At 65.1% G+C, this 56,769-nt stretch carries 57 protein-coding genes (2 of these 57 running past the window's edge); 33 read left to right on the top strand and 24 right to left on the bottom strand.

Features of this window, described 5'->3' with window-relative positions:
* On the bottom strand, positions 1-385 hold the 5' end (the start) of the coding sequence (locus J2X62_RS03420; protein ID WP_032365886.1) for a GNAT family N-acetyltransferase. 815 nt of this gene lie to the left of the window's left edge; only the first 385 of its 1,200 coding nucleotides appear in the window; it begins with the start codon at positions 383-385; the stop codon falls past the left edge of the window.
* A gap of 75 nt (positions 386-460) precedes the next feature.
* Between J2X62_RS03420 and J2X62_RS03415 the strand changes: the two genes are divergently transcribed.
* Positions 461-1,264 carry an RNA methyltransferase gene (locus tag J2X62_RS03415; RefSeq protein ID WP_032372954.1) on the top strand — a complete coding sequence of 268 codons (804 nt, stop codon included), beginning with the start codon at positions 461-463 and terminating at the stop codon, positions 1,262-1,264.
* On the top strand, positions 1,261-1,524 hold the full coding sequence (locus J2X62_RS03410; protein ID WP_027495916.1) for a DUF2537 domain-containing protein: 264 nt from the start codon (positions 1,261-1,263) through the stop codon (positions 1,522-1,524). Before J2X62_RS03415 ends, J2X62_RS03410 begins: the two co-directional genes overlap by 4 nt.
* Before the next feature lie 92 nt (positions 1,525-1,616).
* Here the strand turns inward: J2X62_RS03410 and J2X62_RS03405 are convergent, their stop codons facing one another.
* The 5 genes from J2X62_RS03405 to J2X62_RS03385 form a co-directional block, all read right to left on the bottom strand.
* Entirely contained in the window at positions 1,617-2,384 is a 768-nt protein-coding gene (locus tag J2X62_RS03405; protein WP_094666165.1) for a DUF6928 family protein, read from the bottom strand.
* A 63-nt stretch (positions 2,385-2,447) separates the two neighbouring features.
* The gene (gene sepH / locus J2X62_RS03400; RefSeq protein WP_032372953.1) at positions 2,448-3,347 is read right to left on the bottom strand and encodes a septation protein SepH; all 900 of its coding nucleotides are present in this window, start codon (positions 3,345-3,347) and stop codon (positions 2,448-2,450) included.
* 111 nt (positions 3,348-3,458) lie between these two features.
* Positions 3,459-4,130 (bottom strand): rhomboid-like protein, encoded by a 672-nt coding sequence (locus J2X62_RS03395; RefSeq protein WP_032372952.1) that lies wholly within the window; start codon positions 4,128-4,130, stop codon positions 3,459-3,461.
* A 91-nt stretch (positions 4,131-4,221) separates the two neighbouring features.
* Positions 4,222-5,343 carry a phosphoserine transaminase gene (gene serC, locus J2X62_RS03390; protein WP_027495920.1) on the bottom strand — a complete coding sequence of 374 codons (1,122 nt, stop codon included), beginning with the start codon at positions 5,341-5,343 and terminating at the stop codon, positions 4,222-4,224.
* Positions 5,344-5,412: 69 nt separating this feature from the next.
* Positions 5,413-6,531: a citrate synthase 2 gene (locus J2X62_RS03385; protein WP_032365892.1), complete on the bottom strand. Its 1,119-nt coding sequence runs from the start codon at positions 6,529-6,531 to the stop codon at positions 5,413-5,415.
* A gap of 134 nt (positions 6,532-6,665) precedes the next feature.
* Between J2X62_RS03385 and pdxH the strand changes: the two genes are divergently transcribed.
* The 5 genes from pdxH (at position 6,666) to J2X62_RS03360 (ending at position 11,861) form a co-directional block, all read left to right on the top strand.
* Positions 6,666-7,283 (top strand): pyridoxamine 5'-phosphate oxidase, encoded by a 618-nt coding sequence (gene pdxH / locus J2X62_RS03380; RefSeq protein ID WP_141214505.1) that lies wholly within the window; start codon positions 6,666-6,668, stop codon positions 7,281-7,283.
* 5 nt (positions 7,284-7,288) lie between these two features.
* On the top strand, positions 7,289-8,611 hold the full coding sequence (locus tag J2X62_RS03375) for an MFS transporter (protein ID WP_176457028.1): 1,323 nt from the start codon (positions 7,289-7,291) through the stop codon (positions 8,609-8,611).
* Positions 8,595-9,524: an aldose 1-epimerase family protein gene (locus J2X62_RS03370; protein WP_310177524.1), complete on the top strand. Its 930-nt coding sequence runs from the start codon at positions 8,595-8,597 to the stop codon at positions 9,522-9,524. The genes J2X62_RS03375 and J2X62_RS03370 overlap by 17 nt, the downstream gene beginning before the upstream one ends.
* Positions 9,521-10,492, top strand: coding sequence for a carbohydrate kinase (locus J2X62_RS03365; RefSeq protein WP_027495924.1), 972 nt, complete (start codon positions 9,521-9,523; stop codon positions 10,490-10,492). Before J2X62_RS03370 ends, J2X62_RS03365 begins: the two co-directional genes overlap by 4 nt.
* A 70-nt stretch (positions 10,493-10,562) precedes the next feature.
* The gene (locus tag J2X62_RS03360; protein ID WP_027495925.1) at positions 10,563-11,861 is read left to right on the top strand and encodes a citrate synthase; all 1,299 of its coding nucleotides are present in this window, start codon (positions 10,563-10,565) and stop codon (positions 11,859-11,861) included.
* Positions 11,862-12,082: 221 nt separating this feature from the next.
* Here the strand turns inward: J2X62_RS03360 and J2X62_RS03355 are convergent, their stop codons facing one another.
* Positions 12,083-12,883 carry a carbon-nitrogen hydrolase family protein gene (locus J2X62_RS03355; protein ID WP_230074177.1) on the bottom strand — a complete coding sequence of 267 codons (801 nt, stop codon included), beginning with the start codon at positions 12,881-12,883 and terminating at the stop codon, positions 12,083-12,085.
* 46 nt (positions 12,884-12,929) lie between these two features.
* On the opposite strand from J2X62_RS03355, the gene J2X62_RS03350 reads away from it, so the two are divergent.
* A complete protein-coding gene (locus J2X62_RS03350; protein WP_032365894.1) occupies positions 12,930-13,571 on the top strand; it encodes a GntR family transcriptional regulator in 642 nt (213 codons plus the stop codon).
* Here the strand turns inward: J2X62_RS03350 and J2X62_RS03345 are convergent.
* Positions 13,543-14,892, bottom strand: a complete 1,350-nt coding sequence (locus J2X62_RS03345) for an MFS transporter (protein WP_310177514.1) — start codon at positions 14,890-14,892, stop codon at positions 13,543-13,545. The two genes, J2X62_RS03350 and J2X62_RS03345, sit on opposite strands and share 29 nt — an antisense overlap.
* Before the next feature lie 130 nt (positions 14,893-15,022).
* Between J2X62_RS03345 and J2X62_RS03340 the strand changes: the two genes are divergently transcribed.
* Both J2X62_RS03340 and J2X62_RS03335 read left to right on the top strand, forming a co-directional pair.
* Positions 15,023-15,697, top strand: a complete 675-nt coding sequence (locus J2X62_RS03340; RefSeq protein WP_283548519.1) for a DUF2848 domain-containing protein — start codon at positions 15,023-15,025, stop codon at positions 15,695-15,697.
* Positions 15,698-15,781: 84 nt separating this feature from the next.
* Positions 15,782-16,141, top strand: a complete 360-nt coding sequence (locus tag J2X62_RS03335) for an FKBP-type peptidyl-prolyl cis-trans isomerase (protein ID WP_027495932.1) — start codon at positions 15,782-15,784, stop codon at positions 16,139-16,141.
* Between the two features lie 11 nt (positions 16,142-16,152).
* Here J2X62_RS03335 and J2X62_RS03330 read toward each other — a convergent pair whose 3' ends face one another.
* From J2X62_RS03330 to J2X62_RS03320, 3 genes are read right to left on the bottom strand one after another with little or no spacing between them, the layout of a single operon-like run.
* On the bottom strand, positions 16,153-17,454 hold the full coding sequence (locus tag J2X62_RS03330) for a sensor histidine kinase KdpD (protein ID WP_027495933.1): 1,302 nt from the start codon (positions 17,452-17,454) through the stop codon (positions 16,153-16,155).
* Positions 17,451-18,179, bottom strand: a complete 729-nt coding sequence (locus J2X62_RS03325; RefSeq protein WP_094644462.1) for a response regulator transcription factor — start codon at positions 18,177-18,179, stop codon at positions 17,451-17,453. The genes J2X62_RS03330 and J2X62_RS03325 overlap by 4 nt, the downstream gene beginning before the upstream one ends.
* Positions 18,180-18,188: 9 nt before the next feature.
* Complete coding sequence (locus J2X62_RS03320; RefSeq protein ID WP_032365896.1) at positions 18,189-18,395, bottom strand: hypothetical protein; 207 nt, start codon at positions 18,393-18,395, stop codon at positions 18,189-18,191.
* Positions 18,396-18,546: 151 nt separating this feature from the next.
* On the opposite strand from J2X62_RS03320, the gene J2X62_RS03315 reads away from it, so the two are divergent.
* Complete coding sequence (locus tag J2X62_RS03315; RefSeq protein WP_222073513.1) at positions 18,547-19,875, top strand: deoxyribodipyrimidine photo-lyase; 1,329 nt, start codon at positions 18,547-18,549, stop codon at positions 19,873-19,875.
* 6 nt (positions 19,876-19,881) lie between these two features.
* Here J2X62_RS03315 and J2X62_RS03310 read toward each other — a convergent pair whose 3' ends face one another.
* Together J2X62_RS03310 and J2X62_RS03305 are read right to left on the bottom strand one after the other, a co-directional pair.
* The gene (locus tag J2X62_RS03310) at positions 19,882-20,784 is read right to left on the bottom strand and encodes a DMT family transporter (RefSeq protein WP_310177499.1); all 903 of its coding nucleotides are present in this window, start codon (positions 20,782-20,784) and stop codon (positions 19,882-19,884) included.
* A gap of 70 nt (positions 20,785-20,854) precedes the next feature.
* A complete protein-coding gene (locus tag J2X62_RS03305) occupies positions 20,855-22,711 on the bottom strand; it encodes a propionyl-CoA synthetase (protein ID WP_310177497.1) in 1,857 nt (618 codons plus the stop codon).
* Between the two features lie 192 nt (positions 22,712-22,903).
* Here J2X62_RS03305 and J2X62_RS25410 point away from each other — a divergent pair, with 192 nt between their 5' ends.
* The gene (locus J2X62_RS25410; protein WP_032365900.1) at positions 22,904-23,335 is read left to right on the top strand and encodes a hypothetical protein; all 432 of its coding nucleotides are present in this window, start codon (positions 22,904-22,906) and stop codon (positions 23,333-23,335) included.
* An 18-nt stretch (positions 23,336-23,353) separates the two neighbouring features.
* On the opposite strand, the gene J2X62_RS03295 is transcribed toward J2X62_RS25410, so the two are convergent.
* The 7 genes from J2X62_RS03295 to J2X62_RS03265 form a co-directional block, all read right to left on the bottom strand.
* On the bottom strand, positions 23,354-24,847 hold the full coding sequence (locus J2X62_RS03295; protein ID WP_094714963.1) for a carboxyl transferase domain-containing protein: 1,494 nt from the start codon (positions 24,845-24,847) through the stop codon (positions 23,354-23,356).
* A 10-nt stretch (positions 24,848-24,857) separates the two neighbouring features.
* Positions 24,858-26,057, bottom strand: a complete 1,200-nt coding sequence (locus J2X62_RS03290) for an ABC transporter permease (protein WP_032365902.1) — start codon at positions 26,055-26,057, stop codon at positions 24,858-24,860.
* Positions 26,054-26,947, bottom strand: coding sequence for an ABC transporter ATP-binding protein (locus J2X62_RS03285; protein ID WP_032381681.1), 894 nt, complete (start codon positions 26,945-26,947; stop codon positions 26,054-26,056). Before J2X62_RS03285 ends, J2X62_RS03290 begins: the two co-directional genes overlap by 4 nt.
* A 16-nt stretch (positions 26,948-26,963) precedes the next feature.
* The gene (locus J2X62_RS03280) at positions 26,964-27,515 is read right to left on the bottom strand and encodes a hypothetical protein (protein WP_027495943.1); all 552 of its coding nucleotides are present in this window, start codon (positions 27,513-27,515) and stop codon (positions 26,964-26,966) included.
* 4 nt (positions 27,516-27,519) lie between these two features.
* Positions 27,520-28,047 carry a hypothetical protein gene (locus J2X62_RS03275; RefSeq protein WP_310177485.1) on the bottom strand — a complete coding sequence of 176 codons (528 nt, stop codon included), beginning with the start codon at positions 28,045-28,047 and terminating at the stop codon, positions 27,520-27,522.
* Complete coding sequence (locus tag J2X62_RS03270) at positions 28,044-28,316, bottom strand: helix-turn-helix transcriptional regulator (RefSeq protein WP_032365905.1); 273 nt, start codon at positions 28,314-28,316, stop codon at positions 28,044-28,046. Before J2X62_RS03270 ends, J2X62_RS03275 begins: the two co-directional genes overlap by 4 nt.
* Before the next feature lie 64 nt (positions 28,317-28,380).
* On the bottom strand, positions 28,381-28,836 hold the full coding sequence (locus tag J2X62_RS03265; RefSeq protein WP_063216893.1) for a MarR family winged helix-turn-helix transcriptional regulator: 456 nt from the start codon (positions 28,834-28,836) through the stop codon (positions 28,381-28,383).
* An 80-nt stretch (positions 28,837-28,916) separates the two neighbouring features.
* Here J2X62_RS03265 and J2X62_RS03260 point away from each other — a divergent pair, with 80 nt between their 5' ends.
* Entirely contained in the window at positions 28,917-29,747 is an 831-nt protein-coding gene (locus J2X62_RS03260; RefSeq protein ID WP_052073729.1) for an alpha/beta fold hydrolase, read from the top strand.
* Positions 29,748-29,798: 51 nt separating this feature from the next.
* Here J2X62_RS03260 and J2X62_RS03255 read toward each other — a convergent pair whose 3' ends face one another.
* Positions 29,799-31,463, bottom strand: a complete 1,665-nt coding sequence (locus tag J2X62_RS03255; RefSeq protein WP_310177476.1) for an ABC-F family ATP-binding cassette domain-containing protein — start codon at positions 31,461-31,463, stop codon at positions 29,799-29,801.
* 57 nt (positions 31,464-31,520) lie between these two features.
* Between J2X62_RS03255 and J2X62_RS03250 the strand changes: the two genes are divergently transcribed.
* On the top strand, positions 31,521-32,369 hold the full coding sequence (locus J2X62_RS03250) for an aldo/keto reductase (RefSeq protein WP_063216894.1): 849 nt from the start codon (positions 31,521-31,523) through the stop codon (positions 32,367-32,369).
* Positions 32,370-32,438: 69 nt separating this feature from the next.
* Positions 32,439-33,260, top strand: a complete 822-nt coding sequence (locus J2X62_RS03245; protein WP_032365972.1) for a uroporphyrinogen-III synthase — start codon at positions 32,439-32,441, stop codon at positions 33,258-33,260.
* Here J2X62_RS03245 and J2X62_RS03240 read toward each other — a convergent pair.
* A complete protein-coding gene (locus tag J2X62_RS03240) occupies positions 33,257-34,330 on the bottom strand; it encodes an NAD(P)-binding domain-containing protein (protein ID WP_027495951.1) in 1,074 nt (357 codons plus the stop codon). The two genes, J2X62_RS03245 and J2X62_RS03240, sit on opposite strands and share 4 nt — an antisense overlap.
* 55 nt (positions 34,331-34,385) lie before the next feature.
* On the opposite strand from J2X62_RS03240, the gene J2X62_RS03235 reads away from it, so the two are divergent.
* The 3 genes from J2X62_RS03235 to J2X62_RS03225 all read left to right on the top strand — a co-directional run bounded on the left by J2X62_RS03235 (position 34,386) and on the right by J2X62_RS03225 (position 37,315).
* The gene (locus tag J2X62_RS03235; protein WP_027495952.1) at positions 34,386-35,117 is read left to right on the top strand and encodes an enoyl-CoA hydratase; all 732 of its coding nucleotides are present in this window, start codon (positions 34,386-34,388) and stop codon (positions 35,115-35,117) included.
* Positions 35,114-36,448: an ammonium transporter gene (locus tag J2X62_RS03230; protein ID WP_032365971.1), complete on the top strand. Its 1,335-nt coding sequence runs from the start codon at positions 35,114-35,116 to the stop codon at positions 36,446-36,448. Before J2X62_RS03235 ends, J2X62_RS03230 begins: the two co-directional genes overlap by 4 nt.
* 192 nt (positions 36,449-36,640) lie before the next feature.
* Entirely contained in the window at positions 36,641-37,315 is a 675-nt protein-coding gene (locus tag J2X62_RS03225; protein ID WP_027495954.1) for a hypothetical protein, read from the top strand.
* A 67-nt stretch (positions 37,316-37,382) separates the two neighbouring features.
* Here J2X62_RS03225 and J2X62_RS03220 read toward each other — a convergent pair whose 3' ends face one another.
* The gene (locus J2X62_RS03220; RefSeq protein ID WP_032365970.1) at positions 37,383-38,330 is read right to left on the bottom strand and encodes an alpha/beta fold hydrolase; all 948 of its coding nucleotides are present in this window, start codon (positions 38,328-38,330) and stop codon (positions 37,383-37,385) included.
* 196 nt (positions 38,331-38,526) lie between these two features.
* Here J2X62_RS03220 and shbA point away from each other — a divergent pair, with 196 nt between their 5' ends.
* Together shbA and J2X62_RS03210 are read left to right on the top strand one after the other, a co-directional pair.
* On the top strand, positions 38,527-39,108 hold the full coding sequence (shbA, locus tag J2X62_RS03215; protein WP_027495956.1) for an RNA polymerase sigma factor ShbA: 582 nt from the start codon (positions 38,527-38,529) through the stop codon (positions 39,106-39,108).
* A 113-nt stretch (positions 39,109-39,221) separates the two neighbouring features.
* The gene (locus J2X62_RS03210; protein WP_310177468.1) at positions 39,222-40,868 is read left to right on the top strand and encodes a hypothetical protein; all 1,647 of its coding nucleotides are present in this window, start codon (positions 39,222-39,224) and stop codon (positions 40,866-40,868) included.
* Between the two features lie 70 nt (positions 40,869-40,938).
* On the opposite strand, the gene htpG is transcribed toward J2X62_RS03210, so the two are convergent.
* Entirely contained in the window at positions 40,939-42,864 is a 1,926-nt protein-coding gene (htpG, locus tag J2X62_RS03205; RefSeq protein WP_310177465.1) for a molecular chaperone HtpG, read from the bottom strand.
* 94 nt (positions 42,865-42,958) lie between these two features.
* Here htpG and J2X62_RS03200 point away from each other — a divergent pair, with 94 nt between their 5' ends.
* From J2X62_RS03200 to J2X62_RS03140, 13 genes are all read left to right on the top strand, one after another.
* Positions 42,959-44,074 (top strand): MBL fold metallo-hydrolase, encoded by a 1,116-nt coding sequence (locus J2X62_RS03200; RefSeq protein WP_310177463.1) that lies wholly within the window; start codon positions 42,959-42,961, stop codon positions 44,072-44,074.
* A gap of 20 nt (positions 44,075-44,094) precedes the next feature.
* Entirely contained in the window at positions 44,095-46,491 is a 2,397-nt protein-coding gene (locus J2X62_RS03195; RefSeq protein ID WP_222057326.1) for an HAD-IC family P-type ATPase, read from the top strand.
* A 41-nt stretch (positions 46,492-46,532) separates the two neighbouring features.
* Positions 46,533-46,721, top strand: coding sequence for an antitoxin (locus J2X62_RS03190; protein WP_027495963.1), 189 nt, complete (start codon positions 46,533-46,535; stop codon positions 46,719-46,721).
* Positions 46,722-46,797: 76 nt separating this feature from the next.
* Entirely contained in the window at positions 46,798-48,423 is a 1,626-nt protein-coding gene (locus tag J2X62_RS03185) for a Na+/H+ antiporter (RefSeq protein ID WP_032381694.1), read from the top strand.
* A gap of 29 nt (positions 48,424-48,452) precedes the next feature.
* Positions 48,453-49,634: a lipase family protein gene (locus J2X62_RS03180; RefSeq protein ID WP_310177455.1), complete on the top strand. Its 1,182-nt coding sequence runs from the start codon at positions 48,453-48,455 to the stop codon at positions 49,632-49,634.
* Positions 49,631-50,803: a sensor histidine kinase gene (locus J2X62_RS03175; protein WP_222089980.1), complete on the top strand. Its 1,173-nt coding sequence runs from the start codon at positions 49,631-49,633 to the stop codon at positions 50,801-50,803. The genes J2X62_RS03180 and J2X62_RS03175 overlap by 4 nt, the downstream gene beginning before the upstream one ends.
* Positions 50,800-51,603, top strand: a complete 804-nt coding sequence (locus tag J2X62_RS03170) for a LytTR family DNA-binding domain-containing protein (protein WP_310177451.1) — start codon at positions 50,800-50,802, stop codon at positions 51,601-51,603. The genes J2X62_RS03175 and J2X62_RS03170 overlap by 4 nt, the downstream gene beginning before the upstream one ends.
* A 13-nt stretch (positions 51,604-51,616) precedes the next feature.
* A complete protein-coding gene (locus J2X62_RS03165) occupies positions 51,617-51,976 on the top strand; it encodes a hypothetical protein (protein WP_027495968.1) in 360 nt (119 codons plus the stop codon).
* Between the two features lie 6 nt (positions 51,977-51,982).
* Positions 51,983-53,725, top strand: a complete 1,743-nt coding sequence (locus J2X62_RS03160; protein WP_032390782.1) for a cation acetate symporter — start codon at positions 51,983-51,985, stop codon at positions 53,723-53,725.
* Between the two features lie 201 nt (positions 53,726-53,926).
* The gene (locus J2X62_RS03155; protein WP_063216896.1) at positions 53,927-54,226 is read left to right on the top strand and encodes a DUF485 domain-containing protein; all 300 of its coding nucleotides are present in this window, start codon (positions 53,927-53,929) and stop codon (positions 54,224-54,226) included.
* A gap of 11 nt (positions 54,227-54,237) precedes the next feature.
* Entirely contained in the window at positions 54,238-55,872 is a 1,635-nt protein-coding gene (locus J2X62_RS03150) for a cation acetate symporter (protein ID WP_032373078.1), read from the top strand.
* Positions 55,873-55,956: 84 nt separating this feature from the next.
* Positions 55,957-56,388, top strand: a complete 432-nt coding sequence (locus tag J2X62_RS03145; protein ID WP_027495972.1) for an SRPBCC family protein — start codon at positions 55,957-55,959, stop codon at positions 56,386-56,388.
* A gap of 20 nt (positions 56,389-56,408) precedes the next feature.
* Positions 56,409-56,769: the beginning of a substrate-binding domain-containing protein gene (locus tag J2X62_RS03140; RefSeq protein ID WP_094694777.1), read on the top strand. It continues 1,271 nt past the right edge of the window; only the first 361 of its 1,632 coding nucleotides appear in the window; its start codon is at positions 56,409-56,411; its stop codon lies off the right edge, out of view.

Raw genomic sequence — 56,769 nt, 5'->3', positions numbered from 1 at the left:
AGCGTCCGTAGATCGTCGCCTCGCTGGCCGTCAGCAGTGACAACGGTGCGCCGGCGTCGTTCAGAGCGCGATGCTGCTGGGTGAACATCGATCGCAGGATGCCGCGTCGGCGATGTGTCGGCGCGACGGACACCCAGGACACTCCCGATGCCTCGACCTGAGCTCCGCCGGGAACGGTCACCGACATCGGGAAGTGCATGGCCACACCGACCGGGGTCTCGCCGTCCCACGCCAGGTAGACGTGCTCGGACTTCGTCAGGATCTGCGTTTCGGCCAGGTCCTCGGCGTTCTGGTGCTCGCCGAACGCATGGGCGTCGAGCAGCGCGACGGCATCCCAGTCGTCGTCGGTGGCGGTACGGATGGTGATCGATTCGTCGGTAGTCATCGCTCACAACTTTTCCATACCGGGGTGGTGGTTCGCCGAGGGACTGCCAGAAATGCCGGGTGAGAAGATGAGCAGGTGGTGCATGTAATCGACATCGACGATCCCCTCGACCCGCGGCTCGACGACTTCCGCGACCTCAATTCCTCGGACAGGCGCCCCGATCTGCCCGAGGGCAAAGGGTTGGTGATCGCGGAGGGCGTGCTCGTCGCGCAGCGCCTGCTGAGCTCGCGTTTTCCGATGATCAGCCTGCTCGGCGTGGATCGACGGCTCGACGCGTTGCGCGAGGACCTCGCCGATTCGGATGTTCCGTTCTATCGGACGTCGGCCGAGGTGATGGCCGAGGTCGTCGGCTTCCACCTCAACCGTGGTGTGTTGGCGGCGGCGAACAGGCCGCCGGCCCTCGATCTGGACGAGGTGCTGGCGGGCGCGAGCACGGTCGCGATTCTGGAAGGCGTCAACGATCACGAGAATCTCGGGTCGATGTTCCGCAATGCGGCCGGTCTCGGGGTGGACGCGGTGTTGTTCGGGGCCGCCTGCGCCGATCCCCTGTACCGACGGTCTGTCCGGGTGTCGATGGGGCATGTGCTCCGAGTGCCGTTCGCGAAGGTGCCCGAGTGGCCTCGTGGCCTCGATCGGGTGCGGCGGCACGGTTTTCAGCTGATCTCGCTGACACCGAACCCGGAGGCGGTGTCCTTGGCGACGGCGATGACGGGGGAGAAGGTCGCGTTGCTGCTCGGTGCCGAGGGGCCCGGTCTGACCGAACACGCCATGCGCGCCACCGATATTCGCGCTCGTATTCCGATGGCGCCCGGTACCGATTCGCTCAATGTTGCGACGGCCGCGGCGATGGGCTTCTACGAACGGGTGCGTCTGACGTGAAGGATCCGGACGTTCGCTGGACCGGTGTCCCGGTTGCCGTGATCGCGGCGATCCTCGTCGCGGTGGCACTGACGGCGTTCGGCCTGGAACTGGCCAGAGTTCATCCGCTGCTCGCGATCGGCCTCAACCTCGTCGTCGTGGCAGGCGCAGCCCCGACGGTAATGCGGTGGTTCGGCGTTCCGGTATGGCGTTGGGCCGTGTACGGAGCGAGCGCCGGTGCGCTTCTGAGTTTCGTGGCACTGGCGGCTCTGGCGTTCTGAGCCGGCCCGGGCAGGGGTGCGCACTACCGGCGACGATCGGCGGAATCCCGTCGATTGCCGGTCGTTGTGTGCAACGGTGCCCACCCGAGCCACTATTTGCGGGAGAACCAGCGCTTCTTCGGTCGCGGTGCGGGCTCGGCCGAGTCCGCTGCGGGTGCATTCTGGACCGGAACGGTCTGGGGCCGCGGCTCTTGCCCCGGCACGTACATGGTGAAACCGCAGACAGGCAGCGCATTCGGGTCGAGCTCGCCGGGCTTCGGGGCACCGGTGTAGCGGAAGCCGAGCCATTCGGCGTTGGCGGCTTCGGCGAATTCCTGGGGGTGGAACGGCAGTGACTGCGGATCCGGCATCACTCCGGGCGGATAGATCAGCGGGTGGTCACCGGCCCAGAACGGACGCTCCCACACCAGAGGCAGCCCCACGTCCTCGTAGATGTAGACGGGGGTGGCGCTGAACGAGCGTCGGAATTCACCGCGCTCCCAGTAGGCGAACGCACCCCAGGCATGCTCGGGGTCCGAGGCGACGAGGTAGGTGTGCTCGGAGGCCAGTGGGCGGGTGACGGATTCGGGAAGGGTCGACGGCGTGGGCACCGACAAGTTGGATCCGCAGACGACGGTGACGCCGGGGTAGCACCCGATGAACACGTGATCGTCGTCCACACCCGCCGAGGTCGAGATGGGACCCTGCTCGAGAGGGACGGCCGTGAGATGGGGGTAGAGCCGTCCGACGAGCGCACTGGCGGCGTTCCAGTCGGAGGTGGTGGCTTCTCGCAGTACCGATATGGGATCCGGTGCGTCCACGTACCAGATCGTTGATGCTTTGGCCCCCACTACCGGCACCTCTCTCTCCGTGACTTCCATCGAAGCCTACGGTGTGGGTGTCGACACTCCGACATCGCGCGGCACATCGGTCACACGAATAACTCAGTTGTGACCGCTGCTGCGCACACCGAGCAGGACGTCTTCCCACGATGGCATGGCCGGCTTGCCGCGCTTGTCCTTGCCGCTGGTGTGACCGGCGGCAGGCTTGGGTGCGGGCCTGGGCTCCCTCGCCACAGGTTCGCGCGGCTGCTCGGGCTCGGGAGTCGGCGCATCGTCCACCTCGACGTCGATGGTCTCGGCGTCGATCTCGCTGTCGGCGGTGGTGCCGTAGTACTCGTCGAAACTCTGCTGCGAGGTCTCGTCGTCGGAGTCCTCGGCGGAGGCAAGTGCACGTACCGGGGCCAGGCCGCGAAGTTGACGTCCGAAGTCCGGGTCGATCAGTTCGCGTGCGGTGTCGTCGAGTGGAGCGATGGTGCCGCCGTGACCGTCGGGCAAGAACTGCCAGTGCGCTTTGTTCGTGGTGCGCCCTGCCTGCCACTTCAGCTGGGCGACCCACTTGTTGTCCTCGTCGCGCCAGGCGTCCCAGGCCGCGTCGTCGAGGTTGTGTCCGCGAGCGCGGAAGGCGAGGGTGACGATGTCGAGCAGGGTCTGCACAGCCGGGCCGTCGTGCCGCAGCGGATGTCCGGCCTGGGCCATCGACGCTGCCTGCGAACGCTCGAGCAGTACGGGGTGCGCGAACACCTCGACTCGGCTGATGGCCATTCCGGAATCTGCGGCGACCTGTTCGATGGTCGCGCCGCTGCGGATACGGGCCTGGATTTCCTTCGGCCGGAGCAAACTGTCCATTTCGATCTCAATCTGTCCTAGTCGAGCGATGTCTCCGCGTGAGGCTGCGCGGAGTTTGTCGTCGGCTGGAAGCCGGAATCTGTCGCCGGTTTTGGGATCTGCGCACACGACGAACTTTCCGTCGGCCTCGAGACCCACCACACGTAAGTCTCGCACCTTGACCTCCTCATCGCGCCGGCTCGCGATACCGTCGAATTCGAGCCTAGTTCACCTACCGTATTCGGCGGGTGTCCGACACGCCTCGCGGCGGTGGCGTCGGTTTCTTTCTCAGAGAGTAGACAGCTGCGCGCTCGGTTGCACCCGATCGGCCGAAGTCGAGTCGATTCGATTGCGGGACAACGGCATTGAATCTCGACGAAGAAAGAATACGCCGAGTCCGAGCCCGATGATCAGCGCCAGTGCGTGGCCGGCAGCGGTGAACGAGGGATCGGTGATGGCTCCGGCGGCGACAACGGCGATCCACAATGCGCCCCACACTGCGCGCCACGGCATCGTCAGGTATCGAATCAAGGACCCCGCCACCGCAGCTGCGGCATAACTGACCCCGACGTCGACGGCTACGGCCAACGAGTCGGCAAACCAGTCGACGTGGATGCCGACGAACAACCCGACAGCCACCAGTGCCGTCGCGCCGATGTGCCCGGCGGAGAACGTGAGCAGAAACCGGCGCCACCCCGAGACCCACTCGGCGACGGCGAACAGGATGGCGACCGAGGCGAGCCACCACCAATCGGGCCGGCCTTCGGTGAGGAAGGCGCTGGTGACGAGCGTGGCGAGATGACCGTCCGTGAGATTATGCAGGTTGGTGCTCGCGGCGTGCAGCACATGCCAACGATCGTGCGGCCCGATCTGCCCGAGAGTGACGGTTCCTGCGGCTGTGAGCAGGCAGAACGCGAGAGTCACCCGCAGTCGTAGAACGACGGACAGGAGCCTGGACATACGAACGCTCCCTCCGAGGTCGTTACGCTTGCGTAATTGATAGCAAGTGTAGGCCTCGAAGGGAGCGCTGTAGCTGTGAGTTGGCTGCCGACTAGCTCAGCGTGGAGACGACCCAGTCGATGCTCTTGGTCAGTGCGGTGATGTCGTCCGGCTCGATGGCCGGGAACATACCGACACGCAGCTGGTTGCGGCCGAGCTTGCGGTACGGCTCGGTGTCGACGACGCCGTTGGCGCGCAGGATCTTCGCAACCTGGGCCGCGTCGACCTTCTCGTCGAAATCGATGGTTCCGACGACCTGGCTGCGGTGATCCGGGTTCGTCACGAACGGCGTTGCGAATTCACTGTTCTCGGCCCAGTCGTACAGGCGTGAGGACGAGTCCGCAGTCCGCTTCGTGGCCCAATCCAGGCCGCCCTTGCTGTTGAGCCACTCGATCTGGTCTGCGAAGAGCAGAAGCGTCGCCACTGCGGGGGTGTTGTAGGTCTGGTCCTTGCTGCTGTTGTCGACGGCGATCGGCAACGACAGGAAGTCCGGAACCCACCGGCCACTGGAGGCGATCTCGTCGACGCGGGCGAGAGCGGCCGGGCTCATCAGCGCGACCCACAGGCCGCCGTCGGCGGCGAAGCACTTCTGCGGAGCGAAGTAGTAGACGTCGGAATCGGCGACGTTCACCGGCAGTCCGCCGGCACCGGAGGTGGCGTCGATCGCGATGAGGGCGTTCTCCGAGCCGGCCGGACGGCTGACCGGGATGGCCACGCCCGTCGAGGTCTCGTTGTGGGCCCAACCGATGAGGTCCACGGACGGATCCGACGTGGGCTCGGGCGCGCTGCCGGGCTCGGCCTTGACGACGATCGGATCGCCGATGAACGGGTTGTTCTTGGCCACCGAGGCGAACTTCGAGCTGAACTCACCGTTGGTCAGGTGCAGCGACTTCTCCCGGATGAGGCCGAACGCAGCGGCATCCCAGAACGCGGTGGTACCACCGTTGCCGAGCACGACCTCGTAGCCCTCGGGGAGCGAGAACAGGTCTTTCAGACCACTGCGTACACGTCCGACGACGTCCTTGACGGGCTTCTGGCGGTGGCTGGTGCCGAACACGGACGCACCGACGTCGACCAGGGACTGCAGCTGCTCGGGGCGAACCTTGGACGGGCCGCAACCGAAGCGTCCGTCGGCGGGAAGAAGATCGGCGGGAATGATCGGCAAATCGGCCATGGAGTAGCGCGTCCTAGCGTCGATGGAATATGGCCTCCACAGGCTAGTCGGGTGTCCTGACACCGTCGACTACCGGATCAGCTCCCAGCCCTCGACGGAGTCGGGGGTGCGGGGTTCGGGGCCGGTGTAGAGGGCGGCGGGGCGCACCAACTTGCCCAGGCGTTTCTGCTCGAGAATGTGAGCGCACCAGCCGGCGGTGCGTCCGCAGGTGAACATCGCGGGCATCATGTGTGCCGGGACCTCGGCGAAGTCGAGGATCACGGCGGCCCAGAACTCGACGTTGGTCTCGATGGCACGATCGGGGCGGCGTTCGCGCAGTTCCGTCAACGCGGCCTGTTCGAGCGCGGCGGCAACCTCGTAGCGCGGAGCGTTCAGGCGCTTGGCGGTGGCGCGCAGGACGCGGGCTCGGGGGTCCTCGGCGCGGTAGACGCGGTGCCCGAAGCCCATGAGCTTTTCCTTGCGGTCGAGGATTCCGGTGATCAGCGCGCGGGCGTCGCCGGTCTTCTCGACTTCTTCGATCATGGGCAGTACGCGGGCCGGGGCGCCGCCGTGCAGTGGGCCGGACATCGCGCCGATGGCTCCGGAGAGGCATGCTGCGACGTCTGCTCCGGTGGAGGCGATGACGCGGGCGGTGAACGTCGATGCATTCATGCCGTGTTCGGCGGCGGACACCCAGTAGGCGTCGATGGCGGCGACGTGTGCGGGGTCGGGCTCGCCCTTCCAGCGGACCATGAAGCGTTCGGTCACGGTGGCTGCCTGATCGATGCGGCTCTGGGGCACAGCGGGCTGGTAGATCCCGCGAGCGGACTGCGCGACGTAGGACAGCGCCATCACCGAGGCGCGGGCCAGGTTGTCGCGGGCGGTGCTGTCGTCGATGTCGAGTACCGGCTGATATCCCCAGATGGGAGCGAGCATCGCCAGGCCTGCCTGGACGTCGACGCGGACGTCACCGGTGTGGATGGGCAGGGGGAACGGCTCGGCCGGTGGCAGGCCGCGGCCGAATTCCCCGTCGACCAACAGCGCCCACACATCGCCGAAGGTGACGCCCTGTGCAACCAGTTCCTCGATGTCGACTCCGCGGTAACGCAGTGCGCCGCCGTCCTTGTCGGGTTCGGCGATGTCGGAGGTGAAGGCGACCACACCTTCGAGACCGGGAACGAAATCTTCGGGAACGTGTTGAACAGCCATGGTCTGTGGACTCCCTCGTCGCGACTGCGCCCGGCTCTGCGCCGCATCCGGGCGTGCTTGCGGAAACCATAGCGAGCTTTTACGCGGGAGTAGCGTCTGGGTTCGTGTCTGCAGACGAACAGCGCCTGGCCACCATGCGAGTGGACTACGGCGAGCCCAAGGATCTCGACGTCGACGCCCTGAGCGACGGCTGGTTGCCACTGGCCCGGCAGTGGCTCTCGGACGCCGTTGCCGCGAATCTGCCCGAGCCCAACGCGATCGTGCTCGGCACGGTCGACGCTGCCGGTAGGCCCGCGACCCGCACCGTCCTGTGCAAGGACCTCGACGCCGAGGGCGTGGTGTTCTACACCAACTACGACTCGGACAAGGGCCGCGCGTTGGCGTCGACGCCGTACGCGTCCATCACCTTTCCGTGGATCGGCATCGCCCGTCAGCTCACCGTCCGCGGACCGGTCACCAGAGTCGACCGAGACACCACCGAGGCGTACTGGCGGACGCGACCGCGCGGCTCGCAGCTGGGTGCATGGGCGTCGGAGCAATCGCGAACCGTCGTGTCTCGCGACGCCCTCGCCGCGCAACTGGCCGAGGTCACCGCGACGTTCGACGGACGCGAGGTGCCGGTGCCGCCGAACTGGGGCGGCATCCGCGTCGAACCGGAGGTCGTCGAATTCTGGCAGGGTCGAACCAGCCGGATGCACAACAGAATTCGAGTGATGCCGGCGAGCGGTGTGATCGAGCGACTGCAACCGTGAGCGGGCTGCGCGGCATCCTGGCCGACACGACCCCGCTGAAGACTCCCGCATATCGCCGCCTGTGGCTGGCGAACATCGTCACCGTCATCGGCGCGCAGCTCTCGATCGTCGCTGTGCCGCAACAGGTTTATCAGATCACCCTGAGCTCGGCCTACGTCGGCTTGACGGGCGTGTTCGCTCTGGTGCCCCTCATCGTGTTCGGGCTGTGGGGCGGGGCCCTGGCCGACGTGATGGACCGCCGAACCTTGTTGATGATCACCACGTTCGGTCTGATCGGAACGTCGACACTGTTCTGGTTGCAGGCGTTCCTGGAACTGAACAACGTGTGGATCGTGTTGGTGCTGTTGGCAATTCAGCAGGCCTTTTTCGCCGTCAATCAGCCGACCCGCAGTGCGATACTGCCGCGAATCCTGCCCGCGGCGCAGCTGCCCGCCGCGAACTCTCTGAACATGACGGTGATGAACTTCGGTGCCATCGCCGGTCCGCTCAGTGCCGGCATCCTCATCTACTACATCGGGCTCGAAACTCTGTACCTGATCGACACCATCGCACTGTTCGCCACGCTGTGGGCGGTGATCAGGCTGCCGGGCATTCCGCCGGCCAAGTCCGGTCAACGCGCCGGATTGCGTTCGGTGTTCGAGGGTTTCGCGTATCTCGCGACCCAGAAGGTGCTGCTGGCGTCGTTCGTCGTCGACATCATCGCCATGGTGTTCGGAATGCCTCGGGCGCTGTTCCCGCAGATCGCCCACGACAGTTTCGGGGACCCGGCCTCGGGTGGGCCGGTGCTGGGCATGCTGTTCGCGGCGATGTCCGCGGGAGCGGTGCTCGGTGGAGTGTTCTCCGGTTGGCTACCGCGCGTGCGGCGTCAAGGTCTGGCGGTGTTGATCTGCATCGTCGTCTGGGGCGTGGCGATGATCGGATTCGGGCTCGCCGTCGGTGCGGCGACCGACGGAGCGACGACGGTTGCCCTGTGGTTCGCACTGGCGTTTCTGGCGCTCGGTGGTGGTGCCGACATGATCTCGGCGGCGTTCCGCAGCACGATGCTGCAGACGGTGGCGACCGACGAGATGCGCGGCCGACTGCAAGGCGTCTTCATCGTCGTCGTCGCGGGAGGGCCCCGGATCGGCGATGTTCTGCACGGCGCGGCAGCGGCCTCGGTGGGGACAGCCGCGGCCGCCGCAGGAGGTGGTGTGCTGGTGGTCATCGGTGTCTCGATCGCAGCCCTCGCGCTACCGGCATTCATTCGCTACCGAGTCGGCGCAATCGTCGGTAGCAAGACGGTGGACGACACCGTCGTGGACAATGGCTCGCATGGCTCCCACAGCTGAGGCGCAGACGTATTCGTTGACGAGCGGCAAGTATCGCGCCGACGTCGCTGCTGTCGGAGCGGGCCTGCGGGTCCTCGAATACGACGGCTCACCGCTCACCGAAACGTGGGAGGCGGGCACCAAGCCGCCGCTGTCGGCGGGACTGGTGTTGGCCCCGTGGCCCAATCGAACGGCCGACGGAACGTTCACGTTCGAAGGCGTCGAACATCGGTTGGAGATCACCGAACCGGCCCGCAACAACGCGAGCCACGGTTTCGTCCGACGGGTGGTGTGGACTCTCGACGAGCACACCGAGTCTCGCGTCGAGCAGAGCGTGGACATCGGTACGCACGAGGGTTGGCCGTTCTCGTTGCGATTGACGGTGGCACACGAGCTGTCCGACGACGGTCTGACGGTGACCGCGTCGGCGACCAACACGGGCGAATCGGCTGCGCCGTACGGAATGGGATTCCATACCTACGTGCGTGTGGGGGACGTACCCCTCGACGAATGCACGCTCGAACTGTCCGCGGGTACGCGGCTGCCGCTCGATCCGGTACGCAATCTGCCCGTAGGGCTTTCGGTGCCGACGGCCGATACCGAGTACGACTTTCGGCAGCCTCGGAACCTCGAGGGCGTGCAGCTCGACACTCCGTTCAGTGCCTCGGTGCCGGACGTAGACGGACGCGCGAAGCACACACTGCGTGGCCCCGACGGCACCGCGACGGTGCTGTGGACCGACAGCAACTTCGGGTGGGTGCAGGTGTTCACCGCCGATCCCGCCAACGATCAGGCGTACCCGGATCGGGGACGCGCGTTGGCGATCGAACCGATGACCTGCCCGCCCGACGCGTTGAATTCCGAGATGGATCTGATCGTGCTCGACCCGGGTCAGACCTGGTCCGGCAGCTGGGGAATGGAGTACGAGAAGTGACGATTCTGGTGTGCGGCGAAGCATTGGTGGATTTGGTGCCGGTGCACGAGGGGCCGCTGCTCTCACCGAAACTCGGCGGCGGGCCGTTCAACGTCGCCATCTCGATCGGTCGGTTGGGGTCGCCGGTTGCCTATCTCTCCCGCATCTCTCGCGACTCGTTCGGCGAGCAGATCCTGGCGAGTCTGCGCGATGCCGGTGTCGACATCTCGTGGGTGCAGCGCGGTGACGAGCCGACGACGTTGGCGATGACGACCCTCGCCGAGGACGGCAGCGCCGAGTACTCGTTCTACGCCGATGGCACGGCCGATCGACTCGTCGCCGATCCCGGTGATCTGCCCGACGAGATCAGCGTTCTGTCCTTCGGCACGTTGTCGTTGCTGTACGAGCCCGGCGCGTCGGTGTACGCCGAATTGCTGCATCGAGCTCGGGCCGCGGGCAAGCTGACGATGCTCGACCCCAACATTCGCCCGGCCGCCATCGACAGCACCAGCGGCGACATCACCGCCGACGGATTCCGCGATCGCTTTCGCTCGTGGTTGCCGAGCATCGACATTCTCAAGGTGTCCGAGGACGACTCGCACTGGCTGGGACTGGGCACCCAGGGCACCACCGTCGACGACTGGCTCGCCGCCGGGGTGACCGCGGTGGTGATGACCCGCGGCGGAGACGGAATCTCGGTGTTCACCGCGTCCGGGGAGACGACGGCCACGGGAGTGACAGCAGCCGAGGAGGTGTCGGTACCGGGCGTTGCCGTCGACGTCGTCGACACGATCGGCGCTGGTGACACTGTGCACGGCGCACTGTTGAGCTACCTGGAAAAAGAGACCATTATCACATCGAAAGCGGTACAGGAGATGACCGGGGAGGATTGGCGGCAAGCTCTTTCGTTCGCTGCCACGGCAGCCGCGATCACGGTTTCACGACCCGGTGCCGACCCTCCCTGGGCGTCCGAGGCACCGAGAGACTAGTTTCACTAGCGACGTTAGAACTGTCCGTTTTAAGTACGTGTCCGTTACACGAGTTCGAGAGGGACCATTCGTGCCCGCTGAGAATGATGCCAAAGCCACCCTCACCTACCCCGGTGGCGAATATTCCATGTCGATTGCCGAGGCCAGTGAAGGCAACAACGGTATCGAGCTGGGAAAGCTGCTGGCGACCACCGGCTACACGACGCTGGACGGCGGGTTCGTCAACACCGCGTCCACCAAGTCGGCCATCACGTACATCGACGGTGACGCGGGGATCCTGCGCTACCGCGGTTACCCGATCGAACAGCTTGCGGGCAAGTCGTCGTTCATCGAGGTCAGCTACCTGTTGATCTACGGGGAGCTGCCGTCCGAGGACGAGCTCGAGACGTTCACCGACCGCATCCGTCGCCACACGTTGCTGCACGAGGACCTCAAGCGTTTCTTCGACGGCTTCCCGCGCAACGCCCACCCGATGCCGGTGCTGTCGAGCGCGGTCAACGCACTGTCGGCGTACTACCAGGATTCGCTCGAGCCCAACGATCCCGAGCAGGTCGAGCTCTCCACGATCCGTCTGCTGGCCAAGCTGCCGACGATTGCGGCGTACGCCTACAAGAAGTCGGTCGGTCAGCCGTTCCTCTACCCGGACAACTCGAAGAGCCTGGTCGAGAACTTCCTGCGCATGACGTTCGGCTTCCCCGCCGAGCCGTACGAGGTCGATCCCGAGATCGTCAAGGCACTCGACATGCTGCTCATCCTGCACGCCGACCACGAGCAGAACTGCTCGACGTCGACGGTCCGCCTCGTCGGATCCTCGCAGGCCAACCTCTTCACCTCGATCTCCGGCGGCATCAACGCACTGTGGGGCCCGCTGCACGGCGGTGCCAACCAGGCCGTGCTCGAGATGCTCGACAAGATCAAGGCCGAGGGCGGCGACGCCACCGACTTCCTGCGTCGAGTGAAGAACAAGGAAGACGGCGTCAAGCTCATGGGCTTCGGACACCGGGTGTACAAGAACTTCGATCCGCGCGCGACGCTGGTCAAGGAAACCGCACACACGATCCTGGGCAAGCTGGGCAACGGCGACGAACTGCTCGAGATCGCCCTCAAGCTCGAAGAGACCGCACTCACCGACGACTACTTCGTCGAGCGCAAGCTGTACCCCAACGTCGACTTCTACACCGGCCTGATCTACCGCGCGATGGGCTTCCCGCCGCGCATGTTCACGGTGCTGTTCGCGATGGGTCGTCTCCCGGGCTGGATCGCGCACTGGCGCGAGCAGAACGAGGACACCACCGGCAAGATCGGCCGTCCGCGCCAGATCTACACCGGCTACACCGAGCGCGACTACCAGGACGTCAGCTCCCGCTAGCTCTTGCTGCACGACAACGCCGCCGGCTCCCCTCGGGAGTCGGCGGCGTTGTCGTTTACGGCCTGCGTATCCCGCCGAGTTCGCAGTTACGCAGGTGATATGGCCACTCTTGGCTGCACAACTGCGATCTCGCTGCGTGACGGGCGCGTTCGCGCGCCGAGTTCGAAGTTATGGACGAGATTCGGCCGGAATTCGTCCCTAACTTCGAGATCGCGGCGCACTCAGGCGTCGAAGTGCCTGCGGTTCTTCAGCACTGGCAGGTTCTTGCGCACGGCGTCGACCAGCTCGGTATGAATGTCGATCGTCAGCATTCCGGGTGTTGCGTCGAGTTGGCCGAGGATCTCGCCGGTGGGGGAGCAGACGATGCTGTGGCCGACGCCCAGCGGGGCATTGCCTTCGGCGGCAGCAGGTTCGGCTTGATCGCAGGCCGCGATGAACGTGGTCGAATCCAGGGCGCGTGCGCGGGCGAGCAGGGTCCACTGCTCCACTTTGCCGTCGCCCGATCCCCACGACGCCGGAACCACGACGAGTTCGGCACCGAGGTCCCCGAGTTTCTGGAACAGGGCAGGGAAGCGAATGTCGTAGCAGGTCGCGAAGCCGACGCGGACTCCCGCGATGTCGAGCACGAGCGGGTCGGAACCCGGTGCGACGGTATCGGATTCGGCGAATCCGAACGCGTCGAACAGATGAATCTTGTCGTAGCTCGCCTCGACGCCCGGGCCGGTGACGAGCAGTGTGTTGGTCACTCTGTCGTCGGGCGCGGGAGTGAACATTCCGGCGACGACGGTGATGCCGGCGTCGGACGCGATCCGACAAACGGTCTGTGCCCATTCGCCGTCCAGTGGCTGCGCGAACTTTCGGATGGGTCCGCCGAAGCAGCGCATCATCGCCTCCGGGAACACGACGAGGTCCGAGCCTGCGTGCGCCGCGGCGCGGGTGTGGGTCTCGATGAGTTCGAGGTTCTCGGTGGGGTTTTCGCCACTGGTGATCTGGGCCAGGCTGATGCGGATAGTCGAGCTCACGGTGTGACTCCTGGTTTCGTCGGGGGAAGACAGGTATACATATCGTATGCAACCACTGTCGGGGAGGGACAAGGCGTACCAGTTCGTCCGTGATCAGGTGTTGTCGTCACCGGCCGCCACCGGCACTTTTCTGAACGAACAGGAACTTGCGACTCGAATCGGCGTATCGCGCACGCCGGTGCGTGAGGCGTTGCTGATGCTGCAGTCCGAGGGTCTGGTCGAGATGGTGCCCAAGCGCGGTGCCCATGTGCCGGCGATGTCCGGACGGCAGATCGCCGAATTGATGGATCTGCGTGGCGTTCTGGAACGGCACGCGGCGTCGCGGGCGTTGCGTGCCGGTGACGCTCCGATCGCGGCGATGCAGCATGCGTTGCATCAGCAGGAGCTGCTGATGAACTCCGACAGCACCGACGCTCCCAAGGAATTCATCGACTGGGACGGGACGTTCCATCAGAGTTTGATCGATTCGGCGGGCAGTGATCTGCTCTCGCGCACGTATGCCGGTTTGCGGGCGCGTCAGCTCCGAGTGGGCTTGAGTGCGTTGTTCACCGCCGCCAACCGGCAACACCGAGTGTGCGCCGAGCACCAGGCCATCATCGACGCACTGAGTGCCGGCGACGAGGGCCTGGTGCACGAGAAGATCGACGCTCACCTCGAGGTCACGCTTCAGACTCTGTTGCGCGCGTAGCGTTTTCGTGCTGCTGGCCCAGCAGCACGTAGTGCTCGTCCTCGGTGGGGTCCGGGTTGCGTCCGAGGGCGAGGCCGACGAGTGTCACGGGACCGACGACGACGATGTACCCGGCGATCGGCACCCAGCTGTCCGTCTTGTCCAACAGGTAGACGAAGATCAGCGGGGCCATCGCACCACCGAAGACACCGGCGATCGTGTACGCCAACGAGCTGCCGGTGGAGCGCAATCGAACGCTGAACTGCTCGGTGACGAATGCTGCCTGTGGCCCGTACATGAACGAGTGGAACGCCAGGCCCACCACCACACCCAGGATCAGCAGTGGTAGCGATCCTCCGCCGATGACGAGGAAGAAGATCGCACTCCACGCGACACCGCCCACGGCTGCGACGCCGTAGACGAGGCGTCGGTTGATGCGATCGGACACCGCTCCGGCGAGCGGGATCAGGCCGAGTTGGCATGCCGACCCGATCAGAATGGCGGTCAGTACCTCACTGCGCTCGAAGCCCAACTTCTGTGTGCCGTAAGTGATGGAGAAGACGGTGAACAGCGCGTAGATGACGTCCGGCGCGACACGAGACATGATGCCAGCCACCAGGGGTCGCAGTTCGGTCTTGAACACTTCGCTGATCGGTGCCTCGGAACGTTCGCCGCTTTCCTGCAGCGCCTTGAACACCGGGGTGTCCTCGAGCTTCAACCGGATCCACAGACCGAATCCGACGAGTACCGCGGAGAAAAGGAACGCCACGCGCCATCCCCAGGACTCGAACTGCTGGTCGGTCAATGTCAGCGTCAGAACAGCGAGTGCACCGTTGGCGAGCAGGTTGCCTGCGGGTGGTCCGATCTGTGCTGCCGAGGACCAGAATCCGCGTTTGCGTGGATCGCCGTATTCGCTCGACAGGAGAACGGCTCCGCCCCATTCGCCGCCGACGGCAACGCCCTGACAGAAGCGCATCGTGACGAGAATGATCGGTGCCGCGATGCCGATGGAGTCGTATCCGGGGATCAGACCGATGGCGAAGGTCGTGACACCGATCAACATCAGGGTGATGACGAGGAGCTGTTTTCGTCCGATGACGTCGCCGAGCCGTCCGAAGACGAACCCTCCGACCGGACGGGCGACGTACCCGACGGCGTATGTCGAGAAAGCCAGCAGAGTCCCGGTCAGTGGGTCACTGTCCGGGAAGAAGACCAGCGGAAACACCAGAGCTGCGGCGGCCGAGTAGACCGCGAAGTCGTACCACTCCAATGCCGTTCCGGTGAGGCTGGCCGCAAAGGCCTTGGCCAGGCCTTTTCTATCTACCGAAACAGGTTCGGTCATGACGACTCCTTCGTGTGCCTGGGATCACTCTATCCGTTGTACGTGCTCCATACTTGCTGTATACAAGACGTATGCGCAAGCCTTTGGGCGCATCGGAAACAGAAAATTTACGAGGAGAGGGTCCTTACTGATGCTCACATTCACGCTGCCCAACGGCACCTCCGAATCGGTCGAGGTGAACGCGTTGCTCAACGCCGGGTACGCCGGACGCAACCAGGAGGAGGTGGCGTCGCACATCGCGGAGCTGGCCGAACTGGGCGTTCCGGCTCCGACGGTGACCCCGGCGCTGTATCCCATTTCGCCGTACCTGGCGCAGCAGACGGACGCCGTTGCCGTCCAGCACGGCCGTACGTCGGGCGAGGCCGAGTGGGCGCTGGTGATCCTGGGCGACACCATCGACGACGTGCTACTGACGGTCGCCTGCGATCACACCGACCGTGACCTGGAGGTGCACAGTGTCGCATGGAGCAAGAACGCGGCACCCGATGTGCTCGGCACCGGCGCGTGGCGTCTGTCGGAGGTCGCCGATCGGCTGGACGAGATCACCTTGACCGCGTGGGCGGACGGCGTCGCAATTCAGACCGGCACACTCGGTGATCTTCTCGCTCCGCACTACTGGCTCGACGTGCTCGCCGGCCGTGGACTGTTCACCCGTGGAACCGTGTTGATCTCCGGCACCATCTCGATGCACCCCGGTGTGAACCAGTTCGCCGACACCTGGAAGGTCGAGATGGCCGACCCCGCAACCGGCAATACGCTGACCTGCGAATACAAGACGATGTTGATGCCAGCTCCGATCGGCTGACCGTGACGACGTAAAATCGGTGCCGACCATGCCCAGAACACCGCAGTCGGCGTCGGCGGGCCGGCACAACCGCAGGAGACTTCAGTGACGAAGCCAGTGATCGAATTTCAAGCCGGACCGGCACCGTTGGATCTGGTGACGGTCGACCTCGTCGAAGGTGACGGCGCAGAGGCAGTACCGGGCGGAAACGTAGAGGTGCACTACGTCGGCGTCGAGTTCGACACCGGCGAGGAGTTCGACTCGTCCTGGAACCGCGGCGAGTCCATCCAGTTCCCGCTCCGAGGCCTCATTCAGGGCTGGCAGGACGGCATCCCCGGGATGAAGGTCGGCGGACGCCGCCAGCTCACCATCCCGCCGGAGCTCGCATACGGCCCCGCCGGCGCAGGTCACCGTCTGTCCGGCAAGACGCTCGTCTTCGTCATCGATCTGCTCGACGTCAAGTAGCAGATCTCTCGTCAGCGGTCCTGTAGCTCGAGCACCAATCGGGCACCCCCGAGGGGGCTGTCTGCCAGATATGCGCGGCCACCGTGCAATTCGGCCTGCTGGGCCACCAGCGCGAGACCGAGGCCGGAGCCGCCCTTCGCGGCTCCGGCTCCACGCTCGAAGCGTCCGAACACCGACTCGCGTTCGTCCACCGGAACGCCGGATCCGTTGTCGTCGATCAGGATTCGGACCAGCGCGTCCGCGCGCTCGACGCGAATGACGACGGTGCTCGCCCCGCCGTGCCGGACGGCGTTGCCGATCGCGTTGTCCACCGCGAGTCGAACTCCGGTGGGGAGTGCGCGAATCGTGATCTCGCACTCCGGTTCCGACTCCACCCGAACGTCCAGACCCGGGTGCTGACGCTGCGCGTCCTGCGCGGCGACGTCGCAGATGTCGATGATGTCGGTCTCGACCCGGTCGCCCTCGCTGGACAATTCACCCGATGCCAATCGTTCGAGCGCGGTCAGGGTCGTCTCGACTCGGCCCTGAGTGCGTTCGAGGTCGGTCAGGATTTCCTGTTGCTGCGCGCGCTCGAGATCGAGGGTGCGCAACACTTCGATGTCGGTACGCATCGCAGTCAACGGGGTGCGCAGCTCGTGGGCCGACACGGCCGCGAAATCGCGCGCCGTGTCCAGGGCGGCATTTGTGCGTTCCTGTGCCTCGTTCAGTCGGGTGAGCATGCCCCCGATCGCGACCGCGAGCTCGTCGGCCTCGGTGACTCCGGTTCGGGTCTGCGGCGCCGACGGAGGCTGAGCGCTGACCTGCCGCGTCAGCGTCACCAGCGGTCTGACGGCACGTCCTCCGAACAGCCAACCCAGGCCCGTCGACACGGCGACCGCAGCCAGCCCCAGCAGGATCACCTGTCTCTGTTGCTCGTCGGTCACCTGCTGCGCCTCGATGGCCGGGACACCGATGGAGATGGACACGGACGAGACCACGGTCGAGGTCGCGGTGTAGACCCGAAACCGCTGACCGTCCACATCCACTGTCTGAGAACCGGTGTCGAGGGCGGGCAACCGCGTAGGAGTCGAGGCGACGACGATGTCTCCGCTGCGAATGGTGACAGCGAACGCTCCGGACAGCTGATCGATGAAGGCTTCCAGCGTCGACGAGTTCGGGACCAGCACCTGCGATGCCGTCGTCAGACGCTCGTCGAGCTGGTTGACGTTGTTGCGGGAAATGGCCACCGACGTCACCACGGCCAGGGCCGCCACGACGAGGGTGGCACCGAGGGCGGTCGCCGCCGCGACCCTGGCGCGAAGTGAGAAACTCATACCGACTCCCGCACGACGAAGCCCACACCGCGGACGGTGTGCAGGATGCGCGGCGAGCCGTCGCTCTCGAGTTTGCGGCGTAGATAGCCGACGAACACGTCGACGACGTTGGTGTCGGCGACGAAGTCGTATCCCCAGACCAATTCGAGGAGTCGCTCGCGCGTCAGTACGACGCCCTTGTTGCGCGCAAGAATGGCCAGCAACTCGAACTCGCGCTTCGTGAGATCGATGTCGACGCCGCCGCGGTGCACTCGGTACCCCGCGATATCGACAACCAGAGTTCCCACGGCGACAGCCGAATTGGGGATACCGGGATCGGCCGCGGGAATGACCGGACTGGTGCCGCGCCGTCGGAGCATGGCTCGGATGCGGGCAACCAGCTCGGCGAGCACGAACGGTTTGGTGAGGTAGTCGTCGGCACCGGATTCGAGACCGGCGATGCGATCGTCCACGGAGCTGCGGGCACTGAGAACACAGATCGGAATGTCGTTCCCCATGGCGCGCAACGCAGTCACGACGCTTGCGCCGTCGAGCACCGGCATGTTGATGTCGAGCACGATCGCATCGGGCGAGGTGCGCGACACGACGCCGAGCGCCTCGGCCCCGTCCGACGCCGTGATGACCGTGAAGCCGGACAGGCGCAGGCCGCGCTGCAGCGACGACAACACATCGGTGTCATCGTCGACGACGAGGACGGTGGCGGGGGTGCTCGGCGATTCGGTCACCTCCCAATGCTAGGCAACCCAGCTGTCTACGGTGGTACGCCGCTCCTCGGGCGTCTTGGCGAAGAATTCCTCGAGGGCCGTGCGGCGATCGACGTCGGCGTCGAGGGTCCAGGCGAGGGCGGGTGCCTTGGCATAGAGCTGCTCGTAGTACTTCTCGAACGTGCAGGTGCTCTCGACGAGGGAGAGGGCACCGGGGAAGGGGCGGATGTTCGTCATGATGTTCTCTCCTCTGCTCGCGGCTGATCGGCGTATTTCCCAAGGTAGGGGGCGATGTTGCGGCGTCGGTGAGCATGGATTGGCGATTCTCTGAGAATCCCCGAAACAGCGATGGGGGTTGCTCGTAGCCGGGTTGGGTAAGACTGACGGCATGTCGCTCGTTTGGTTTCGCCGTGATCTCCGACTGGGGGATCTGCCCACCCTCACCGCCGCTGCCGAGTCCGGGGATCCGGTACTGGGGCTCTTCGTACTGGACGACCGATTGCTCAAGCCCTCCGGCGGTCCGCGCAAGGACTTCCTGTTCCGGTCGCTCGAGGCACTGAACGAGCAGCTCGACGGCAGGCTGATGGTGGTACACGGTGACCCCGAGACGGTGGTGCCGAAGGTGGCGAAGGCGATCGACGCCGACGAGGTCCACATCAGCGCTGATTACGGTCCGTACGGCCGGGAGCGGGACCAGCGCGTCGGCGAGAAGGTGACGCTGGTCGAGACCGGGTCGCCGTATGCCGTTGCGCCCGGACGGATCACCAAGAACGACGGTGAGCCGTACAAGGTGTTCACTCCCTATTCGCGTCAGTGGATGGAGCACGGGTGGCGCGGACCGGCCGATACGTCCGCGAAAACCGTGACGTGGATCGACCCCGACGACGTGAAAGGCGTGAAGAGGGCGAAAGTTCCGAGCGAGAAGGAGACCTCCGACGCCGATGCAGGGGAGAAGGCCGCACTGGCGCAGTGGAAAGACTTTCTCGACGACGTCTCGAAGTACGACGACGAACGCAACCGCCCCGACCTCGATTCGACGAGCCGGATGTCGGTGCATCTGAAGTACGGCACCATTCATCCGCGAACCATGCTGGCCGACCTGGGCAAGCTCCGCAACGAGGGTGCTGCCGCGTATCGGCGGCAGATCTGCTGGCGAGACTTCTACGCCGACATCCTGTTTCAGCGCCCCGACAGTGCGCGCGAGAACTACGTCAAGAAGTTCGACAAGATCGAACTGGACCTGGGCAAGCACGCCGATGAGCTGTTCGAGGCCTGGTGTAAGGGCGAAACCGGTTTCCCGATCGTCGATGCCGGTATGCGGCAATTGAACTCGGAGAAGTGGATGCACAACCGGGTGCGGATGATCGTTGCGTCGTTCCTCGTCAAGGACCTGCACCTGCCGTGGTGGCGAGGTGCCCGCTATTTCATGCAGCATCTCGTCGACGGGGATCTGGCCAACAACCAGCACGGTTGGCAGTGGACCGCGGGCACCGGTACCGACGCCTCGCCGTACTTTCGGGTGTTCAACCCGATCACCCAAGGTGAGAAATTCGATCCGACGGGCGATTACGTCCGGCGCTGGGTGCCGGAGCTACGCGGTGAGGAGGGAAAAGCCGTGCACACGTTGAAGTTCGGCCGACCCAAGGAGTACGTGGATCCGATCGTCGACCACAAGCACGAGCGTGAGGTTGCTATTGCTCGGTTCAAGGCGCTGTAACGGCTGCTATTTCCTGCGGGACAATCCGACCCCGACGAGGCAGATGACACCGCCGACGACGGCGAGAATGTGCGGTATCTCGCCGAGCAACAACCAGGCCAGAGTGATGGTGATCGGCGGCACCGCATACGTGGTGATGCCGAGCTTGCCTGCGTTCATTCTCGTCAACGCGTAGGCCCAGGTGCTGAACGCCAGCGCGGTGGGAACCAGGCCGAGGTAGACCAATCCGCCGGTGGCTCCGGCCGAGGCGGTGGACAGGTCGTCGAGCAGAGCAGGCGCGAACGGGAGTGTGCAGACCGCGCCGATGGTGCAGGCCATCCAGGTGACCTGCAGGCCGGGGACCGTGCGCAGTACCGGCTTCTGGCTGAGTACTCCGATCGCATAGGTCACTGCGGATACGAGACACAGTGCGATGCCGAGGAAGTCGGCGTCCGTCCTGGTGGTCGAGGTGGTGGTGACGGCGGTGACGACGCCGACCATGACAGCACCGGCGAACGCGATACCGGCACCGATCACCAACCACTTCGGAAAGCCCTCGCCCAGAAGCAGACCGGCGAACAGGGCCACCAGGATAGGGCCGATCTGAATGATCATCGACGTCGTTCCGGCGTCTACACGTTGCTCGGCGGCGTTGAGGGCGACGTTGTAAACGCCGAACCAGAACACGCCGACGCTGGCGATCTGTAACCACTGCGTGCGGTTCGGCTTGACCCACTGTCTCCTGATCAACACGATCACGCCGAGTGCGCACGATCCGATGAGGTGCCGGCCCAGAGCGAGTGGGCCGGCACCGAACGATTCACCGACGCCGCGGATGGCGACGAAGGCCGAGGCCCACGAGATCACCGTGACGGTGACCGCACCGAGGGCGAGCCAGTCGACGGCGGGGCGGGTGTCGAGATCTGTCATGCCGAGGACGCTATCGTGCGGGAGTGCCCCATGGCGCGCGGGTTTCGGCCATGGTTGCGCCTGTTTCCGCCTATCTGCCGAGTAGCTTCTCCAGTGCATCGAGGACCGCGGGATCCTCGATGGTCGACGGGACCCCGTACTGCTCACCGGCGACGATCTGTCGCATCGTCTTTCGGAGTATCTTGCCCGAGCGGGTTTTCGGCAGAGCTCCGACGATCGTCACATCGCGGAACGTCGCCAGTGCACCGATTTGATCGCGGACCATGGCCACCAGTTCGGTACGCAATTGCTCCTCGGAGATGTTCTCGCCTGCCTTGAGAACCACGTATCCGCTGGGACGCTGGCCTTTGAGGTCGTCGTGAATACCGATGACGGCGCACTCGGCGACGGCGGGATGGCCCGCGAGCACCGCCTCCATCGACCCGGTGGACAGGCGGTGGCCGGCGACATTGATGACGTCGTCGCTGCGGCCGAGTACGTAGACGTAACCGTCGGCGTCGATGTAACCGGAGTCGCCGGTGAGGTAGTAACCGGGGAACGTGTCGAGATACGAACGCTGGAAACGTGATTCGTCGTTCCACAGCCCGACCAGTGCACCGGGTGGCAGTGGCAGCTGCACGACGATGTTGCCCTCCGAGCCTGCGTCCACGGGATTGCCGGACGCGTCGAGGATACCGACCTGGAATCCCGGTACCGGTACGGTCGGCGATCCGGGTTTGATCGGAAGTGGTTCCAGGCCGCGAAGATTGGCGCAGATGGCCCACCCGGTCTCGGTCTGCCACCAATGGTCGACGACGGGTCGATCGAGGGTGCGTGAAATCCACTCGTACGTATCGGGATCGAGGCGTTCACCGGCGACGAACAGTGTCTCCAGTGAGGAGGTGTCGTACTTCTCGAGCTCGGCGGCGTGCGGATCGACCTTGCGAATGGCGCGTAGCGCGGTCGGTGCGGTGAACAGGGCCCGCACACCGTGGTCCTGAATCACCCGCCAGAACGCGCCTGCATCGGGAGTCCCGACAGGCTTGCCCTCGTAGAGAACCGTTGTGGCACCGGCAAACAGCGGGCCGTAGACGATGTACGAGTGTCCCACCACCCAGCCGACATCGGAGGCCGTCCACATCACCTGACCGGCATCCACGTCGTAGATGTTGCGCATCGACCACGTCAACGCGACGGCATGACCGCCGTTGTCGCGCACCACGCCCTTGGGCTTCCCCGTCGTACCCGACGTGTAGAGGATGTACAGCGGATCCGTCGCCGCCATCGAAACCGGTTGTGCGGCGGATGCGTCGGCGATGAGGGTGTCCCAATCCAGCCACTCGTGATCGCCGGGAATGCCCTCTCGTGCTTTCACGATCACGGCCGGTGTGTTCGCCGTCGTGATCGTCAGGGCGCGCTGCACCAACGGCAGATATTCGATAACGCGACCCGGCTCGAACCCACCGCTCGCGGTGATCAGCAGTACCGGCTCGGCGTCGTCGATGCGGGCCGCGAGTTCTTTGGCGGCGAATCCGCCGAACACCACCGAGTGCACTGCGCCGAGTCGCGCACACGCGAGCATCGCGATGACGGCCTCGGGAATCATCGGCAGATAGATGACCACGCGGTCGCCCGGTCCGACGCCCTGTGCGCGCAGTACCCCGGCGAATCGAGCGACCTGATCGAGTAGTTCGGCATACGTGTAGCTGCGCGTGAGTCCGAGCATCGCAGAGTCGTAGATCAACGCGGTCCGGTCACCGTGCCCGGCGTCGACGTGCCGGTCCAGAGCGTTGACGCAGGTGTTCAGGCGGGCTCCGGGAAACCAGCGCGAACCGTCGAACGCCGTGGTGGGAGGGGTGTCCCAGTCGACTCCCGACGCGGCCGCCAGCCAGAAGTCCTCGCGGTTCTCGATGCTGCTGTCGAACGCCTGCCGATACTCGCCACTCATGTCTGCGAGCGTAGTTCGAGGTGGGGTGGTCCGGGCCGGGTTGCGCACTACCGGCGACGACCGGCGGAATCCCGTCGACCGGCGGTCGGAATGTGCAACGGTGCCCACACGCCGTCAAGATTCACGGCCGGGGCGTCAAGATTGCGTCAACACCCCTGTTCGACGCCACCGCCCGGCGCAAGGCTTCTTCTCATGACTCTTGTGGACATTCTTCCGTCTCTCGGTGCCGCCTACGTGTCGCGGTGCGATCCAGCGCTCTGGCCGGCGAACACTCACTGTGTGTGCGGCCGCATCACCGTCGACGGCGTCGCGCTCGAGGATGTGGCCGATGCCGAGGGCACTCCGGTGCAGTGGGGTCGGATTCTGATCACTCGCGTGCGGTCGGTCATTGCAGGCGAGGTGGGCGTCGATGCGGAGTTCGGTGATCTGCTGCAGGCAGTAGTGGTCAACCGGCACTCGGTGGGTCCGGTGGTCAAGGTCGACGTGCACGGTCCGGGGCGCAGTTGCGTCAGTCCGGTCGAGTTGCCAGCCGACCTGCGTGCGGGCGACGTAGTAGCGCTCGTGACCTCGCACGTGCACGGCGGAGCCTGCGGTCGTTCCGCAGGCTCCACTCCGGTCTCGTAGCAGGGGTCGAGTTTCCACTCACAAGGCGACTCCGAGAGTGCGGTAGCGGCCGAGTCGCGCACTCGTCCGAGCTGCCGCTTCGAGGGTCGACAGCTCGCGTAGTTCGCGGACAATGGCATCGGCGATGCGACCGGAGAACGCGGCCGGTTCGTCGGCTGCATCGGGGAGTTCGGGAACGATGGCGTCGACGATGCCGTCTCGCAGCAGGTCGATTGACCTGATGCCCTGAGCCTCGGCCATGTCCGGTGCATGGGCGGTGTCGCGGTGCACGATTGCGCTGGCTCCCTCGGGTGGAAGCGGTGCGAGCCAGGCATTCTGGGCACACAGGACGCGGTCCGCGGGCAGCAGTGCGAGTGCTCCGCCGCCGGTGCCCTGGCCCAGTAGTACCGACACCGTCGGGGTGTTCACGGTGACCAGGTCGGAGATCGACCGCGCGATCTCGGGAGCGAGACCACCCTCCTCGGCTTCTTTGGACAGCGCTGCGCCGAATGTGTCGATGACGAGCACCAGAGGTAGCCGGAGTTCCTCGGCCAGGCGCATGCCGCGGCGAGCTTCTCGTAGTGCTGCCGGGCCCATTGTTGCCGTGGCGGTGCTGCTGCTTCGGTCGTTGCCGAACAGCACGCAGGAGACACCGCGAATGCGGCACAGGGACAACAGGATCGAGGTGTCGGCCTCGCCCTGGCCGGTGCCGCTGAGCGGAACATGCTCGGCCGCAGCATGTTCGATGATCTGCCGAATCCCCGGACGATCGGCGCGGCGCGACGACTGCACCGAGTGCCAGGCCGATTGCTCGGGAATACTCGTACGTCCGACTTCGGGAACGTCCGTCCACACGGATGCGTCGACGATCACCCGCAGCGTGCGGATCAGCAAGTGACGCAGTTGCTCGACCGGCACCACACCGTCGATGACACCGTGCTGGTACAGATTCTCGGCGGTCTGGACGCCATCGGGAAATGGCTTGTCGTACAGGGCCTGATACACCCGCGGGCCGAGGAACCCGATGAGGGCCTCGGGTTCGGCGACGGTGACGTGGGCCAGTGAACCCCAGGATGCGAAAACGCCTCCCGTCGTCGGATTGCGGAGATACACCACATACGGCAGGTGCGCCGCTTTGTGTGCGGTGACGGCCGAGGCGATCTTGACCATCTGCACGAAGGCCAACGTTCCCTCCTGCATGCGCGTGCCACCGGAGGTGGGGGAGGCAATGAGTGGCAGGCCCTCTGCAGTGGCGCGCTCGATTGCGGAGGTGATGCGCTCGGCCGCCGCGACTCCGATCGATCCGGCGAGAAACGCGAACTCGCAGGCGATGATCGCGACGCGTCGGCCGTCGATGGTGCCCTCGCCGGTCAACACCGATTCGTCGACGCCACTCTTCTCGCGGGCCTTGGCCAGGTCCCGCTGATAGGAGTCGTTGGGGTTAACGTTCACCGGGTCGGAGTCCCAGGACACGAACGATCCGCCGTCGAGAACGGAATCGAGAATCTCGGCGGCGGATGTCCGTGGGCTCATGGCGCGAACTCTATCGAGCGAATGCTTCCTTCCACGAGACGGTCTTGCCGATCCGAAGAATGGAGCGCTGATAGATCTTCGCTGCGCCCATCGCCAGGATCGCGGTGGTGATCACCATCAGGACTGCCGAACCGACGATCTGCACCGGCGAGGTCACGCCCGCGGCGATGCGCAGCGGCATCATGATCGCCGAGAACGGCGGGATCCAGCTCAATGTGTTGGCGAGAGTGCTCTCCGGATCGCTGACGGAATAGAAGGCCGCGAAGAACATGGCCATGATCAGGATCAGCAGTGGCATGGTCGTCGAGTTCACGTCCTCCTGCCGCGAGACCATGGATCCGCCCGCTGCGTACAGCACCGCGAAGAACGCGAAGCCGAGAATGAACCACGCGAGTGTGGCCGCGAAGACACTCACCGCGGCACCGGTGACGGTGAGTACGCCTGTGCCCAATCCTGCTCCCACACCGGCGATTCCGTACAGAGCGAGCTGCAGGATGCCGACCGCACCGATGCCCAGAATCTTGCCCCAGAGCAACTGCAGGGGGCGAACGGTGGAGAGCAGCAGTTCGACCACGCGCGAGGACTTTTCTTCGACGACGCCCATCGCGACGTACATGCCGAAGCCGATGATCTGTGCGTACAACAGGAACACGGCCGACAGGGCCAGGGCGGTCCGCTGACCGGCCTCGGGGTCGGGCGGATCGATCGCGTCGACGGTGACCGTGGCGGCACTCGTCGCTGCCCCGAGCTCGTTCTGGTCGACACCCTGTTGCGCCAGTGCAGCATTCGTGGCCTGCGTCGCGACACTGCCCTCGACGACGGCGCGCAACGTGCCGGTCAGATCGGACTCGGTGACGGCGGTGTATGCGCCTGCGTTGCCGTCCGGAACCAACGCCACGTCGAGATCCCCGGATTCGACGCCACTGCGCGCGGCCGCCGCGTCGGCAACGTCACGGACTTCGACGGGACTTCCGACGGCGTCGCCGGTCGCCTCCAATACAGCCGCGATCGACTGGTCCCCGGCGACGCCGATGACGTCGCGCTCTTCGTCACCGCTGCCGGAGAAGATCGAGAATGCGATGATGCCGCCGACGATGACGGCCAGGATGATCACGTTGCTGATGACGAAGCTCTTCTTCATCACCTGAACGGTGAACTCGCGCTTGGCGATCAGTGAGACCGCGCTGAAGGAATTCAGTTGTGAGCTCATGCCACTACCGCCTCTCGGAACAGGTCGCTCAGGGAAGGTTTCTGGATCGAGAATTCGTGGACCGGTCCGGTCGCGAGAGCGGCCCGCAGGACTTCTTGATCATCGGCTCCCGGTGCCAGCCCGAGAACGGTGACGCCGTCGCTGTGCCCGAGTGTGCTCACTCCGGCGATGCCCGACGCCCATCCGGGCGCAGCGTTCGGTGCGTGGACGTGCAGGTGCGAATCTCCTGATCCGCGTAGTTCGTCGACGGTACCGACGGCTTTCATCGAGCCGGCGGCGATGATGCCGACGCGGTCGCACAGGCGTTGCACCAGATCGAGTTGGTGGCTCGAGAACACCACCGGCACTCCGGCAGCGGCCTTTTCGCGGAGAACTTCGCTCATGACGTCGACGGCGATCGGGTCGAGGCCGGAGAACGGCTCGTCCAGCACGAGCACTGCGGGGTCGTGCACCAGCGCTGCTGCCAACTGCACGCGCTGCTGATTTCCCAGGCTCAATGCGTCGACGGTGTCGTTGACGCGCTCGTCGATGCCGAGGCGTTCGGTCCAGCGAATCACTGCGGCTTTGGCATCCTTCGACGAGAGGCCGTGCAGCTCGGCCATGTACGCCAGTTGCGGGCCGACCTTCATCTTCGGATACAGGCCTCGCTCCTCGGGCATGTAGCCGATAGTCCGGCGGACGTCGAGGTCGACGGGCTTGCCGCCCAACAGAACCTGGCCGGAATCTGCCGACAGCACTCCCAGCGCGATGCGCATCGTGGTGGTCTTGCCCGCGCCGTTGCTGCCGACGAAGCCGAACAGCTCGCCCGGCCGGACGTCGAAACTCAGGTTGTCCAAGGCGATCTTGTCGCCGTATCTCTTGGAGACGGAGTCGATCGTGAGGGTGCTCATGGTGCCCTTTCGGTCGTTACTGCTGTTCGAACTCTTCGGTGTCTTCTGGTTCGGGGTCAGGGGTTATCCACGCGAGAATGATTGCCGGGGTCGATATTCCGATCATCAAGGCTGCGAGAGTCCATCCGCCGCCGGCGTAGGCGAGACGGGGGAGGTCCGGAAAGGTCGTGGACAGGACGATCAGCGCGAAGGCCGCAGCCATGACCAACCCCTGCGTGACGGTGAGGCCGATGGATCGAGCTTCGTTGCGCTGCTGTACTTCCCATTCGTCCAGTGCTCCGACGGGTGCATCGCTGTGGCGGCCGGAGACCGTTTGTAGAGCGGTCCAGATCGGTATGAAGATGAGTGCGGCGGGAATCCAGGCGATTGCGGCCCACGAGAAGAACAGCGTCGAGATGCTTATGACGAGGAACGTCATGTCGGCAGCCATCACTGCGATGGCGAGAATGCGGCGTCGATGTTGCGTGCGCCATTTCGGAAGCCAGTGTCTCGTGTTGGCGTCGTTCTCGAGGAATCGCCGGGTGCGATAGGCCTGATAGCGGGTGAGGATGTCGGGTTGCGGGGTCATGGTCTCAGCCGTCCTCTGGGTCGTAGTCCGGAGTAGTCCACGCGAGAAGCATTGCGGGGGTGGCCCCTCCAGCGCTCAATGCGGTCAGCATCAGTGCGCCGCCGGAGATCCCGAAATTCGTTGCCCCGAAAATTGATCCGAGTAACAGGTACGCCGCGGCAGCGGTGCCCAACGCTTGAGTAACCGTCAGGCCGATGGATCGGGCTTCGTTGCGGAGCTGGACTTCGAGCTCGTCGAGCGCATCCACGGGGGCTTCGGCGCGCCGATTCGACACGATGCCGAGGACGATTGCCGCGAACGTGAACACGATGTAGCAGATCCCCCAGGATCCGATCGCCCAGTCGAACACCGGTTCCGAGAGTGCGAATCCCGCAGATGCCGCGAGCAGTACCAGAAGGAACGCAACGAAGGCTCGGCGTCGTTTCTGGGGTCGCAGTCCCGGTAGCCAATTCGCATAGGTCTTTTCGTTCTCCAGGAATACTCTCGTCCGGGCTTCCTGATATCTGCTGAAGATGCTGGGACCAGTGTTCATCGATCCTTTTCCTTTCGGAAGAGTTCGGCCGAGAGTGGTCCGAGTTCGGTGCGTGAGAACACCGCTTCGATCGGCAGATCGAAGACGTCGCAGATGCGCATCGCGAGGTCCAAGCTCGGGTAGTGGTCGCCTCGTTCGAGGGCTCCCACCGTCTGGGGATTCACTTCGACGAGTTCGGCCAGTTGCGCGCGGCTCATCTTTCGTTCTGCCCGCAGAACACCCACCCTGTTGTAGATCGGGAGCGCGGTACCGCGCTTGACGGGGCTCATGACAATGAAGTGTTGTATAAACCCAACGATGTGTCAACCGTTAATAACAAAACTGCTGATTTGTCTACGGTGTCTGCTGCTCCCGAGCGGAGGCGACGATGGCGCGCATCGTGGTCAGAAACTCATCGATCGTTGCCCGCTGCTCTGGCGTGAAGCGGGCGAGCTCGTCGACGGCCTGGCCGATGACGGGGCCGAAGAACGTTGTCCCGAGTTCCGACGCGTGCGCAGTCACGCGCAGCAGTACTCGCCTGCGGTCGGACGGGTCGGGTTCGCGTAACACCAGTTCACGCTTGGTCATTCGATCGATCAGGGCCGTGACCGACGCGGATTCCAGGCCCAGCTGGGTTCCTAGCCAACCGGGGGTAGCGCGCGTTCCGGCTCGGTCCGCGTCGAGGAGACAGATCAGCGCCCGGATGTCCGTCGGGTGGAGCGCATGTCTCTGCGCGAATTCTGCGCCCAGAAGATCGAGGTCGACCGTCAGCGCGCGTAGCTGATGGACGGTAGAGGCGGGCTCGGTCATGTGCTGATCCCTCGGGAGATGCTGGACGAGATGTCTCTCCATTGTCTACTATCTCGATCATCGAGAGAATAGGGGTACCAGTGACGCTCGACGGATTCTTCACCGCCTACGACCGGGTGCTGCAGAAGTGGCCGGTATTAGCCCAGGCCATCGACGTGAACACGGTGCACGGCTCCACACGAATCAACGCCTGCGGACCCGTCGACGGTCCGGCGCTGGTGCTGCTCCCTGGGGCGGGTGCCACGTCCACCGTGTGGTTCGCCAACGTCGAGGCGCTCTCGCAGCGATATCGGGTGTACGCGGTCGACCTCATGGGCGGCGTCGGCCGCAGTGTTCCCGGTGAGCAGTCCGTCGACTCCGTGGACGAGCTGCTGAACTGGGTGACGGCGGTGCTGGATGAACTGGGCCTTCGAGCTGTGGCACTGTGCGGCCATTCCTACGGCGCGATGATCGCTCTGGCGTACACCTTGCGCAACGAGAGCCGCGTCGATGCGCTGACGCTACTCGATCCCAACGCATGCTTCGGCTCCATGAGCCCGCGCTACCTGCTGCACGCCCTACCGATACTGCTGTCTCCCAACGAGAAACGGCAGCGTGCTTTCGTCCGATGGGAAACCGATGACGCGCAGTTGGATTCGGATTGGCTCGACACTCTCGCTCTGGGGGCCGCGCACGCCCCGACCACAAAAACCATTGTTCCGAAACGGCCGAAACCTGCTGCGTTCGCGAACTTCGGTGTAGCGACAACCGTGGTACTGGCAGGGAATGGCAAGGTGCACAATGCCGCTCGGATCGAATCGGCGGTCCGAACCGCCCTGCCTGCAGCGCGGACCGTGATACTCGACGGAGCCACGCATCACACGTTGCCGATGCTTCCCGCCGCCGAGGTGAACGAAATTCTTCTCAGTTGACGAAAATCGGGTGCAGCTAGCCGCGCTCAGCTGCACCCGATTCAGCGCGACCTACTTCTCGCTCAGCTGCCCATCGTTCATCGTCCAGTGACGAGTGCTGCGAACGGTGTCGAGCATGCGGCGATCGTGCGTCACCAGCAGCAGGGTGCCCTCGAAGTTTTCCATCGCGCGTTCGAGTTGTTCGATGGCGGGCAGGTCGAGGTGGTTGGTGGGCTCGTCCAGCACCAGCAGGTTCACGCCGCGGGCCTGTAGCAATGCGAGTGCGGCACGGGTTCGTTCACCCGGCGACAAGGACGACGCCGGCCGCAGTGCGTCGTCGCCGCGCAGCCCGAACTTGGCCAACAGTGTGCGGACCTCGGCGTCGGGCCACTCGGGAACTGCTGCACTCAAGGCGTCGGACACTGTTCCGTCACCGACGAAATATGCTCGCGCCTGATCGATTTCACCGATTGCCACACCCGAACCCAATGATGCCGAGCCCTCGTCCGGTTCCAGCCGGCGCAGCAGTACCGAGAGCAACGTCGTCTTGCCGGAGCCGTTGGGTCCGGTAATGAGGATGCGATCACCCCAGTCGATCTGGGTCGTGACCGGTCCGAACGTGAATCCGGAGCGCCGCACGACGGCCCCGCCCAACACCGAGACGACGGTGCCGCTGCGGGGAGCGGCCGCAATCTCCATCCGCAGCTCCCATTCCTTGCGGGGCTCCTCGACCACCTCGAGTCGCTCGATGCGCCGCTGCGTCTGACGGGCTTTCGCAGCCTGCTTCTCTGTCGACTCGGCGCGGGTCTTGCGGGCGATCTTGTCGTTGTCGGTGGCCTTGCGTCGCGCATTGCGCACCCCCGACTCCATCCAGTTCCGCTGCATCTGCGCGCGAGACTCCAACGCCGACTTGGTGTCTGCGAACTCGTCGTACTTCTCCCGGGCATGCTGGCGCGCAATCTCGCGCTCTGCCAGATACGACTGGTAGCTGCCGTCGTACACGTCGATGCGGCGCTGCGCTCGATCGAGCTCGACGACGCCGGTCACCGTCCGCGCCAGAAACTCACGATCGTGACTGACGACGACGATCGCCGCTCGAGTGGCGACGACGAACTGCTCGAGCTGTTCGAGACCGGCGAGATCGAGGTCGTTGGTGGGCTCGTCGAGCAGGAGAATGTCGTAACGCGCGAGGAGAATCGCGGCGAGCCCGGCTCGGGCGGCCTGCCCGCCCGATAGATCCGTCATGAATGCGCCGCCGTCGACATCGAGGCCCAGATCCGCGAGTACCTTCGCCGTCCGCTCCGCCAGGTCGGCACCGCCGAGCGCCAGCCACTTCTCGAGCGCAGGGGTGTAGAGGTCCTCGTCGGCAGGAGCGGAGCCTGCGGAGTGACCGGGGTCGCTGCCACCCAACGCCTCGGCGGCTGCGTTCATGGAAGCTTCGGCCGAAGTGACCCCGGTCCGCCGGCCGAGGAAATCCAACACCGTCTCCCCGGCAATGCGCTCGGGCTCCTGCGCCAGATACCCGACGGTTGCGTCGGGCGGGCTGGTGTAGATCTCGCCCTCGTGATCGGCCGTTCCCACGCCCGCCAGCAGCGTCAACAGCGTCGATTTACCGGCACCGTTCGCACCGACCAACCCGATCACATCACCCTCGGTCACCGTCAGATCGAGGCCGGAGAACAGGGTTCGATCGCCGTGAAAGGCGGCCAGATCGTCGGTGCGGAGCGTGGCAGTCACCGGACCAGTATCCCCGGGACCGGGAACAGATTCACAGCGCCGTCCGTTAGCATTCGTATGACGTATTCAGCCGAGACCAGTACTGTCCCGACCATCGTGCTCAACGACGGCACGTCGATTCCCCAGCTCGGGTTCGGTGTGTGGCAGGTTCCCGACGACGGTGCCCAGGCCGCCGTGTCCGAGGCGCTGAAGGTCGGATACCGCAGCATCGATACCGCCAAGGTGTACGAGAACGAGGCCGGCACCGGCAAGGCCATCGCGGAGTCCGGCATCGCGCGCGACGAACTGTTCGTCACCACCAAGCTGTGGAACGACGATCAGGGCTACGACTCCACCTTGAAGGCCTTCGACGCCAGCATGGATCGTCTGGGCCTCGAGTACCTCGACCTGTACCTCATTCACTGGCAGCAGCTCGATCGCGACAAGTACATCGACACGTTCAAGGCGTTCCAGAAGCTGAAGTCGGACGGCCGCATCGGTTCGATCGGCGTCTCCAACTTCACCATCCCCACGCTCGAGAAGCTGATGGACGCCGTCGGTGAGGTCCCGTCGGTCAATCAGATCGAGCTGCATCCGCGCTTCATCCAGGAAGAACTGCGCGCTTTCCATACCTCGAAGGGCATCGCTACCGAGGCGTGGAGTCCGCTGGGCTCCGGCACCGTGCTGGACGACCCGGCCTTCGCGCCCATCGCCGAGGCACATGGCGTCACCCCGGCGCAGGTGATTCTGCGCTGGCACATCCAGCTCGGCAATGTCGTGATCCCCAAGTCGGTCACCCCGGAGCGGATCGCGAGCAACTTCGACGTGTTCGGCTTCGAGCTGAGCAACGACGAGATTCAGCAGATCAACGCTCTGGACACCGCCGACGGCCGCACCGGCCCGGACCCGGACAAGTTCAGCAGCTGACCCGCCATGTGAGTGGAACTTCGTAGTGGACTACGAAGTCCCACTCACATGGGGGCCTAGTCTGTACCCATGTCGGAACCGCTCGCAGGCAAGACCGTTGCCCTCACCGCCGAGCGGCGTGCAGACGAATTGGCCACCATGCTCGAACGCCGCGGCGCGAACATCGTTCACGCCGCGGCGATTCACGTTCTGCCCCTGATCGACGACTCGGAGCTGAAGTCGGCTACCGAAGGCATCGTCGATCGTCCCCCGCAGATCGTGGTGATCAGCACCGGTATCGGCTTCCGTGGCTGGCTCGACGCGGCGGCCGAATGGGGTGTGCGCGACGACCTCCTGGCAGCGCTCGGGCACACGCGAATCATTGCGCGTGGCCCCAAAGCGCGTGGTGCGATCCGGGGTGCCGGGCTGCGTGATGAATGGTCGCCCGCCACCGAAGCATCGCAGGAAGTCGCCGATCATCTTGCTGCCCAGGGTGTTTCGGGTGCCGACATCGCCGTGCAACTGCACGGCGTCATCACCGAATGGGAACCGACGATTCATCTGAGCGATGCTCTGAGCGACCTCGGCGCGCATGTGCGACCGATCCCGGTGTACCGCTGGATCCGCCCCGTCGATCAGGCCCCGCTCATCGACTTGTTGGCACAGATCATCGAGCATCGAGTGGACGCAGTGACGTTCACGAGCGCTCCCGCCGTCGCCTCCCTGCTGTCGACGGCCAAGGACAACGGCATGCTCGACGCCTTCCTCGCCGCACTTCGAGGCCCCGTCGCCGCGATCTGCGTGGGGCCGGTGACGTCGGCCCCGTTGGATGCGTTGGGCGTTCCGACGTCGATGCCGGGCCGTGCGCGTCTCGGTTCCCTGGCCAAGTTCGTCGTCGAGCAGCTGGGTTAACCCAGAGTCTCGAGCAACTCCGTCACCGCTGCTCGCCCGGCCCGGTTCGCCCCGATCGTGCTCGCGGACGGGCCGTACCCCAGCAGGTGGACGCGATGGTTCGCGGCGACCCGGGTGGTCAGCCTGCCGTCCATGACGATTCCGCCGCCGTGCCCGCGCAGTCGCAGTGGGGCAAGGTGATCGAGGGCGCTGCGAAATCCGGTGGCCCACAGGATCACGTCGGCGTGCTGGGTCGAACCGTCCTCCCAGACAACGGAATCGGCGGTGATCGAGGAGAACATCGGCTTGCGTTCGAGAGCGCCACGTTCGCGTGCGGCAGCCAGCGACGGGGTGAGCAACAGGCCGGTCACCGAGACGACCGAGCCCGGTGGCAGGCCCGCTCGCACCCGCTCCTCGACCATGGCGACGGCTTTGCGTCCGGCGTCGTGGTCGAATTGGCTGTCCCGGAACACCGGTGGTCGACGCGTCACCCATGTTGTGGTGGTGACCTGCGAGATCTCGTCGAGTAGCTGCACGGCCGAGATTCCGCCGCCGACCACGACGACGTGTTTGCCGACGAACTCGTCCGCGGTTCGGTAGTCCTTGGTGTGCAGTTGTCTACCGGTGAAGGACTCGGCTCCGTCGTAGTGCGGAACGAACGGCTTCTCCCACGTTCCGGTCGCATTGATGAGGCCCTCGGCCATGACGACCGTGTCGCCGGCCTCGACCCGAAAGAGTGGTTCGCGGTCGCACACGACGGTCACCGTGACGGGGCGTCGGACATTCAGTTCGAACCGTTCCTCGTACGCGCGGTAGTAGCGGGGAACCGCGTCGGCTGCCGCGATGGATTCGGGTGGCTCGTCTCCCAGCGTGTCGGCGAACGGCATCCCGGGCAGATCGTGCACTCCGTTGACGGTGCTGAGCGTCAGCGACGGCCACCGGAACTGCCAGGCACCGCCGGGTCCGGGGGAGCGGTCGAGCATGACGAAGCCCGCACCTGCGGCAAGTCCGGCCCGCCGGAGGTGGTAGCCGGCCGAGAGCCCGGCCTGGCCGGCACCGATGACAGCAACCCGAGTGTCGATCACGAGTATCAGTAGATCAGGCCCCGCCCTGTGACCGCCGCTACCAGCCGGTAACCTGCTCGGCGTGATCGGACACACTCGTGACGGCGATGTCGTCATCCTGGAATTGCAGCGACCGGACAAGCGCAATGCGCTGAGCACGGATCTCTGTGTCGCGCTACGACGCGAAGTCGAGCAGGCGGATGCCGACGGCGCGCGGGTCGTGGTGATCACCGGGCAGGGCAGCAGCTTCTGCGCCGGTGCCGACCTGACCGGAGATGCGTTTCCCGACGCGTTCGGCGAGACGCTGGAAGGCATGCTCAACGCAATCGAGCGAGTGTCCGTTCCCGTCGTGGCGGCGATCAACGGGCCTGCCGTCGGAGCGGGGACGCAACTGGCCATTGCCTGCGACCTGCGGGTGGTCGCACCCGAGGCATTCTTCGAGATTCCCTCCACGCGTCTCGGAATCGCAGTGAGCAACTGGACGATCAAGCGGCTGGCGGCATTGGCCGGCGGCGGCGTGGCGCGCACGATCCTGCTCGGCGGCGAACGGGTGCACGCCGATCAGGCGTATACATGCGGTCTGGCCAACAAGCTCGGCGATCGCGATGTTGCCGTGCAGTGGGCGCACTCGATCACTGCCCTTGCACCCCTGGCGCTGCGACACCTCAAGCTGGTGTTCAACGACGACGGCGCGCACGACGATCCGACGCCCGCACAGCGCGCGGCATTCGAGGCCGCGTGGAGCAGTGCGGACATGAAGGAAGCGCGCCGCGCGCGAGCCGAGAAGCGCGCACCGAAATTTGTGGGCAAGTGATCAACGGAGCGCCCGACGCGGGCGACACGGCCTGGTTGCTGGCGAGCACCGCGCTGGTCTTGCTGATGACGCCGGGCCTGGCCTTCTTCTACGGCGGCATGGTGCGCTCGAAGAGCGTGCTGAACATGATGATGATGAGCCTGTCGGCCATCGCCGTCGTGTGGTTGCTGTGGTTGGTGTTCGGGTTCTCGATAGTGTTCGGCGACAACGTGATCGGCGGCTGGGTCGGAAACCCGTTGCAGTACGCCGGTTTCGAGGGTTTGCTCGGCGGCGTGTACACCTCGGCGGCGGGCACGGTGTCGATTCCGTTGGTGGGAACCGTCCCGGCGTTGGTGTTCGCAGCGTTCCAGGCAGGATTTGCCATGGTGACGGTCGCGCTGATCTCCGGTGCCGTCGCAGACCGGATGCGTTTCGTGCCGTGGGTGCTGTTCGCGGCCCTGTGGTCCACGCTGGTGTATTTCCCTGTGGCGCACTGGGTTTTCTCGCTCGACGGGCTCACCAGTGAGTTCGGCGGGTGGATCACCAACAGGCTCGGCGCGATCGACTTCGCCGGTGGCACGGCCGTGGAGATCAACGCGGGTGTGGCCGGGCTGGTGCTGGCCCTCGTGGTCGGCAAGCGGAGCGGGTGGCCGCGAGATCCCATGCGTCCGCACAATCTTCCGGCCGTCATGCTCGGAGCCGGACTGCTCTGGTTCGGCTGGTTCGGTTTTAACGCGGGCTCGTCGTTGGCGGCCGACGGCGTCGCCGCAGTGGCGCTGGTGAACACGATGGGCGCGGGCGCGCTGTCGATGGCGGCGTGGCTCGTCGTAGAGAAATGGAGGGATGGGCACGCGACGTCGTTCGGCGCGGCGTCCGGAGTGGTGGCCGGACTCGTCGCGATCACGCCGTCGTGTACTGCCGTCACACCGATCGGTGCAGCCGCGATCGGCATCGTCTCGGGCGCGTTGTGCGCGTTGGCGATCGGCCTCAAATATCGCTTCGGCTACGACGATTCACTCGACGTCGTCGGTGTGCATCTCGTCGGCGGTGTCGTCGGAACGCTGATGATCGGACTCGTCGCCAGTGCGCAGATGCCGGCGGGCAAGGACGGTTTGTTGTACGGCGGCGGTCTGCATCAACTCTGGGTGCAAGCCATCGCCGTCGTGGCGGTGTTCGCGTACACGGCAGTCGTCACCACCGCTATCGCGTTCGCAATCAAGGCCGTCATGGGCGTGCGCGCCGACGCGCAGCACGAGGCCGACGGCCTGGACGAGCACGAGCACGCCGAGTCCGCCTACGACTTCGGAGTGGGCCACGGAGGCAGCAACAAGCCTGGTCTTTTCGGTAAGTAGGGGCAAACCCTGCGCGTCCTTTACGAACCGATCGGTCGCTGAAAGTCGTTCTGTCCCTTTCGCGTTGATGCGATCGATCGTTGTTCGGTTCGACCCCTCTCGTTCATCTTCGGTTCGCTCTTCACGCTCGTTGTGCCCATAGCTTTTCGCTGCTCGGTATCGAGAGATGGACACGACGAAAGACTGAGGAACATGAAGCTGACTCGATTCGCGGCAACGTCCGCATTGGTCATTGCAGCGATGACGACCGCCATGGGCACCGCCTATGCGGATCCGGCACCGGCTCCCGCCGCTGCCGTCGGGTGGAACGTCACCCAGGCCGGCAACCAGGTCCTCGTCGACACGACGGCCGGCACCCTGAGCAACGAAGACAACCACCTGGTCGTCCGTGACGCCAACGGCGCACTCGTCGACTCCGTACCGCTCGCCATCGCCGCCGACGGATTCTCGCACCCCGTCGCTGCCGACATCGACGGCAACCACGCCACTCTGACCGCTGATGTCTCGCCTGCCGCGGCAACCCCGGTCTCCACCTCCCTCCCCGGCCTGCAGCAGGTCGACCTGCCCGCCGCAGTCGCAGGCGTCAAGGACAACCTCAGCCTCACCGCCTCCGTCGGTGGATTCCTCGGTGCTGCAACCGGAATCGTCGGCGGATGCATCCTCGGAATCATCACCGGAGTCGTCGTGACCGCACCGGTCGCGACTCTTCTCGGAGCAGGCCCCATCGGCGGCTGCGTCATCGGCGCAATCGCCCTCGGTGCCATCGGATCGCTCGCCGGCACCTCCGCCGGTGGCCTCGGCGCAGTCATCGGTAACGCCGGACAGTTCATCCAGCTGCTCAACGCTCCTCCCGCAGTGAAGAAGTAACACCGCCTCGACAACAGAACTGTGGCCCGCATCGGATATCCGGTGCGGGCCACAGTCGTCGAAAGGTCTAGCGAGCCAGGGCGAGATCTCCCACGTGAGCTCGCCGAGCTGCCGTCACGAGTTCGACGATGGCGTCCGCCACCTCGTGTGCTCGTTCGAGAATCACCATGTGTCCGGCCTGCGCGATACGTACCAACCGTGCGTCGGGCAGGTGGGATGCAAGGGTTTCCGAGTGTCGCATCGGCGTCATCAGGTCGTCCGAACCGCACAGCACCAGCGTGGGAATCGAGGCCAGCGCGGCCAGACCGGCCACCTCGTCGAGTCCGCGGAACGCGCCGAGGAAGCCGGCCATCGTCACGATGGACGTGTCGCCGAGCATCGCCGTCGCCAGAGTGACCACCCGCGGGCTGACTTTGTGGGAGCCGCATCCCGCCGTCCTGACGATGGGCGCGCACACCCCGCGACTGAGCCTCTTGGCACCCGACATCAATCGAGGGGCCCGTCGAACAGCTGCCTGAAACGCCGACACGGCCGGATGCGCGAGGCAGCGACCGAGCCCGTCGTCGGTGATCCCGCCTGCGGACGTCGCGATCAACCCGACCCCGACGAGGCGCGAGCCGACGGCATCCGGGTACTGACGCGCGTAGGAGAGCGCCGTCATGCCGCCCATCGAGTGTCCGATCAGAACGAACGGCCCGACCGGGACGACGGCGCGAATCACGTCGGCCAGGTCCTCGCCGAGCTGATCGATGGTGCAGCTGTCGGGCGTTGCGGCACCGGATTCGCCGTGGCCGCGGTGGTCGTACAGAACGATTCGCGTGTTCTCGCCCCAGACATCCTCGACGTGGGTGCGCAGCTCGGTCCACGACTGCATCCGCAGGCAGTGTCCATGGACGAACACCACGGTCAGAGCCGCATCGGGCCGTCCGAACTCGCGCACTGCGAGCGTGGTGCCGTCCCCTGCGGCGACGGTGCTCCGGCGACCGACCAGGTGGTTCTGCTCACTGGTAATCATGTGCGCTCCGCGGTGTCAGGGTCACGTGACGCGACGTGGATGTTGTCCGGTACGTCGCTCGTACGACACGCCGTGTTACCTGAGTCACATTCTTCTCGATTGTGGTACCCGATCCGACCAAGCCGAACGGTCGGCTGCCTCGAAGTACTGGTGAGCGTTCAGGTGAGGGCGCGCGTTGCCAAGAAGGAGATCGGCCATGAGCACTTCCATGGACACGCTCGAAGACGTCGTACCGCGGGCCGTCGCGGGTGACCGCGCCGCACTCGAACGCGTACTGGTGTTGATCCAGCCTCCGATTCGCCGCTACTGCGCCTCTCGGATCGGCAATCTCGATGTCGCGGCCGACGACGTGGTGCAGGACGTCTGCCTCGCTCTGGTCACCGCGATACCCAAGTACCGCGACATGGGCAAACCGTTCATGGCCTTCGTCTACGGAATCGCTGCTCACAAACTGGCCGATGCCGGCCGACGATCGGCTCTGCGGCAGACGTTCTCGACGGCCGAGCTGCCCGAGGAAGTGTCGGGTGAAGACGGTCCCGAGCAGGTCGCGCTCGGCGACGAACTCCGCTCCCATGCGCAGGCCCTGATGAACACCCTGCCCCCGAAGTACAGCAAGATCATCCTGATGCGAGTGGTGTGGGGCCTGACCGCACCGCAGACCGGCGAAGCTCTGGGAATGACGGCCGGTGCAGTGCGGGTCGCCCAGCACCGGGCGATGAACATGCTGCGCGCCGAACTGTCGAACTTCTCGCTACTGGCGGCCCGCACAGCTGCCTGACACCGCCCGGTGGATGGGTGTCCGAGACGTATGTCCGAATCGCCGGTTCGATTAACACCAGCTACATCGGCTCAAGACACGTCGGAAACGTGGCGGTTCTACGTTACTGAGCCATGACCGCCGTACAGCCAGCGCCGACAGACACCGCGCTGAACGAGACGCTCGAGGACTACACGCTGCGCTTCGCGCCGCGTAGCTACCGTAAATGGGGAACCGGTGTTGTCGCGACGTCCGCGCTCGGCGGCATCGCGTATCTCGCGGATTTCGCCATCGGTGCCAATATCGGAATCTCGTACGGAACCGGCAATGCACTGTGGGGCATCCTGGTGTTCGCCGTCGTCATCTTCCTGACCGGCCTTCCGCTTGCCTACTATGCGGCCCGTTACAACATAGACCTCGACTTGATCACGCGTGGAAGCGGTTTCGGCTACTACGGATCGGTCGTCACCAACGTCATCTTCGCGACGTTCACGTTCATCTTCTTCGCGCTCGAAGGTTCGATCATGGCGCAGGGACTCGAACTCGGGCTGAGCATCCCGTTGCCGATCGGGTACGCGGTCTCGACGATCATGGTGATCCCACTGGTCATCTACGGCATGAAAGCCCTTGCCAAACTTCAGGTCTGGACCACCCCGCTGTGGCTCGTCCTGATGGTGTTGCCGTTCGTGTACCTGGTGATCAGCAATCCCGACTCGGTGGGCGAGTTCTTCGCCTACGGCGGTCAGGACGGGGCCGACGGCAAGGGCGTCAACGTCGGATCGGTGATGCTCGCCGCAGGCGTGTGTCTCTCGCTCATCGCGCAGATCGCCGAGCAGATCGACTACCTGCGATTCATGCCGCCCAAGACTCCCGAGAATTCCCGACGCTGGTGGACTGCAGTGCTTCTCGCCGGCCCCGGCTGGGTCATCTTCGGTGCCCTCAAGCAGGTCGTCGGCCTCTTCCTCGCCGTGTACCTGATCGCCAACGTCGTCGACGGATCCAGCATTGCCAACGAGCCGGTACACCAGTTCCTGGAGATCTACGAGAACTTCATGCCGGGCTGGCTCGCGATGACCCTCGCGGTGATCCTGGTCGTCATCAGCCAGATCAAGATCAACGTGACCAACGCATATTCCGGATCGCTGGCGTGGACGAACTCCTACACTCGCCTCACCAAGACGTACCCGGGCCGCATGGTGTTCGTGCTGTTCAACCTTGCCATCGCGCTGATCCTGATGGAAGCCAACATGTTCGACTTCCTCAACAGCATCCTCGGCTTCTACGCCAACTGCGGTATCGCGTGGATCGCGGTGGTGGCGTCGGACATCGTGTTCAACAAGTACATCCTGAAGCTCTCGCCCAAGGTGCCCGAGTTCCGACGCGGCATGCTGTACAACATCAACCCGGTGGGCTTCGGATCGATGGCGGTGTCGGCGATCCTGTCGATTCTGGTGTTCTTCGGGGCATTCGGGTCTGCGATCAAACCGTATTCGCCCATCGTGGCTCTCGTTCTCGCACTGGTGCTTCCGCCGATCCTGGCGGTTGCGACCAAGGGCAAGTACTACCTTCGACGCACCGATGACGGCATCGATCTGCCGATGTTCGACGAGCACGGCAACCCGTCCGACGAGCTCGTGATGTGCCACATCAGCGGCATGGAATTCGAGCGACCCGACATGATCGCGTCCAACGTGCCGGGGCCCAACGGGGAGAAGCAGTACATCAGTTCACTGTCACTGAGCACCGACAAGACGGGGGAGCACATTCTCCCGCCGCAGTGAGTGCGGCTGCGCCGCAGTGGTGTGGTTACGTGCCGCCTGGGGCACCTAACCACACCACTGCCGCAGGCACTCAGATGGTGCGCGTCAACCGATCGGCGAGCAACTTCGAGAACTTCGCCGGATCCTTCAGCTCGGTTCCCTCGGCGAGAAGTGCGGTCGCATAGAGCAATTCGGCGGTCTCGGCGAGGTGCGGATCGTCGCTGCGATCCTCGCGGGCCTTCTTCAGTCCCGTCACCAGGTCGTGGTTCGGGTTGAGTTCGAGGATGCGCTTGGAGGTCGGTACGAACTGGCCCGAGGCCTTGTACATCTTCTCGAGCTGCGGGGAGAAGCTGAACTCGTCGCCGACGACGCAGGCCGGTGACGTCGTCAGGCGCGTCGACAGACGTACCTCCTTGACGTCCTCGCCGAGGGTGTCGGTCAGCCAGGTGAGCAGGTCGGCGAATTCCTTGTCCTGCTCCTCGCGCTTGGCCTCGGACTCCTTCTTCTCCTCTTCGGTGTCGAGGTCCACCTCGCCCTTGGCGATGGACTGGAACGACTTTCCGTCGAAGTCGGTGACGTTGCCGACCCACACCTCGTCGACCGAGTCGGTGAGCAGCAGCACCTCGAGACCGCGCGCCTTGAACGCCTCCATGTGCGGCGAGCTCTCGATCTGCTGACGCGATTCGCCCGTCATGTAGTAGATCTGCTGCTGGCCGTCCTTCATCCGGTCCACGTACTCGGCAAGGGTCGTCAGACCCTCTTCGGAGTGGGTGGACGCGAACGACGAGATGCGCAACAGGGTTTCGCGGTTGTCGGAGTCGGAGATCAGGCCTTCCTTGAGGACCGTCCCGAACTGCGACCACAGCGTCTTGTACTTGTCGGGCTGCTCGCTCTGCAGCTCCTTGACCGTGGAGAGCACCTTCTTGGTCAGGCGACGACGGATCGCGCGGATCTGCCGGTCCTGCTGCAGGATCTCGCGAGAAACGTTGAGCGAGAGGTCCGCTGCGTCGACGACACCCTTGACGAAGCGCAGGTACTCGGGCAGCAGTTCCTGCGAGTCGTCCATGATGAACACGCGCTTGACGTACAGGTGTACGCCGGCCTTGCTCTCGCGCATGAACAGGTCGAACGGTGCCTGCGACGGAATGAACAGCAGCGCTTGGTATTCGAACGTGCCCTCGGCCTTGAACGGGATGACCTCGAGCGGCTCGTCCCAGGCGTGGCTGACGTGCTTGTAGAACTCCTTGTATTCCTCCTCGGACACTTCGTCCTTGGAGCGAGTCCACAGCGCCTTCTGCGAGTTGATCGTCTCGGTCTCGATCGTGACGGTGTCCTCGCCGCCTTCCTCTTCGCTCTTGACGCGCTTCTCGACGTCGATGCGAATGGGCCAGGCGATGAAGTCGGAGTACTTCTTGACCAGTTCCTTGATCTTGCGCTCGGACGCGTAATCGTGGAGGTGGTCCTCTTCGTCGGCGGGCTTGAGAGCCAGCGTGACCGAGGAGCCCTGCGGGGCGTCGTCGACGTCGGTGATCTCGTAGGTGCCCTCGCCGGTGGACTCCCACTTGGTGGCGGTGCTCTCGCCGGCCTTGCGGGTGAGCAGCGTGACCTTCTCGGCCACCATGAACGTCGAGTAGAAGCCGATGCCGAACTGGCCGATCAGTTCCTCGGAGGCCGCTGCGTCCTTGGCTTCCTTGAGCTTCTTACGGACCTCGGCGGTGCCGGACTTGGCGAGTGTGCCGATCAGGTCGATGACCTCCGAGCGCGACATGCCGATGCCGTTGTCCCGGATGGTGAGGGTACGAGCGGAGGAGTCGATGTCGATCTCGATGTGCAGATCCGAGACGTCGACGTCCAGATCCTTGTTGCGGTACGACTCCAGGCGCAGCTTGTCCAGCGCGTCCGAGGAGTTCGAGATCAGTTCACGGAGAAAGCTGTCCTTGTTGGAGTAGATGGAGTGCACCATCAGATCCAGGAGCTGACGCGTCTCCGCCTGGAATTCGAGCTGTTCGGTACTCAATGTCTCCCCTTCTAGCAGCAAAACCGACGCGAATATTCTACGGCAAGGCTACGGGTGAGCTGCGAAGACGTCGGCGCCGCCTACTGTGGTGCCCGTGACGAAGACGAAGTTGGCAGCAGGAGCAACCGCAGCGTTGGGCGGGGCATGGTTGGCGCGTGCGCTGTGGGGTCTTCCGTCGGCCATCGGTGCCAGGAGAGTGCACATCACTCCGTACGCGGCCGGGTCCCCGCGCTACCGAGACCGCCGATTCCACAACTCCGACCCCAGTTCCAGTTACGTCCCGGGCCGTGGCGAGAAGGGGCAGAAGAACATGCTCGTCTCGCTGTTCACCGAGCGAGGTAAGGGCAGGCCGCAGCGGCCGATCCCACTGGCACCGCCGATCGCGCCGGTGGACGCGGGCGAGCTGGCGGTCACCTGGTACGGACACTCGAGTGTGCTCGTCGAGGTCGACGGATATCGCATTCTCGCCGATCCGGTCTGGAGCAAGCGCGTGTCCCCGTCCTCGGTGGTGGGGCCGGCACGGCTGCATCCGACCCCGGTCGCCCTGACCGATCTACCGCGGGTCGACGCCATCGTGATCTCCCACGATCACTACGACCATCTCGACAAGGCGACGGTGCAGAAGCTGGCGAGCACACAGTCGGCCCCGTTCGTGGTGCCGCTGGGAATCGGCGCGCACCTGCGCAAGTGGCGGGTGCCCGAGGAACGCATCATCGAGCTGGACTGGGACGAGCAGACGAACATCGGCGGCCTCACCGTCACGTGCACCGAGGCTCGTCACTTCTCCGGACGCGGCCTGACTCGCGATTCGACGCAGTGGGCGTCCTGGGCGTTCGCCGGTCCGGTGCGGCGTGTCTTCTTCGGCGGCGACACCGGTTACACACCGAAGTTCGCGGAGATCGGCAGTAAGTACGGACCCTTCGACCTGACGCTTCTTCCGGTCGGGGCCTACGACGTGCGCTGGCCGGACATTCACATGAATCCCGAGGAGGCTGTCACGGCGCACGTCGATCTGACGGCGTCGGGCATCTTCGTGCCAATTCACTGGGCGACGTTCAACCTGGCTTTTCACCCGTGGTCCGAGCCGATCGTGCGCCTGCACGCCGCCGCGCAGGACGTCGGAGTGCAGGTGGCGGTGCCGATGCCGGGGCAGCGCATAGACGGTACGAGGGCCGTGCACGACGATCGCTGGTGGACCCGTCTGGGCTGAGGCCGCACTAGGCTGCACTCATGTCTATCGACGCCGATGCACAGCGGGACACCGGGCTGACCGAGGCGGAGGTCGCCGCACTGCGGGCCGAGGGGAAATCGAACGACGTTCCCGCTCGTGCTTCACGTTCGGTTCGCGACATCGTCCGGGGCAATGTGTTCACCCGAATCAACGCAATTCTCGGGGTGCTGCTGATCATCGTGCTCTCGACCGGTTCGGTGATCGACGGCATGTTCGGGCTGTTGATCGTCGCGAACAGTGGCATCGGAATCATTCAGGAGATCCGCGCGAAGCGCACGCTGGATCGGCTGGCCATCGTCGGTCAGAACAAGCCGCAGGTGAGACGTGACGGTGTCTCGCAACAGATTCCGCCCGACGAGGTCGTCCTCGGTGACATCGTAGAACTCGGACCGGGTGATCAGATCGTCGTCGACGGCGAGGTCATCGAGACGGCAAGCCTGGAGATCGACGAGTCGCTGCTCACCGGTGAGGCCGATACGGTGCACAAACTCGAAGCAGCGCAGGTACTTTCGGGCAGCTTCGTCGTCTCGGGCAGTGGGGCCTACCGGGCAACGAAGGTCGGACGCGACGCCTATGCGGCCAAGCTCGCCGAAGAGGCCAGCAAGTTCACCCTGGTCAAGTCCGAGCTGCGCAGCGGTATCGACAAGATCTTGAAATTCATCACTTACCTGATGATTCCGGCCGGGGCGCTGATCATCTACAACCAGTTGTTCTCCAGCGGGCAGGCTCTGCGGCCTGCTTTGAACGGCATGGTCGCGGCCCTGGTCCCGATGGTCCCCGAGGGTCTCGTACTGATGACGTCGATCGCTTTTGCCGTGGGCGTCATCAGGCTCGGTCAGCGGCAATGTCTGGTGCAGGAGTTGCCTGCCATCGAGGGGCTCGCGCGCGTCGACGTGGTGTGCGCCGACAAGACCGGCACTCTCACCGAGAACGGCATGCGGCTCTCGGAATTGGTGTTGATCGACGAGCACGACTCCGACTCGGTGACAAAAGTATTGGCGTCTCTGGCGCACGACGACCCGCGTCCCAATGCCAGTGTGCAGGCCGTCGGTGAGGCGTATCCCGACGCGCCGGGGTGGACGCAGAGCGCGGTAGCTCCGTTCTCCTCGGCCAAGAAGTGGAGCGGTCTGTCGTACGGCGAGCACGGTAACTGGCTGCTCGGTGCCCCGGACGTGTTGCTCGACCCGACCTCGGAGACCGCTCGACAGGCCGAAGATGCCGGCTCCAAGGGTCTGCGGGTACTGCTGCTTGCCAGCAGCGACCTCGCCGTCGACGACACCGCGGCACCGGGAGTCGTCACCCCGCGGGCTCTGGTGATTCTCGAGCAGAAGGTGCGCGAGGACGCCCGAGACACGTTGGAGTACTTCGCAAGTCAGCAGGTTCAGGTCAAGGTCATTTCCGGGGACAACGCCGTGTCGGTCGGCGCGGTGGCCGGCTCGCTCGGACTTCCCGGTGGCGACGCCCCGATCGACGCACGTGACCTGCCCGAGGATTCCGAGCTACTGGCTGACTCCGTCCAGAACTCGACGACGTTCGGCCGCGTTCGGCCGGACCAGAAGCGTGCGATGGTGGGCGCGTTGCAGTCCCGAGGTCATACCGTTGCGATGACCGGTGACGGCGTCAACGATGTGCTCGCATTGAAGGACGCCGATATCGGTGTCTCGATGGGCTCGGGTAGTGCGGCCACGCGTGCCGTCGCGCAGATCGTGTTGTTGGACAACAAGTTCGCCACGCTGCCCTATGTGGTGGGGGAGGGGCGACGCGTCATCGGCAACATCGAGCGCGTGTCCAACCTGTTCCTGACCAAGACCGTGTACTCGGTGTTGCTGGCGTTTCTCATCGGGCTCTCGGGAGTGCTGTCGCAGGTCTTCCATTTCGAGCCGATTCCGTATCCCTTCCTGCCGAGGCACGTGACCATCGCCGCGTGGTTCACCATCGGCATTCCGGCGTTCGTGCTCTCGCTGGCCCCGAACAACGAACGGGCACGCAGCGGGTTCGTCTCGCGGGTGATGCGGTTGGCCGTTCCGTCCGGGTTGATCGTCGGCTCGTGCACGTTCGTGTCGTATCTGCTGGCCTACGCGGGTCCGAACGCCACCGAGACTCAGGTGACCCAGGCGAGCACCACCGCACTGATCACGTTGATCATGATCGCGCTGTGGGTACTGGCCGTCGTCGCGCGGCCGTACACCTGGTGGAAGGTGGTGCTGCTCGCGGGATCCGTCGGCGGATACCTGCTGTTGTTCGCAATCCCGTTCTGCCGCACCTTCTTCAAGCTCGATCCCTCGAACGTCGGTGCCACCACGAGCGCGTTGATCATCGGCGCTGTCGGTATCGCACTCGTCGAGATTGCCCACCGATTCGGATCGGTACTGCGCAACCGGCAGGAGCGAACGTAAACTGCAGGTGTTCCGTTTCACCCGACTGGCAGGAGAGTTTCATGGGCTTCGCAGACAATTTGAAGGGCATGGTCGACAAGGGCAAGAACCTTGCGGCAGAGAACTCGGACAAGATCGACGACGTCGTGGAGAAGGCCGGGGACTTCATCGACAACAAGACCGGTGGCAAGTACGCCGACAAGATCGACAAGGTGCAGGAAGCCGCCAAGAAGGCAATTCCGGACAAGTAGGTCGATTCGGGCCGTCCATCCGGTGTTCGGGTCGTCGGTGGTGCCGTAGGGCGCTGCGGGCGGCAGAATCGGGCGGGTGGACGGACCGGTACTTCTTCTCGTAGTCATCTTCGCGATCGCGGTTGCGGGATTCGCCAAGCGTCTGGACCTGCAGGTCCCGCTCGTTCTGGTGACCGTAGGATCCATCGCATCGTTCGTGCCCGGCGTGCCGCACATCAGTCTCTCGCCCCAACTGATCCTCGGTGTCGTGCTGCCGCCGTTGCTGTACTCCGCGGCGCTGAACTACTCCTTCGTCAGTTTTCGCCGCAACATCGGCCAGATCCTGCGCCTCGGTCTGGTGATGGTGATCGTGACGACCGTGGCCGTCGGGTACTTCGCCAACCTGCTCGTTCCCGAGCTGACTCTGGGTGCGGCCCTCGTGCTCGGTGCCGTCGTGGCCCCACCCGACGCGGTCTCTGCGATCGCCGTCGGCCGCAAGCTCGGCCTGCCCGCGAGAATGATGGCCATCCTCACCGGGGAGAGCCTGGTGAACGACGCGGCTGCGTTGACCTTGTTCACCTTGACCGTTGCGTCGGTGACGGGCAGTCGTATCGAACTCGGCTCACCGGTTCTGTTCTTTCTGTACGAGATCGTTGGCGGCGTGCTGGTCGGATTCGTGCTCTCGCGCATCGTTCGTTTCGTGCGAAACCGGATCGCCGATTCGGCGCTCGAGACGGTGCTCGGACTCGTCCTGCCGTTCGCGGCGTATCTGGCAGCGGAAGAGATTCACGCGTCCGGCGTGTTGGCCGTCGTCACCGCAGGTTTCGTACTGGGCCGTGTCACGGCCGACGTGTCGGTCTCGACCCGGGTGCAGGAGCGCCAGGTGTGGCCGACGGTGGACCTGCTGCTGGAAGCATTCGTGTTCGCGTACATGGGTTTACAGCTGAAGTTCGTCATTTCCGAGGTGCAGCGCGAGGGTCTTCCGGTGCATCACATTTTCGGGTACGCGCTGCTGGTGCTGCTCGTGGTCATCGTCGTTCGTCCGGCCTGGATCTTCTTCAACTCGGGGAGAAACCTGCTCTTTCGCACGGTGTTTCGGCGCGAGGGGGTGGCCGACGGCCTGACGTGGCAGCAGAACCTGGTGCTGTCGTGGGCCGGGATGCGCGGAGTGGTGACTCTCGCCGCAGCCGCGGGTGTCCCGTTCACCACCGTGCTCGGCGAGGAATTTCCCGGGCGGGCGGTGATTCAAGCGGTCGCGTTCGTCGTCGCAGTCGGAACGTTGCTGCTGCAGGGCCTGACGCTTCCGCTCCTCATTCGGCGGTTGGACGTCGCCGATCCACTCGAGCAGCAACGCAACGACAATCAACGACTGCTCTCGCAGGCCATCGCCCGCACGGCTGCCGAGACGTACCTCGAGCGGGCCGCGAAGGACGGCATCTCCGGCGTCGACAGTGACCGGGTAGCCGAGGTGATCGCCCGCGTGCGACGGTCGGTGCGGGCCCGGATGGACGCGGACGAGACCGAGGACCGCGAGAAGCGAATCGCGGCGGCCGGCGCGCTGTTCGACACCCTGCGGCACAATGTCCTGGTCGCGCAGCGGGCCGCACTGATCGCCGCCCGCGACTCGGGGGAGTTGGACGACGAAGCCCTACGCGCAGTGTTGAATGGTCTGGACGTGGAAGAGATCGCGGCCGAGGCACGCATCGAACGACGCACGACGTAGACGACGAACACAGTGGGAGCGCTGAGACAGTGAGGTCGACCGGACTGGTGGCCGCCGCGGCACTCGTGTTCGCCCTCGCCGCGTGCAGTTCGCCTGCCGTGCCTCCCGTGGCTCCGGCACCCACGTCGAATCCGGCACCCGAGGGCTCCGACCGCGGTTCGATCGTGTCGTCGATGCCGCTCGGTCAGGTCGACATCGGTGTCGCCTTTCTGGGCGGGTCTGCCACGAAGATCGTCTACCGCACCACCGACGGCGTCACCGGAGGCGGAACCGAGACATCGGCAACGGTGTTCGTGCCCAAGGGTTCTGCGCCTGCCGGTGGCTGGCCGATCGTCTCGGTCGGGCACGGCACCACCGGTGTCACCGACGAGTGTGCGCCCTCGCTGTATCCGAACCTGTTGGGCACCATCGGCCTGGTGACGCCGTTCCTCGAGCGCGGCACCGTCGTGGTGGTGACGGATTACCAGGGTCTGGGAACCCCGGGAGATCCGGCGTATCTGAACATCGATGCAGCAGCCTACGACGTCATCGATGCCGTGCGCGCCGCGCGCACCGTGGTGCCCGACGTCGGAACCCGATGGGGTGCCATCGGCACTTCTCAAGGGGGACAAGCAGTCTGGGCCGCTGCCGAGCGTAATGCGGAGTACGGCGACGGTTTGGAACTGGTCGGGGTCGCCGCGCTGTCGGCCGCAGCCGATCTGACGCGGTACTTCGCAGCCGACACCGAACAGACCCTGTCCCGTCAGTTGCTGGTGCCGTTTCTCTACGAGGGTCTGCACGTCACGGATCCGAGCGTCGAGCGCTCGGATTACATCCGTGGCACCTTCGCCGACAACGTGACCGCGCTGACGGCCTGCAGCGACCTGCTCGGATTCTCCAAGGCCGACGCCGGAGCCGTCATCGATCCGGCCGATGCCGTCCCGGCCGATGACCGGGCCGCGAATCGGATGGCGGACTGGCTCGGAACGGTCGCACTGCCGACGGCTCGCACCGATGTTCCGCTGTTCGTTCTGGTCGGCGAGCGCGACGACCTGATCGATCCGCAGTGGACTCGCGACGCCGTGGCGAAAGCCTGCGGACTCGGCGACGACGTGGAACTGCGTTCGGAACCCGAGCAGGGGCACGCGGATCTGGCCGCCAACGGTATCGGCGTCGACTGGCTCGTCGAGCGCTTCTTGAACGTTCCGACCACCGGGACCTGCGCACGATGACCGCGGCACTGGCGTGGATGGCGGTCATCGTGGCGGCGATCGTCACCGCCATCGCGCTGATCAGCCTGCGTGGCCGACGCGATCTGACCACCCCCGAGGAGCGTGCGGTTCACGCCACCCTGCATACCGCGTCGTTGGCGGCGAAGCCGCTGCGGAACGGTCTCGATGCCCGCTCGGCTGCCGCCGCTGCTCCCCATCTCAGAGTCCTGACCGGGGCGGATGCATTGGGCATCTGCGATCCGAGTGCGTCGCTGCTGGCCTGGGACGGGCCGTGGCAGGAGTTGACGCCGGCGTTCGTGGAGGCGGCCAGACGCGCCGTCGACGGGCAGCGGCGCGTGCTCGTGCGGCTTCCGCTCGGCTCGATTCACGAGGTCAAAGCGCTGGTGGTGCAGCCGTTGATCGACGAGGATTCGCCGGTGGTGGGGGTGCTCGGTGCCGCGGTGGTGGCCGAACCAGGGCCGGGCATGCTCGGGGCCATCGCCGAGGTCGCGCGCTACGCGTTCGGTCAGATCGAACTCGCCGAACTGGACGCATCGCGGGCGCGGTTGGACCGAGCCGAGGTGCGTGCACTCCGGGCCCAGATCAGCCCGCATTTCATCTACAACGCGCTGGGCACCATTGCGTCGTTCGTCCGTACCGACCCGGATCGGGCACGGGAACTGGTGCTCGAATTCGCCGATTTCACCCGGTACTCCTTCCGCAACGCCGGGGAATTCACCGTGCTCGCCGACGAACTACGCAATATCGATCGGTACCTGACGCTCGAACGGGCCCGGTTCGGCGATTCGCTGCAGGTCACCCTGCAGGTGGCTCCCGAGGTGCTCGGGGTGGCGCTGCCGTTTCTGGCGCTGCAGCCACTGGTGGAGAATGCCGTCCGGCACGGGTTGTCGGGCAAGGCCGACGGCGGTCGCGTCACGATCATCGCCGCCGACGAGGGCACCGACGCCGTGATCAGCATCGAGGACGACGGAGTGGGAATGGACCCCGAGGTACTGCGATCGGGCAGCCTGCACACCGAGGATGCGGCCCACGTCGGACTGGCGAACGTGGACGATCGGCTGCGGGCGGCCTTCGGAAACGACTACGGTCTCGTCGTGGACACCGCACCGGGAGCAGGCACGAAAGTGAGCCTTCGGGTGCCCAAGTTCAGGCCGGGGGTGCGGGCATGACGCATCCAGCGAACTCCGGTGCCGCGCGCGGGCTGGTCGTGCTGGCGGTCGACGACGAGCGGCCTGCCCTCGACGAACTGGCTTTCCTGCTGCGCGAGCAGGAGGCCGTGGCCCAGGTGTACACCGCGCAGGACGCGACCACCGCCCTGCGCCAACTCAAGCAGACCTCCGGTCAATCCGTTGTCGATGCAGTGTTCCTCGACATCAACATGCCCGGTCTCGACGGCCTCGAGCTCGCCGGAATCCTGTCGGCGTTCGCTCGGCCACCTGCGGTCGTGTTCGTCACCGCTCACGACGATCGGGCCTTGGCTGCCTTCGATCTGGGCGCGGTGGACTACCTCCTCAAGCCGTTGCGCGACGACCGATTGGCAGAGGCCGTCCGACGTGTTCTTCTCGCCCGTCGTCGGCCCGCCGAGTCGGCCGAATCGGCTGCCGACGAGGTCATCCCGGTCGAGCTCGGTGGAACCACCACGCTGGTACACCGGTCGTCGGTGGCGTGGGTGGAGGCCGACGGTGACTACGCGCGGCTGCACACCGCCACCGGTTCGCACCTGGTGCGCATTCCCATCTCGGCTCTCGAAAGTCGTTGGGCCGATGCCGGTTTCCTGCGAGTGCATCGTTCGTATCTGGTGTCGCTTCCCTTGGTCACCGGAATCAGAAGCGTCGGTTCGGGCTTGGTGGTGTGTCTGCGCGCCACCGGCGCGCTGCCGGCCTGCGAGCTACCGGTGAGCCGGCGGCACACCAGAGAACTCAAGGACCGGCTCGTGCGCGGTCCGCTGCAGTCGTGGTCGTCGCGGTGACGAGAGGTGCGCGGTGAGTCAGCCGCACCGGGAGCGGGTGGTGCTCTCGCAGCGCCGCGGCGCGCGCCTGGTGCGCACCCGCGTCGAGGTGCAGGAGCAAACCGAGGTGGGCGACGCGCTGGTGCGAAGCCTGGTGCGTGCGCAACTCCTGCTGTCGCTGCGCCTGGCAGTGATGACGTTGTCGATCCTGTTCGCGATTCCCCTGCTGGGCATGCTGCTCACCCGTTTCACCGATGTCGCGCCGTTCGGTATCGGGTTGCCGTGGTTGCTGCTGGGGGTGGCCATCTATCCGTTGCTGTTCGGCGTCGGCCGCGCGTACGTGCGCCGCGCCGAGCGTAACGAGGCCGAGTTCGTCGGCCTGGTCGAGGACTAGGCGCCGGTGAACGGATCGATACCCGTCGCGACATTGATTGCGTTGATCGTGGCCGCGCTGGCCACCGTCGGCATCGGTGTCTACGGAGTTCGATTGGCCCGCACCACGTCCGACTTCCTGGTGGCCTCGCGGACCGTCGGACCGCGGTGGAACGCCGCGGCCATCTCGGGTGAATACCTTTCTGCCGCATCCTTTCTCGGTGTCGCTGGTCTCATCGCCAAGTACGGTGCCGATGCGCTGTGGTATCCCGTCGGCTTCACCGCAGGCTATCTCGGTCTGCTGCTCTTCGTCGCCGCCCCACTGCGCAGGAGCGGTGCGTACACGGTGCCCGACTTCGTCGAATTCCGGCTGGGCGCACCATGGTTGCGCACAGTGGCCATGCTCGTGGTGGTGGTGATCTGCGCGCTGTATCTGGTGCCGCAGTTCCAGGGCGCAGGCCTGACGCTGAACATCCTTCTCGGAGTGCCGGGCTGGGTGGGAGCACTCGCGGTCGGTCTGATCGTCATTGCGAACGTCGTTGGCGGCGGAATGCGCTCGATCACCTTCGTGCAGGCGTTCCAGTACTGGCTCAAGCTCACCGCGATCGCCATCCCCGCACTGGTGCTGACCGTCCACTTCGTCGCCGACGACCGCAGCGTCGGTAGCGCGGCCCCGCCGACCGTCGCCGAGCAGACCCGAGTCGACATCACCACCGACGTGCTCGTGCAGGTCGACTCGCCGATCGTGGTGTCCGTGACAGGAACCCTGGACGAGCAGAGCGTCGATGGACGTGTGAATCTCGATGCAGGCGAACACCGGCTCGGGTCCGGGACACTGCTCACCCTCGACGCGGGCTCGCCGGTTCCGGTGGTCGCCGGTGCACCGACCACCGACCGCGCCTGGGCGATGCCCGGCGGGGGACTGGGCGGTCAGCACCCGCTCTACCAAGTGTATTCGCTGATCCTGGCCACGTTCCTCGGCACCCTCGGGCTGCCGCACGTGCTGGTGCGGTTCTACACCAACCCCGACGGCCGAGCGGCGCGATTGACCTCGCTGACCGTGCTGGCGCTGCTCGGCACGTTCTATCTGTTCCCGACGGTCCTCGGAGTGTTCGCCCGGCTCTACGTGCCGCAACTGCTGATCACCGGTGCCTCCGACGCCGCAGTGTTGCTGCTGCCCGGCTCCGTGCTGTCGGGGGTACCCGGCCAGTTGCTGGCCGCACTCGTCGCCGCCGGAGCCATCGCCGCCTTCCTGTCCACGTCGTCCGGCCTGCTGGTCAGCATCGCGGGCGTCCTGAGCACCGACGTGCTCTCCGGCAAGGTCCGAGACTTCCGTGTCGCGGCCGTCCTTGCCGGCGCAGTGCCACTTGCACTGTCGATCGGCGTTGTCTCGCTGGATCTCTCGCGTACCGTCGGGCTCGTGTTCGCCGTCGCCGCGTCCACGCTGTGTCCGCTGCTCGTGCTCGGCATCTGGTGGCGCGGACTCACCGCAGCAGGAGCCGCGGCCGGGCTGTTCCTCGGCGGCGGACTCTCCCTCGTCGCCGCGTCGATCTCCGTCGTCACCCCCATCTCCGACGGCGTCCTCGGGGGCTGGGCGGCAGCGATACTCGGCTACCCGGCCGCGGTCAGCGTTCCCGTGGCCTTCGCCGCGATGATCGTCGTCAGCCTCGCCACCCGGCGAACAGTGCCGTCGGACATCTCCCGAATCTTCGCCCGACTGCACCTGCCCGAAGGCCTCGACATGGGCAAAGACCGAGAGCGCGAGCTGTAGTGAGAGAAGGCCGTTCGTCGGGTCTGCGCTACCGCTCGTCGCACACTCCCGCAGCCCGTCGTGTGATCGACGCCACCCCCTGATGTTGTGACCTGACTCTCACTACTGTTCCGAGTCAGCTACAGCTCACATCAACTTCAGGAGTCCAAGGTGACCGCACCGGAAACCAATTCGCCACCGGACGCGCAAGCGTTCGTCGACATGCAGGCCAGTCCCGAGTTCCAGGAACTCAGGCACCGCCTGCGTAGCTTCGTGTTCCCGATGGCCGGGTTCTTCCTGGTCTGGTACGTCATCTACGTGCTGCTCAGCACCTACGCCGTCGACTTCATGTCGACCAAGGTGTGGGGCAACATCAACGTCGGTCTGCTGCTCGGCCTCGGCCAGTTCGTCACCACGTTCGCCATCACCGGCATCTACGTGCGGTTCGCCAACCGTGAACTCGATCCTCGCGCCGCAGCCCTGCGCGCCGAGATGGAAGCCTCCCAGGGAGCGAAGCCGTGAATGTAGAAGCCGTGAATGTACTAGCCCAGGCCGCCGACACCACCGTCGGTGAACCGCTCGTCAATATCGCGATCTTCGGCGCGTTCGTCCTCATCACGATGGCCGTCGTCATTCGCGCCTCCAAGAAGAACGCGACGTCTGCGGAGTTCTTCACCGCGGGCGGCGGATTCTCCGGACCGCAGAACGGCGTCGCCATTGCCGGTGACTACCTCTCGGCCGCAAGCTTTCTCGGTATCGCCGGTGCCATCGCCGTCTACGGCTACGACGGCTTCCTGTACTCCATCGGGTTCCTCGTCGCCTGGCTCGTCGCGCTCCTGCTCGTCGCCGAATTGCTCAGGAACACCGGCAAGTTCACGATGGCGGACGTGCTGAGCTTCCGGCTCAAGCAAGGCCCGGTTCGTACCGCGGCCGCACTGTCGACGCTGACGGTGTCGCTGTTCTACCTGTTGGCTCAGATGGCAGGTGCCGGCGGACTCGTCGCACTGCTGCTCGACATCTCCGACCGCACCGGGCAGTCCATCGTCATTGCCATCGTCGGTGTGTTGATGATCGCGTACGTGCTCATCGGCGGTATGAAGGGCACCACCTGGGTGCAGATCATCAAGGCCGTTCTGCTCATCGCCGGTGCCGCATTCATGACCGTGCTCGTGCTCGCCAAGTTCGGCCTGAACTTCTCCGAGCTTCTCGGTAGCGCGCAGGCGATGGTGTCGAGCTCGGCCGACCCGATCGTCGGTGCTCGCGACGTCATCGAGCCCGGTGCCCAGTACGGCGGCAGCGCCACCTCGAAGATCAACTTCCTGTCGCTCGGCATCGCACTCGTCCTTGGTACGGCAGGTCTGCCGCACGTGCTGATGCGCTTCTACACGGTGCCCACCGCCAAGGAAGCTCGTCGCAGTGTCGTGTGGGCCATCGCGCTCATCGGTGCGTTCTACCTCTTCACCCTCGTGCTCGGCTACGGTGCCGCAGCGATCGTCGGACCCGACCGCATCCTGGCCTCCGCCGGTGGTCAGAACTCCGCGGCTCCGCTGCTGGCCTTCGAGCTCGGCGGCGTCATTCTGCTCGGCGTCATCTCTGCGGTCGCCTTCGCGACCATCCTCGCCGTCGTCGCCGGATTGACGATCACCGCGTCGGCGTCGTTCGCTCACGACATCTATGCGAGCGTCATCAAGAAGGGCAAGGTCGACGACAAGAAGCAGGTCAAGGTCTCGCGGATCACGGCCGTCGTCATCGGCATTCTGGCCATCGGCCTCGGCATCCTCGCGAACGGGCAGAACATCGCCTTCCTGGTGGCGCTGGCGTTCGCCGTCGCGGCAGCAGCGAACCTGCCGACCATCCTGTACTCGCTGTTCTGGCGTCGCTTCACCACCACGGGCGCACTGTTCAGCATGTACGGCGGCCTGATCTCGACGATCGTGCTGATCATCTTCTCCCCGGCCGTGTCGGGATCGAAGACGTCGATGATCCCCGGCTCGGACTTCGCGTGGTTCCCGCTGTCCAACCCCGGCATCGTGTCGATTCCGTTGGCATTCATCCTCGGTATCGTCGGAACGCTGATCTCGAAGGACACCGAGAACACCGACAAGCAGGCCGAGATGGAGGTTCGCTCTCTCACCGGCATCGGTGCGGAGAAGGCCAGCGCCCACTGATCCACCTGTAGGACTGTTCGCGAAGTGCCCGTGTGAGCAAGGCCTCACACGGGCATTTTTCGTCCAGCGGTTACCATCCCTGCTGTGGCCAAGCTGAAGGTTTCCCTCGACGTCCCGCTGACCCCCGAGCAGACGTGGGCGCATGCGTCCGATCTGTCCGGCTACGAGCAGTGGCTCTCCATCCACGAAGCGTGGCGCGGTGAGCTGCCCGAGCAGCTGGCCGTCGGCACCACCCTGGACTCCATCGCCAGCGTGAAGGGCATGCGCAACCGCGTCTCGTGGAAGATCGAGTCCTATGATCCGCCCCGGAAGCTCGAGCTCAAGGGCAACGGTAAGGGCGGAGTGAAGATCGGTCTCGACCTGTCGGTGAAGTCCAAGGGTGACGGGTCCGAGATCACGATCGACGTCAATCTGGGCGGTGCCCCGTTGTTCGGACCCATCGGGTCCGGTGTCGCTCGCGCACTCAAGGGCGACATCGAGAACTCGCTGAAGACGTTCGTCAAGATCTACGCCTGACGGTGTAGGAGTGGAGATGCATGCCCGGTAGGCACAGTGCGCCGTCGTCCGCGACGGGCAACAGAGGGTTCGCCAAGTACGTCGTCGTTGCCGTCGTCCTGCTTCTGATCGTCGCAGGCGGAGTGTTCTTGGCGCAGAAGGTCTTCGGCAGCGACTGCGGTGACCCGTCGAACTACACGTTGGCTGCCGACCCCGCGATCGCGCCGGTACTGCAGAAGATCGTCGACGACTCCGCGCCCGAGGATCTCGGTTGTGCCGAGGTGGCGGTGACGGCGATGGAGTCGGGTCAGGTGTCGGCCGCAGTGGCCAAAGGCGACGACGTTCCCTCGCTCTGGATTCCCGATTCGTCGCTGTGGGTCGGCAAGACCGTGCGATCGACCG

The sequence above is a fragment of the Rhodococcus sp. 3258 genome, from assembly GCF_031456475.1.
Taxonomy (GTDB): domain Bacteria; phylum Actinomycetota; class Actinomycetes; order Mycobacteriales; family Mycobacteriaceae; genus Rhodococcoides; species Rhodococcoides fascians.
This window is presented reverse-complemented; position numbering and strand designations above follow the sequence as displayed.

Bases quoted from the DNA above. Each gene is read 5' to 3' on its own strand.
- J2X62_RS03245 (WP_032365972.1), top strand. From the start codon at position 32,439: ATGTCGGAACCGCTCGCAGGCAAGACCGTTGCCCTCACCGCCGAGCGG.
- J2X62_RS03350 (WP_032365894.1), top strand. From the start codon at position 12,930: ATGCAACCACTGTCGGGGAGGGACAAGGCGTACCAGTTCGTCCGTGAT.
- J2X62_RS03320 (WP_032365896.1), bottom strand. From the start codon at position 18,395: ATGACGAACATCCGCCCCTTCCCCGGTGCCCTCTCCCTCGTCGAGAGC.
- shbA (WP_027495956.1), top strand. From the start codon at position 38,527: ATGAGCACTTCCATGGACACGCTCGAAGACGTCGTACCGCGGGCCGTC.
- J2X62_RS25410 (WP_032365900.1), top strand. From the start codon at position 22,904: ATGACTCTTGTGGACATTCTTCCGTCTCTCGGTGCCGCCTACGTGTCG.
- J2X62_RS03285 (WP_032381681.1), bottom strand. From the start codon at position 26,947: ATGAGCACCCTCACGATCGACTCCGTCTCCAAGAGATACGGCGACAAG.
- J2X62_RS03275 (WP_310177485.1), bottom strand. From the start codon at position 28,047: ATGAACACTGGTCCCAGCATCTTCAGCAGATATCAGGAAGCCCGGACG.
- J2X62_RS03210 (WP_310177468.1), top strand. From the start codon at position 39,222: ATGACCGCCGTACAGCCAGCGCCGACAGACACCGCGCTGAACGAGACG.
- J2X62_RS03190 (WP_027495963.1), top strand. From the start codon at position 46,533: ATGGGCTTCGCAGACAATTTGAAGGGCATGGTCGACAAGGGCAAGAAC.
- J2X62_RS03315 (WP_222073513.1), top strand. From the start codon at position 18,547: ATGTCGCTCGTTTGGTTTCGCCGTGATCTCCGACTGGGGGATCTGCCC.
- J2X62_RS03395 (WP_032372952.1), bottom strand. From the start codon at position 4,130: ATGTCCAGGCTCCTGTCCGTCGTTCTACGACTGCGGGTGACTCTCGCG.
- J2X62_RS03305 (WP_310177497.1), bottom strand. From the start codon at position 22,711: ATGAGTGGCGAGTATCGGCAGGCGTTCGACAGCAGCATCGAGAACCGC.
- J2X62_RS03330 (WP_027495933.1), bottom strand. From the start codon at position 17,454: ATGAGTTTCTCACTTCGCGCCAGGGTCGCGGCGGCGACCGCCCTCGGT.
- J2X62_RS03280 (WP_027495943.1), bottom strand. From the start codon at position 27,515: ATGACCCCGCAACCCGACATCCTCACCCGCTATCAGGCCTATCGCACC.
- J2X62_RS03340 (WP_283548519.1), top strand. From the start codon at position 15,023: ATGCTCACATTCACGCTGCCCAACGGCACCTCCGAATCGGTCGAGGTG.
- J2X62_RS03250 (WP_063216894.1), top strand. From the start codon at position 31,521: ATGACGTATTCAGCCGAGACCAGTACTGTCCCGACCATCGTGCTCAAC.
- J2X62_RS03195 (WP_222057326.1), top strand. From the start codon at position 44,095: ATGTCTATCGACGCCGATGCACAGCGGGACACCGGGCTGACCGAGGCG.
- J2X62_RS03405 (WP_094666165.1), bottom strand. From the start codon at position 2,384: ATGGAAGTCACGGAGAGAGAGGTGCCGGTAGTGGGGGCCAAAGCATCA.
- J2X62_RS03265 (WP_063216893.1), bottom strand. From the start codon at position 28,836: ATGACCGAGCCCGCCTCTACCGTCCATCAGCTACGCGCGCTGACGGTC.
- J2X62_RS03175 (WP_222089980.1), top strand. From the start codon at position 49,631: ATGACCGCGGCACTGGCGTGGATGGCGGTCATCGTGGCGGCGATCGTC.
- J2X62_RS03385 (WP_032365892.1), bottom strand. From the start codon at position 6,531: ATGGCTGTTCAACACGTTCCCGAAGATTTCGTTCCCGGTCTCGAAGGT.
- J2X62_RS03310 (WP_310177499.1), bottom strand. From the start codon at position 20,784: ATGACAGATCTCGACACCCGCCCCGCCGTCGACTGGCTCGCCCTCGGT.
- J2X62_RS03370 (WP_310177524.1), top strand. From the start codon at position 8,595: ATGGCTCCCACAGCTGAGGCGCAGACGTATTCGTTGACGAGCGGCAAG.
- serC (WP_027495920.1), bottom strand. From the start codon at position 5,343: ATGGCCGATTTGCCGATCATTCCCGCCGATCTTCTTCCCGCCGACGGA.
- J2X62_RS03220 (WP_032365970.1), bottom strand. From the start codon at position 38,330: ATGATTACCAGTGAGCAGAACCACCTGGTCGGTCGCCGGAGCACCGTC.
- J2X62_RS03170 (WP_310177451.1), top strand. From the start codon at position 50,800: ATGACGCATCCAGCGAACTCCGGTGCCGCGCGCGGGCTGGTCGTGCTG.
- J2X62_RS03290 (WP_032365902.1), bottom strand. From the start codon at position 26,057: ATGAGCTCACAACTGAATTCCTTCAGCGCGGTCTCACTGATCGCCAAG.
- J2X62_RS03270 (WP_032365905.1), bottom strand. From the start codon at position 28,316: ATGAGCCCCGTCAAGCGCGGTACCGCGCTCCCGATCTACAACAGGGTG.
- J2X62_RS03225 (WP_027495954.1), top strand. From the start codon at position 36,641: ATGAAGCTGACTCGATTCGCGGCAACGTCCGCATTGGTCATTGCAGCG.
- J2X62_RS03345 (WP_310177514.1), bottom strand. From the start codon at position 14,892: ATGACCGAACCTGTTTCGGTAGATAGAAAAGGCCTGGCCAAGGCCTTT.
- J2X62_RS03295 (WP_094714963.1), bottom strand. From the start codon at position 24,847: ATGAGCCCACGGACATCCGCCGCCGAGATTCTCGATTCCGTTCTCGAC.
- pdxH (WP_141214505.1), top strand. From the start codon at position 6,666: ATGCGAGTGGACTACGGCGAGCCCAAGGATCTCGACGTCGACGCCCTG.
- J2X62_RS03155 (WP_063216896.1), top strand. From the start codon at position 53,927: ATGCAGGCCAGTCCCGAGTTCCAGGAACTCAGGCACCGCCTGCGTAGC.